58 protein-coding genes and 2 pseudogenes (1 of these 60 running past the window's edge) are annotated in these 57671 nt (G+C 48.1%); 19 read left to right on the top strand and 41 right to left on the bottom strand.

All coding sequences use genetic code 11. The features are described 5' to 3' along the window. The 11 genes from queF to KB186_RS25470 form a co-directional block, all read left to right on the top strand. Nucleotides 1-475 carry the 3' portion of a preQ(1) synthase gene (gene queF, locus KB186_RS25520; protein ID WP_007729714.1) on the top strand. Its footprint begins 23 nt before the window's first position, so only the last 475 of its 498 coding nucleotides appear in the window; its start codon lies off the left edge, out of view; the stop codon is at nt 473-475. Nucleotides 476-749: 274 nt separating this feature from the next. Next, a complete protein-coding gene (locus KB186_RS25515) occupies nt 750-1574 on the top strand; it encodes a hypothetical protein (protein WP_173610224.1) in 825 nt (274 codons plus the stop codon). Nucleotides 1575-1696: 122 nt separating this feature from the next. After that, nucleotides 1697-1900, top strand: a complete 204-nt coding sequence (locus tag KB186_RS25510; protein WP_173610223.1) for a hypothetical protein — start codon at nt 1697-1699, stop codon at nt 1898-1900. Nucleotides 1901-2031: 131 nt separating this feature from the next. Beyond that, complete coding sequence (locus tag KB186_RS25505; RefSeq protein ID WP_106785620.1) at nt 2032-2397, top strand: HsmA family protein; 366 nt, start codon at nt 2032-2034, stop codon at nt 2395-2397. A 224-nt stretch (nt 2398-2621) separates the two neighbouring features. Beyond that, entirely contained in the window at nt 2622-3299 is a 678-nt protein-coding gene (locus KB186_RS25500) for a hypothetical protein (RefSeq protein ID WP_173610222.1), read from the top strand. 139 nt (nt 3300-3438) lie between these two features. Continuing rightward, complete coding sequence (locus KB186_RS25495) at nt 3439-3795, top strand: group I truncated hemoglobin (RefSeq protein WP_173610221.1); 357 nt, start codon at nt 3439-3441, stop codon at nt 3793-3795. Between the two features lie 179 nt (nt 3796-3974). Beyond that, on the top strand, nt 3975-4154 hold the full coding sequence (locus KB186_RS25490; protein ID WP_173610220.1) for a hypothetical protein: 180 nt from the start codon (nt 3975-3977) through the stop codon (nt 4152-4154). A gap of 26 nt (nt 4155-4180) precedes the next feature. Further along, nucleotides 4181-4651, top strand: coding sequence for a GNAT family N-acetyltransferase (locus tag KB186_RS25485; RefSeq protein ID WP_173610256.1), 471 nt, complete (start codon nt 4181-4183; stop codon nt 4649-4651). Nucleotides 4652-4750: 99 nt separating this feature from the next. Further along, complete coding sequence (locus KB186_RS25480; protein WP_173610219.1) at nt 4751-5038, top strand: hypothetical protein; 288 nt, start codon at nt 4751-4753, stop codon at nt 5036-5038. A 102-nt stretch (nt 5039-5140) separates the two neighbouring features. Then, nucleotides 5141-5704 (top strand): signal peptidase I, encoded by a 564-nt coding sequence (lepB, locus tag KB186_RS25475; RefSeq protein WP_173610218.1) that lies wholly within the window; start codon nt 5141-5143, stop codon nt 5702-5704. A gap of 126 nt (nt 5705-5830) precedes the next feature. Further along, nucleotides 5831-6169 (top strand): YmaF family protein, encoded by a 339-nt coding sequence (locus KB186_RS25470; protein ID WP_106785624.1) that lies wholly within the window; start codon nt 5831-5833, stop codon nt 6167-6169. 44 nt (nt 6170-6213) lie between these two features. Here the strand turns inward: KB186_RS25470 and cydC are convergent, their stop codons facing one another. From cydC to KB186_RS25440, 6 genes are all read right to left on the bottom strand, one after another. Then, nucleotides 6214-7971, bottom strand: coding sequence for a thiol reductant ABC exporter subunit CydC (gene cydC / locus KB186_RS25465; RefSeq protein WP_173610217.1), 1758 nt, complete (start codon nt 7969-7971; stop codon nt 6214-6216). Continuing rightward, nucleotides 7968-9713 (bottom strand): thiol reductant ABC exporter subunit CydD, encoded by a 1746-nt coding sequence (cydD, locus tag KB186_RS25460; protein WP_232774637.1) that lies wholly within the window; start codon nt 9711-9713, stop codon nt 7968-7970. The genes cydC and cydD overlap by 4 nt, the downstream gene beginning before the upstream one ends. Beyond that, complete coding sequence (cydB, locus tag KB186_RS25455; protein WP_232774636.1) at nt 9713-10726, bottom strand: cytochrome d ubiquinol oxidase subunit II; 1014 nt, start codon at nt 10724-10726, stop codon at nt 9713-9715. The genes cydD and cydB overlap by 1 nt, the downstream gene beginning before the upstream one ends. Beyond that, on the bottom strand, nt 10716-12131 hold the full coding sequence (locus tag KB186_RS25450) for a cytochrome ubiquinol oxidase subunit I (RefSeq protein WP_232774635.1): 1416 nt from the start codon (nt 12129-12131) through the stop codon (nt 10716-10718). Before KB186_RS25450 ends, cydB begins: the two co-directional genes overlap by 11 nt. A gap of 391 nt (nt 12132-12522) precedes the next feature. Next, complete coding sequence (locus KB186_RS25445) at nt 12523-13278, bottom strand: hypothetical protein (protein WP_232774634.1); 756 nt, start codon at nt 13276-13278, stop codon at nt 12523-12525. Then, nucleotides 13268-13852 carry a sigma-70 family RNA polymerase sigma factor gene (locus tag KB186_RS25440; RefSeq protein ID WP_232774633.1) on the bottom strand — a complete coding sequence of 195 codons (585 nt, stop codon included), beginning with the start codon at nt 13850-13852 and terminating at the stop codon, nt 13268-13270. Before KB186_RS25440 ends, KB186_RS25445 begins: the two co-directional genes overlap by 11 nt. Before the next feature lie 128 nt (nt 13853-13980). Here KB186_RS25440 and KB186_RS25435 point away from each other — a divergent pair, with 128 nt between their 5' ends. After that, on the top strand, nt 13981-14376 hold the full coding sequence (locus KB186_RS25435; protein ID WP_232774632.1) for a hypothetical protein: 396 nt from the start codon (nt 13981-13983) through the stop codon (nt 14374-14376). Between the two features lie 69 nt (nt 14377-14445). Here the strand turns inward: KB186_RS25435 and KB186_RS25430 are convergent, their stop codons facing one another. The 3 genes from KB186_RS25430 to KB186_RS25420 form a co-directional block, all read right to left on the bottom strand. Continuing rightward, on the bottom strand, nt 14446-15312 hold the full coding sequence (locus KB186_RS25430; RefSeq protein ID WP_232774631.1) for a pentapeptide repeat-containing protein: 867 nt from the start codon (nt 15310-15312) through the stop codon (nt 14446-14448). Between the two features lie 75 nt (nt 15313-15387). Further along, nucleotides 15388-17124 carry a stage II sporulation protein P gene (spoIIP, locus tag KB186_RS25425; RefSeq protein ID WP_232774630.1) on the bottom strand — a complete coding sequence of 579 codons (1737 nt, stop codon included), beginning with the start codon at nt 17122-17124 and terminating at the stop codon, nt 15388-15390. Nucleotides 17125-17346: 222 nt separating this feature from the next. Beyond that, a complete protein-coding gene (locus KB186_RS25420) occupies nt 17347-18291 on the bottom strand; it encodes a GNAT family N-acetyltransferase (protein WP_232774629.1) in 945 nt (314 codons plus the stop codon). 490 nt (nt 18292-18781) lie between these two features. Between KB186_RS25420 and KB186_RS25415 the strand changes: the two genes are divergently transcribed. Further along, nucleotides 18782-19315 (top strand): acyl-CoA thioesterase, encoded by a 534-nt coding sequence (locus tag KB186_RS25415; protein WP_221867989.1) that lies wholly within the window; start codon nt 18782-18784, stop codon nt 19313-19315. Between the two features lie 87 nt (nt 19316-19402). On the opposite strand, the gene KB186_RS25410 is transcribed toward KB186_RS25415, so the two are convergent. Beyond that, the gene (locus KB186_RS25410; RefSeq protein ID WP_173610206.1) at nt 19403-19900 is read right to left on the bottom strand and encodes a GNAT family N-acetyltransferase; all 498 of its coding nucleotides are present in this window, start codon (nt 19898-19900) and stop codon (nt 19403-19405) included. A gap of 37 nt (nt 19901-19937) precedes the next feature. Here KB186_RS25410 and KB186_RS25405 point away from each other — a divergent pair, with 37 nt between their 5' ends. Then, nucleotides 19938-20120, top strand: a complete 183-nt coding sequence (locus tag KB186_RS25405; RefSeq protein ID WP_047074121.1) for a hypothetical protein — start codon at nt 19938-19940, stop codon at nt 20118-20120. A gap of 51 nt (nt 20121-20171) precedes the next feature. Here KB186_RS25405 and KB186_RS25400 read toward each other — a convergent pair whose 3' ends face one another. Further along, entirely contained in the window at nt 20172-23084 is a 2913-nt protein-coding gene (locus KB186_RS25400; RefSeq protein WP_232774628.1) for a WG repeat-containing protein, read from the bottom strand. Between the two features lie 204 nt (nt 23085-23288). Between KB186_RS25400 and KB186_RS25395 the strand changes: the two genes are divergently transcribed. Continuing rightward, nucleotides 23289-24350 (top strand): AI-2E family transporter, encoded by a 1062-nt coding sequence (locus KB186_RS25395; RefSeq protein WP_173610204.1) that lies wholly within the window; start codon nt 23289-23291, stop codon nt 24348-24350. Between the two features lie 49 nt (nt 24351-24399). Here KB186_RS25395 and KB186_RS25390 read toward each other — a convergent pair whose 3' ends face one another. Beyond that, nucleotides 24400-25284 (bottom strand): NAD(P)-dependent oxidoreductase, encoded by an 885-nt coding sequence (locus KB186_RS25390; RefSeq protein ID WP_173610203.1) that lies wholly within the window; start codon nt 25282-25284, stop codon nt 24400-24402. A gap of 189 nt (nt 25285-25473) precedes the next feature. Here KB186_RS25390 and KB186_RS28510 point away from each other — a divergent pair. Beyond that, nucleotides 25474-25692 (top strand): annotated as a pseudogene (locus KB186_RS28510) (cyclic nucleotide-binding domain-containing protein); the annotation flags it as partial. Nucleotides 25693-25818: 126 nt separating this feature from the next. Then, nucleotides 25819-26248 (top strand): annotated as a pseudogene (locus KB186_RS28505) (DMT family transporter). 25 nt (nt 26249-26273) lie between these two features. On the opposite strand, the gene KB186_RS25375 reads toward KB186_RS28505, so the two are convergent. From KB186_RS25375 to KB186_RS25320, 12 genes are all read right to left on the bottom strand, one after another. After that, complete coding sequence (locus KB186_RS25375) at nt 26274-27386, bottom strand: aminopeptidase (protein WP_173610202.1); 1113 nt, start codon at nt 27384-27386, stop codon at nt 26274-26276. Between the two features lie 579 nt (nt 27387-27965). Continuing rightward, nucleotides 27966-28439: an MgtC/SapB family protein gene (locus KB186_RS25370; protein WP_173610201.1), complete on the bottom strand. Its 474-nt coding sequence runs from the start codon at nt 28437-28439 to the stop codon at nt 27966-27968. 73 nt (nt 28440-28512) lie between these two features. After that, nucleotides 28513-30201 carry a DUF4127 family protein gene (locus tag KB186_RS25365; RefSeq protein WP_221867984.1) on the bottom strand — a complete coding sequence of 563 codons (1689 nt, stop codon included), beginning with the start codon at nt 30199-30201 and terminating at the stop codon, nt 28513-28515. Nucleotides 30202-30231: 30 nt separating this feature from the next. Beyond that, the gene (locus KB186_RS25360) at nt 30232-31575 is read right to left on the bottom strand and encodes an FAD-dependent oxidoreductase (RefSeq protein ID WP_232774625.1); all 1344 of its coding nucleotides are present in this window, start codon (nt 31573-31575) and stop codon (nt 30232-30234) included. A 44-nt stretch (nt 31576-31619) separates the two neighbouring features. Continuing rightward, nucleotides 31620-32477, bottom strand: a complete 858-nt coding sequence (locus KB186_RS25355; protein ID WP_173610198.1) for a carbohydrate ABC transporter permease — start codon at nt 32475-32477, stop codon at nt 31620-31622. Then, entirely contained in the window at nt 32467-33405 is a 939-nt protein-coding gene (locus KB186_RS25350) for a carbohydrate ABC transporter permease (RefSeq protein ID WP_232774623.1), read from the bottom strand. The genes KB186_RS25355 and KB186_RS25350 overlap by 11 nt, the downstream gene beginning before the upstream one ends. 11 nt (nt 33406-33416) lie before the next feature. Further along, the gene (locus KB186_RS25345; RefSeq protein ID WP_232774622.1) at nt 33417-34103 is read right to left on the bottom strand and encodes a hypothetical protein; all 687 of its coding nucleotides are present in this window, start codon (nt 34101-34103) and stop codon (nt 33417-33419) included. Nucleotides 34104-34161: 58 nt separating this feature from the next. Further along, nucleotides 34162-35454, bottom strand: coding sequence for an ABC transporter substrate-binding protein (locus KB186_RS25340; RefSeq protein ID WP_232774621.1), 1293 nt, complete (start codon nt 35452-35454; stop codon nt 34162-34164). A 91-nt stretch (nt 35455-35545) separates the two neighbouring features. Continuing rightward, complete coding sequence (locus KB186_RS25335) at nt 35546-36304, bottom strand: response regulator transcription factor (RefSeq protein ID WP_173610194.1); 759 nt, start codon at nt 36302-36304, stop codon at nt 35546-35548. After that, nucleotides 36276-38132 carry a cache domain-containing sensor histidine kinase gene (locus tag KB186_RS25330; protein WP_221867978.1) on the bottom strand — a complete coding sequence of 619 codons (1857 nt, stop codon included), beginning with the start codon at nt 38130-38132 and terminating at the stop codon, nt 36276-36278. Before KB186_RS25330 ends, KB186_RS25335 begins: the two co-directional genes overlap by 29 nt. Before the next feature lie 84 nt (nt 38133-38216). Then, on the bottom strand, nt 38217-38753 hold the full coding sequence (locus tag KB186_RS25325; protein WP_064203098.1) for a GNAT family N-acetyltransferase: 537 nt from the start codon (nt 38751-38753) through the stop codon (nt 38217-38219). A gap of 91 nt (nt 38754-38844) precedes the next feature. Beyond that, the gene (locus KB186_RS25320; RefSeq protein ID WP_173610192.1) at nt 38845-39237 is read right to left on the bottom strand and encodes a hypothetical protein; all 393 of its coding nucleotides are present in this window, start codon (nt 39235-39237) and stop codon (nt 38845-38847) included. A 186-nt stretch (nt 39238-39423) separates the two neighbouring features. Between KB186_RS25320 and KB186_RS25315 the strand changes: the two genes are divergently transcribed. Further along, entirely contained in the window at nt 39424-40392 is a 969-nt protein-coding gene (locus KB186_RS25315) for an MraY family glycosyltransferase (RefSeq protein ID WP_173610191.1), read from the top strand. A gap of 88 nt (nt 40393-40480) precedes the next feature. Here KB186_RS25315 and KB186_RS25310 read toward each other — a convergent pair whose 3' ends face one another. From KB186_RS25310 to KB186_RS25250, 13 genes are all read right to left on the bottom strand, one after another. After that, nucleotides 40481-41200: a 3'-5' exonuclease gene (locus KB186_RS25310; protein WP_173610190.1), complete on the bottom strand. Its 720-nt coding sequence runs from the start codon at nt 41198-41200 to the stop codon at nt 40481-40483. 135 nt (nt 41201-41335) lie between these two features. Further along, on the bottom strand, nt 41336-42760 hold the full coding sequence (locus tag KB186_RS25305) for a serine hydrolase domain-containing protein (RefSeq protein ID WP_232774620.1): 1425 nt from the start codon (nt 42758-42760) through the stop codon (nt 41336-41338). 5 nt (nt 42761-42765) lie between these two features. Continuing rightward, the gene (locus tag KB186_RS25300; protein WP_173610188.1) at nt 42766-43656 is read right to left on the bottom strand and encodes a serine hydrolase; all 891 of its coding nucleotides are present in this window, start codon (nt 43654-43656) and stop codon (nt 42766-42768) included. Nucleotides 43657-43725: 69 nt separating this feature from the next. Next, the gene (locus KB186_RS25295) at nt 43726-45369 is read right to left on the bottom strand and encodes a peptide ABC transporter substrate-binding protein (RefSeq protein WP_232774619.1); all 1644 of its coding nucleotides are present in this window, start codon (nt 45367-45369) and stop codon (nt 43726-43728) included. A gap of 410 nt (nt 45370-45779) precedes the next feature. Then, complete coding sequence (locus KB186_RS25290; RefSeq protein ID WP_173610186.1) at nt 45780-46061, bottom strand: DUF2325 domain-containing protein; 282 nt, start codon at nt 46059-46061, stop codon at nt 45780-45782. 36 nt (nt 46062-46097) lie between these two features. Next, entirely contained in the window at nt 46098-46292 is a 195-nt protein-coding gene (locus KB186_RS25285) for a YezD family protein (RefSeq protein WP_232774618.1), read from the bottom strand. A gap of 336 nt (nt 46293-46628) precedes the next feature. Next, the gene (locus KB186_RS25280) at nt 46629-47594 is read right to left on the bottom strand and encodes an ABC transporter ATP-binding protein (protein ID WP_312027533.1); all 966 of its coding nucleotides are present in this window, start codon (nt 47592-47594) and stop codon (nt 46629-46631) included. Beyond that, nucleotides 47584-48570 carry an ABC transporter ATP-binding protein gene (locus tag KB186_RS25275; protein ID WP_173610183.1) on the bottom strand — a complete coding sequence of 329 codons (987 nt, stop codon included), beginning with the start codon at nt 48568-48570 and terminating at the stop codon, nt 47584-47586. Before KB186_RS25275 ends, KB186_RS25280 begins: the two co-directional genes overlap by 11 nt. A 312-nt stretch (nt 48571-48882) precedes the next feature. After that, the gene (gene opp4C / locus KB186_RS25270; RefSeq protein ID WP_232774617.1) at nt 48883-49809 is read right to left on the bottom strand and encodes an oligopeptide ABC transporter permease; all 927 of its coding nucleotides are present in this window, start codon (nt 49807-49809) and stop codon (nt 48883-48885) included. A gap of 11 nt (nt 49810-49820) precedes the next feature. Further along, nucleotides 49821-50777 carry an ABC transporter permease gene (locus KB186_RS25265; RefSeq protein WP_232774616.1) on the bottom strand — a complete coding sequence of 319 codons (957 nt, stop codon included), beginning with the start codon at nt 50775-50777 and terminating at the stop codon, nt 49821-49823. Nucleotides 50778-50863: 86 nt separating this feature from the next. Then, nucleotides 50864-52612 (bottom strand): ABC transporter substrate-binding protein, encoded by a 1749-nt coding sequence (locus KB186_RS25260; protein WP_232774615.1) that lies wholly within the window; start codon nt 52610-52612, stop codon nt 50864-50866. Between the two features lie 165 nt (nt 52613-52777). After that, nucleotides 52778-53722 carry a phosphotransferase family protein gene (locus tag KB186_RS25255; RefSeq protein ID WP_232774614.1) on the bottom strand — a complete coding sequence of 315 codons (945 nt, stop codon included), beginning with the start codon at nt 53720-53722 and terminating at the stop codon, nt 52778-52780. A 13-nt stretch (nt 53723-53735) separates the two neighbouring features. After that, on the bottom strand, nt 53736-54392 hold the full coding sequence (locus tag KB186_RS25250; RefSeq protein ID WP_173610178.1) for a TetR/AcrR family transcriptional regulator: 657 nt from the start codon (nt 54390-54392) through the stop codon (nt 53736-53738). Nucleotides 54393-54509: 117 nt separating this feature from the next. Between KB186_RS25250 and KB186_RS25245 the strand changes: the two genes are divergently transcribed. Continuing rightward, nucleotides 54510-54881, top strand: a complete 372-nt coding sequence (locus tag KB186_RS25245; RefSeq protein WP_173610177.1) for a hypothetical protein — start codon at nt 54510-54512, stop codon at nt 54879-54881. A 507-nt stretch (nt 54882-55388) separates the two neighbouring features. Here KB186_RS25245 and KB186_RS25240 read toward each other — a convergent pair. From KB186_RS25240 to KB186_RS25225, 4 genes are all read right to left on the bottom strand, one after another. Beyond that, a complete protein-coding gene (locus tag KB186_RS25240; protein ID WP_173610176.1) occupies nt 55389-55775 on the bottom strand; it encodes a VOC family protein in 387 nt (128 codons plus the stop codon). 122 nt (nt 55776-55897) lie between these two features. Next, nucleotides 55898-56623: a metal-dependent hydrolase gene (locus KB186_RS25235; RefSeq protein ID WP_232774612.1), complete on the bottom strand. Its 726-nt coding sequence runs from the start codon at nt 56621-56623 to the stop codon at nt 55898-55900. Between the two features lie 14 nt (nt 56624-56637). Beyond that, nucleotides 56638-57015 carry a carboxymuconolactone decarboxylase family protein gene (locus KB186_RS25230; RefSeq protein WP_232774610.1) on the bottom strand — a complete coding sequence of 126 codons (378 nt, stop codon included), beginning with the start codon at nt 57013-57015 and terminating at the stop codon, nt 56638-56640. Next, complete coding sequence (locus tag KB186_RS25225; protein ID WP_232774608.1) at nt 56996-57427, bottom strand: MerR family transcriptional regulator; 432 nt, start codon at nt 57425-57427, stop codon at nt 56996-56998. Before KB186_RS25225 ends, KB186_RS25230 begins: the two co-directional genes overlap by 20 nt. Nucleotides 57428-57671 lie beyond the last annotated feature (244 nt).

The following is a 57671-nucleotide window of genomic DNA, read 5'->3' as shown; positions in this document are numbered from 1 at the left end:
TTTATCCTCCCTCACTCTTTTGGGGAATCAAGGCACAACATACAACTACTCCTATGACCCGAGCGTATTGGAGTCTTTTGACAACAAGCATCCGTACCGCGATTATTTCGTAAAGTTCAACTGCCCGGAATTCACCAGCCTGTGCCCGATTACCGGACAACCAGACTTTGCGACAATCTATATCAGCTACATTCCTGACATCAAAATGGTAGAGAGCAAATCGCTCAAGCTGTACCTTTTCAGCTTCCGCAATCACGGTGATTTTCACGAGGATTGCGTCAACGTCATCATGAACGACTTGATCAAGCTGATGGACCCGCGCTACATCGAGGTATGGGGCAAGTTCACTCCGCGCGGCGGCATCTCGATCGATCCGTATTGCAACTACGGGAAACCGGGGACGAAGTACGAGGAGATGGCGAGCCATCGGATGATGAATCATGATATGTATCCGGAGAAAGTCGACAATCGGTAGAGCGAATAGACTATGAAAAAGGAAAAGCCCTTATTTATTAAGGGTTTTTCTTATTTTTTCTTCGGATTCAAAGTAGTTACTTCCTCAACCAATTCGTAAAAAAGACTTGCTTTTAACCAAACAGGTGTTGTGTAAAAGAATGGTCCCTCCGCGGTATTTTCAAATCCGCAAATATAATGTCGGTCTGACTCGGTATCGTGTTCCTCCTTTATGGTAACGATACATTTTAGCTGATTGATAATAGGAGGAGATTCATACGACTGAGAAACATCGCATGTCCGTTAATGGCCTGCCTCCGAATGCGCATATTTCATTTCGTGAAAATGTGACGCAAACCGAACTACGTCAGGCCGCTGAGCGCTCTATTGCCACACTCATCGCAAGCTTCGAAAAGAAAATTGAACAAACCCTTGCCACTGATACATCGAAGTCGAAAGTACAGACAAGTGTCTATGCACAAGGTGATCGATCTAACCTACAGTCTATAGACCTGAACATTCCTGATACTGCCCACATTCGGACGCTGGCTATTGTCCCCCCTTTTGATTTCACATGGAGCTGGTTTCTCCCAGATGGAAGTCCTCCCACTTTCCAGAACCTCAATAACGAAACAGGTGAAGTCGGTTTAATCGCCAGATCAGGAGCTGTATCAGGAGAAGGTGGAATGGGTGCCCCAGGCTTCATAGCGGCACATGCGGGTTTTGGCATAATGCTCTCCACAGATCGCGAAGTGACCGCAACTGGATACGCCTCTCGACGTTTTGTGCCCAAGTGGCACCTGTCTAGCATTGAATCTGCGGATAGTGTTATGGTTGAGGCAGGCACAGAGCTGACCGTACTGAAGGACGGGCAACTGGTCAACAGTGCGAGTGGGAAGCTGTTCAGCGAAAGTGTACATGGAAACGGTGGCGGTCGTTACGAATCATCCGGTTACGTTGATGTGACCAATCCACCAAGCCTCAGCTTCGCAATGTCTCCCGGGCACCAGTACACCTTTAACGTTGGCATTTGGGTATTCTCGAATAAATCGGGTAGCCAACACGCTTTTGCGGAATCATGGTTAAGTGGAGCAGTGCTCTCGATGAGCGTCGTACGATGAGTACACCAGAACCCTTATTGTAAATAAGGGTTTTTTCCTTTTCCAATTGGAAATCAAAGTCTTGATCGTTGGTGTGATTCTACTCCTTCTGCTACGTTTTAGTGCGGAAGGAGGTGATTACCATGACCAAGCATCTGTATTTCTATGCAAGTTTCGAAGATGCAGCGCGACTCAATCGGGAGTTGATTCAGCTCGGCTACAGGAATTACTATCTGGAGCCACATGAACATCTGGTTGCTTTTGTTTTTGAACCAGTGACCGACGTGAGTCATGCGATCTTGAGACACTTGTTTCATGCAGATGGTCCATCTCACCTAGACAACTAGCTTTGCAGTACTGGTGCTCCTCATGTGAGGGGCATCGGTACCTCCATCTACACGGTCGTTCATCTTATGTTCATGTTCAACGATTACACTTACAAGCGTAGTCAAAAGAAATGAACAGGAGATGATCTTACTTGTTAGCAGCAGCCGTGATTTTTATAAATCTTGCTCTCATTGCCTATACGATTGGGGTATGGAGCGAAAAACGTTCAGGAGAGCTAAAGAGGAAACACCTTATCTTTTTTGGTCTTGGCTTGGCATTTGATACTATCGGAACTACGTTTATGAAATTACTTGCTGACAACTCCAGTTTAAATTTGCATGGCATTACTGGGCTGATCGCTCTGATCTTGATGTTTCTCCATACAGTGTGGGCCTGTGTCGTCCTATGGAAAAAGAATGGACATCAAATCAAGCAGTTCCATAAATTTAGCTTGATCGTATGGATTTTATGGCTTGTACCTTATTCCATTGGCGTCGCTTTAAGCTTTATGAAATAGGATCCCACCTTCCCTCAACCCTCTCAACTGATGAGAGGGTCATTTGCTTTTCTCGCGGCTGTTCAACCTATCGTCAACTTTGACTACCATTCGACAATATCTCCTAAAGTAATCAGAACAATAATCGTATAAAATGTAATAAATTAGTATTTTTAGAAATATACAACTTTCGACTGACTCGATGATCGTTTCCAAACAACTTTTATCATGAAAGGTTGATGCTCATGTTTAAAAAAACACTTATTATCCTGTCATTAAGTTCAGTCGTCGTAGTACCCTCTCTAGCCACACAAGTCCAAGCGGCAGCGCTCCCTACACAGGAAAAGGCAACCACCTACGCTTCCAATAAAAAAATCAGAAATGCCATGTCTGGTGAAGAAATCTGGGTATCACTTACCTCACCTATTCCAGCCGGATGGGTTATCGTTAGAACTTTAGGAACGCAGAACCTGATCAGGAATGTGAACGGTGCTTCTTATGGCACGGAGGTAGAGGTGCTGCTCGCTTCGCCTATCCCAATCGGATGGGTCATGGTTCGAGCCTTTAGAGGATCGAATGTAATCAAAAATATGAACGGTGCTTCTTATGGTACGGAGATAGAGGTGATGCTCGCCTCCCCTATTCCTGAAGGATGGGTCATGGTTCGAGCCTTTGGAGGATCGAATGTAATCAGGAATGTGAACGGTGCTTCGTACGGCACGGAGGTAGAAGTGATGCTCGCTTCGCCTATCCCAAAAGGATGGATCATGGTTCGAACCTATGGAGGATCGAATGTGATCAGAAATGTCAATGGGGCTCCTTACGGAACACAGATTGAGGTACTGCAAGCCTCGCCTGTTCCTGAAGGATGGATCATTGTCAGTTCAGGTGGAAATTCGAAAGTGATCAGGAAAGTTGGCTAAAACAAAGCCCACATAGCATGCATCTAGTCCGCAGGCTGACGTCGAAACGCAATCGGCATCAGCTTGCGGGCTTTTCTTTAATAGGTTTCCAACAATGGAGGAATATATAAGAGAAGAAAACGTCCTAAGGAGGCCAATAATGAGCACGTTTTACGAGAAATATGGTGGGGAAGATACGGTCGCGAAAGTAGTGGACTACTTTTATGATTTAGTTTTAGCTGATGACACCGTGAACCACTTTTTCAAAAACACCGATATGGAAAAACAACGTAAACACCAAACAAAGTTTATCAGCTATGCCCTTGGTGGTCCGAATCAATATTCTGGCCAGTCCATGGCAAAGGCTCACGAAGGAATGAATCTGCAACCCGTTCATTTTGATGCTATCGTTGGGCATCTGCGTGAGGCCTTGACTCACTTTGGTGTAAGCGAAGAAGATATTGCCGATGCTCTCGGCAAAGTAGGATCACTACGGGATGATATTTTGTATAAATAACCGCGTATCAAAGCGCCTGATGCAATGGTTCAGGGACCCCCTTCCGTTCCCGGATCAGTTTCTCTCAGTGGCCCTCGTTTTCGAGTGGCCATTTTTAGTTTGTTCATACACATTTTGTAAAACTCTTAGCAACTCTATATAATAGGAGCAATATTTCAACAATGGAGGCAGATTCGCAAATGGAAGATCAATATTTTGTTGGTTGGGGTACATTGGCCCTCATCAACGCTGGACTAGCTCAAGGAAAAAACCGTAGCGGTCTTAACTGGTTTTTTCTCTCTTTATTTATTGGCCCTATCGCAACGTTAATCATTGTAGTCTGGGAAAAACTGCCTGAGCAGAAAGACTTGTCTCAGTGAGGCATATTGATAAGGAGGCAATCATGTTGCAAATTCGAAATGTGCAAGAGCAAGACTACCTCAAAGTTATTACGGTCCTCAACGATTGGTGGGGTGGGCGACAAATGTCTGATATGTTACCCAAGCTGTTTTTTATCCATTTCCAGTCAACGAGCTTTATTGTTGAAGAGAATGGAGAAGTCATCGCTTTCCTCATCGGCTTCTTGTCCCAGACGTTGCCCGGCGAAGCTTACATTCACTTCGTTGGTGTGCATCCCGACAAGCGAAAAGATGGATGGGGGCGCGAATTATACCACCATTTCTTTCAAACCGTAAAACAAAAAGGATGCGATACGATTCGATGTATTACTTCTCCTGTTAATAAAGGCTCAATCTCCTTCCACACGAAGCTAGGTTTTGCCGTTGAAAAAGGGGATAAAATGGTGGATGGAATCCATGTGACTTCTAATTATGATGGAAAAGGAAACGACCGGGTTATTTTTGTAAAACAGATTTAAACTTACAGCCGTCTACTATTGGCTGATATTTGAGATTTTGAAACGTTTCGTCCCTTTACACGTAATTACAGTTAAAATATCCCAAAAGTAGGTAGTTACATGCTCAGAGCACTTGGTTTTGGCGTTGCTTTGCAGATTCTCTGTATGATCATAGCGATAACGACTGGGAACATCGATCAAGCTGGCAATTATGCTGAGTATCTTGCGTTTGGTCTCCTTACACTGGCTGGATTAATGGTCTATAACGCCCTTAGCAGTCCCTCAGCCTATTACAAAGAACATGAAGTGCAAGATTATAAAAGCAGATGGAAATGGACCTTTTATTTCCTGCTCGCCTCTGTTCCCAGTGGCATTTTTGCTGTCATCTTTTTCAGCTTTTTTGCTTAATTCCTTTTGTTTCACAAGCTTCTCTCTTCAATTACGTAACCAAAAAGCACCGTTTCACGTACTAACCAATAGCCACACCAAAGTAATCTTTCACGTGGAAGGATGCGGTCTGATTTGAAAAGCGCAAAAGAAATATGGGGCTGGACCAAAACATTGGGTATCTCCCTTTCACTCGCGATGCTAGTTAACATATTTGTCCTCCAACCTTTTAAAGTGAATGGACAATCGATGGAGCCTACACTGCAAAACGACGAACGCATCTACGTGTCGAAATTGTCCCACACATTCTCTTATCTCCCTGAGTACAACGACATTGTCGTTATCGACAGTCGTGTAAACCGAGATCGTACGTTAAAAGATGACGTTCTTGAAAATCCTCTGCTCATGCTCGCCATGGGGAAAAGCGAAGCCAAAACATTCTGGGTAAAAAGGGTCATCGGCAAACCTGGTGATACTTTGGAGTTTAAGAACGAGAGCCTATATCGGAATGGACAGCCGTTAAACGAGCCGTACATAAAAGAAAAAATGGTCGATGTACCTGATGCCAAAATCGTCATACCAGAAAACCATGTGTTTGTGATGGGAGATAATCGTAACAATAGCGATGATAGTAGAGTCATTGGCGTGATCCCACTCGATCATATCATGGGAAAAAAACTGTTCTAATCAGACGAGAGCCTTTTTCAATGAGGAAGGCTCTCGTTCTTTTTCAACGCATAGACGAATGTCCGTTTCGAAACGCCTGACAAACGCATTTACTAGTAATAAATGCATACAAAGGGGCGTTTCCTGATGAGCTCTCGGCACTCTCATTCATTACGCTTTATTCGATTTGCCGATCGGCCCGGGCATTTTCACGGGTATGACACACTGACAAGCATTTCGGATCGTCATCGTCACCGAATACGTGGCAGGACATCGCCTCCAGAAGGAATGAGAGATCGGCACGTCCATTACTACGAAGGTACCACCACGTTTGATGATGGACATGTGCATCACTACAGGGGATGGACGAGTCCGCCTATTCCGTTGCCAGACGGAAGTCATTACCACGAGTTTTCAGGGCAAACCACTTATGATGACGGGCACACTCATTATTACCGGGGTGTAACCAGTGAGGCCCTATCTTAAGCGAAAAAGGCTGTCCTTCTCCGGAACAGCCTCTCTTCCTCTTCTTATTTTTCCAACACGGACGCCAATGGACAGTCCAAGGTATACAGGTTGCGATACCTTGGACTGTCCTGATACAACTGCTCATGTGTCCCTCGCATCGAGATGACTCCCTGTTCCATAAAAATGACCTCGTCCATTTGCTCTACACCGCTCAAGTGGTGAGTCACCCAAATCAAGGTTTTCCCGTGCAAGACACGGAAGATCGTTGCCATCAGATCGCGTTCAGTCAACGGATCTAATCCCACCGTCGGCTCGTCAAGGAGAACAATCGGCTTGTTTTGCAGCAAAATCCGGGCTAGAGCTATGCGCTGCCTTTCTCCGCCAGAGAAGCGTAAACCGGTTTCCTGCATCCGGGTTTGATAACCATCCGGTAGTGATTCAATCAGCTGATCCAGACCGACTTGAGTGGTTACAGCATGCACTTCTTCATCGGACGCATCGGGTCGACCAAGCCTGATGTTATTGGCTACCGTTGTGTCAAATAAATACGGCTGCTGATTCAATACGGAAAACAAACCAGCAGAAGCCTCCTCTGACTGGACAGGCTGCCCATTTATGGTCACCTGACCTGCCTCCGGCTGTATGGCACCTCGAATCAAGTTCAGTATCGTCGATTTGCCAGCTCCGCTGCGACCGAGCAACGCCATTTTGCCCCCTTGAGCCACCTCAAAAGACACGTCCTGCACACTCCAACTGCTGGCTTGCGGATAACGAAAATGAACATGATCGAGCTTCAACCTGCCCCCAGCTTGATCAGGCACCTTTTCCTGCTGGACTTCCACTATGGATGGACGACCGCTCTCGATCTCCCGAAGCCGTCCCAGAGACTCCTTGTATTCTGGCATTCGCACAACTGCGTCAGAAATACGGGCAAACGCATCCATCAAAGGAAATGCGACCAGCCCAATCGCAGCAATCAACGTAACAGGAATCTGATTCGCAGCGGCAAGTCCGCCTGCCCAGATGACCAGTAAGACTATGGCTCCACCGATTGCACACTGCGACATCCACTGTATTCGCCATTCTCCGCGGCGAATGGCGTTTTCGATCTGGGAAGCTGTCATTTGCCGTCTTGTAAACGACTGGAGAAACTCCTGCGTACGACCACTGAGAATCCAGTCACTCATGCCAAAAACAGCATCAGTCAGCTCTCGGTATGCGGCCTGTCTCTCCTGCTTGAACCGACGACTCTTGGCAATGGATGACCACAAGACTACTGCCGGTGCAACAAACAGCAGAAAACCACAGTACAACGCCATCAAGAGCGCGAACATCCCGTCCATTCTCCCCAATGCCACAATACCTGCCCCGTAGAGGAGGACCGCCGAGACGGCTGGCAGCACAAAGCGCAGATAAACATTCTGTAGTTGCTCGATGTCATCCGCCAGTACACCAAGCAAATCTCCCGTACGAAAACGAGTGCGGAGAAGCTGCGCTTGCGGTTCGATGGCCTGGTACAATCGCACACGCATACGCGATAACACACGCAAAGCTGCATCGTGTCCGACCAGACGCTCCAGGTACTGAATGACTGCTTTGCTAAAGCCAAAAGCCCGGACAAGTACGATGGGAACATAGACCATTAAGACGTTTTCGGGCTTGAGTGCGGAGCGAGAAATTAGATACCCGGACGTATACAGCAGAGCACCCGCACATGCCACTGCCAAGGTTCCCAGCAAAGCCGCTGCGGCAAACTGCCAGAAAAACTGGCGAAAGTATGGAAAAAACCACCCCTGATTGCCTTCTCGCGCTTCCTTCATCCTTTCTCCCCCTTGGCACCAGCTGTCAACAACCGATAAAATACGCTTTTTTGTGCAACGAGCTGTTCAAAGGTGCCCGCTTCTACCAGTCGACCCTGATCGATTACCCAAATCCAATCCATGTCTCGCATCCAATGCAAACGATGCGTGGCAAAAAATACGCGCCTGTCCCCCAACACCGACAACATGGTCTGTTTGAGCTCCCATTCCGTTTCAATATCCAAGTGAGCGGTCGGCTCGTCGAGCAAAATCACTGGTCGATTGCCAAGCAGCGCACGTCCCAACGCAACCCGCTGTGCTTGTCCGCCGCTTAACGTGCGCCCCCCTTCGCCAATGATTTCGTCACAGCCATTTGGCAAGCTGTCCACCAGCTCTCCCAGACCGACATCACGAATCACCTGCTCCACCTGTTCCTGGGTCGCTTCCGGTTCATAGAAACGAATGTTATCCGCCAACGATTGATTGAATAAATACGGATGCTGCGGAATGTAAGCGATTTGCCGCTGCCACTCCCGCTTCGCATCCCCCGTAATGGGTTGCCCATCTACGTGTATCACGCCAGCTTCGGGATCAGAAAAACCGCCTAGCACTCCGAGAAGGGTTGATTTTCCTGCCCCGCTCGCCCCTACAATGCCCACTCTTCTCATGTTGCTGCCCAGTTCCGCAGATATCTCACCCAGTACCTGTCTGCCATCCTCACCGACGACCCGAATATCGGACAAGGTAATCGTTCCATTCCATACATCTTTCAGAGACGTCTGACTATCTGATGCTTGTGGTTCCGCCTTATGATCATCAGTGGCGGCATGATCGATAATGGAACGAATCGTCCCCAGCGCTTCCTTTCCATCCAATGAGGCGTGGTAATCCGATCCAAGCATCCGTACTGGCAAAAAGTACTCCGGTGCAAGAATCAGGATGACCAATGCCGTTTCAAAGCCAAAGCTCCCTTCAATCAGCCGCAATCCAAGACCAACCGCCACAAACGCGACAGACAGCATGCTAAAGAAGTCGAGTGCCAAAGAAGACAAGAAAGCCACGCGCAACGTGCGCATCGTAGCGGATCGATATTGATCGCTCACTCTTCCTACAGTCTCCCCATGGTCTTTGCTGCGTCCCAAAAACCGGAGCGTCGCAAGCCCGCGAAGTGAATCGGTGAAATGATGGGACAGCATTCGATACGAACGCCATTGCTTGTCTGCCTGTTTACGCGCCGCCAGACCGAGAACGATAAAAAATCCGATGAGAACAGGCATCGTCACCGTCAGGATCAGTCCAGAAATAACATCTTGCGTGTAGACAAATGCCAGAAGCGGAAACGTAACAAAAACCATATCCAGCGTACGCGGAACAGACAACTCCAGGTAGGTACGTACACGATCTACACCTTCCAAGACAAGCGTAACAAGCTTTCCGCTTCCTTCACTGGCTGCAAAACGTGGACCACGCTCGAACAATCGGGATAAAACTCGCCCTTGCAAAGACTCACTGGAGGCTTCAGCAAAACGACCAGCGATTTTCTTTTGCAGCCAAACGATGGTATGACGAGCGGCTATCATGACCAAAAACAGGGCAAGCGACTGATACGCCATATGAACCGCTTGACCTTCAAACAAGATCGAGATCGACTTCGCCAAAAACACTGCCTGACCGATAATCGCCGCACTTTGCAGGAGGGAAAGACCGGCTAGCAGCAGCATAACCGGTCGGATTCCTTGTAATCGGAACAATTCCTTGTCCATTAATACTCCAAATGATCCTTTTCAGTGACTCGTTTGTGGAAAACGAAGTAGCTCCAAACCTGATAGGCTAGCACGAACGGTAAAAGCACTGCTGCAACAATGGTCATTGCTTTTAACGTGTATGGACTCGAAGCTGCATTATAAAGGGTCAAATCAAACGCGCTATCAATCGTGCTGACCATCACCCGTGGGAACAAACCGATAAACATCGAGACGAATGTCAACAGGATCATCGCGCCTGTCATCCCGAAAGCCCAACCTTCCCTGCCTTGTCTCAGGTAGTGACGAGCCAGTACAAAGGCGATAACACCTAAGAGTGTGGCTGCTGTCAACAATACACCCTGACGTTCAAACAGATCGGTTACCTTGAATGTCCACCCTACAAGCACTGCCATGAGAACCGCTTGCACAGGCAACAGCTTTGCTGCCAGTACACGTGATTTTTCACGCAGCTCGCCCACAGTGCGCAACGAGATAAAGTTCAGACCGTGTAGCAAGCATAATCCCGTGACTGTCACACCTGCCCACAACGAGTATCCATTCACAATATCAGAGAAGCCCGCAGTCATTTCCATATTTTGATCAATCGGCACACCCTTCACCAGGCTGGCAAACACCATTCCAAACAACATCGGCGGTACAAAGCTTCCAATCAGAATCGCTGCGTCCCACGTCTTTTTCCAAGCCTCGCCTTTCCCTTTGCCTCTAAATTCAAATGCTACCCCTCGCCCAATCAACGCAAGCAGAATTAGCGTAAGCACGAGATAATAGCCGCTAAACATCGTGGAATACCACTCTGGGAACGCTGCGAACATCGCACCAGCGGCTGTAATCAGCCACACTTCATTGGCATCCCAGAACGGGCCAATCGTATTGATCAGAACCCGGGTTTGCAAATCATTTCGTGAGAGCAGGCGCGTCGCCATGCCGACACCAAAGTCGAAGCCTTCGAGAAAGAAAAATCCGGTAAACAGAACGGCAATGAGCAGGAACCACAGTTCATTAAGCCCCATAACGTTCACTCCTTACACGATCAAATGGATCTTGAAGCTGTACATTCTCTACTTCCTCATGACTATCCAATTCCGGCCCTTTTTTGGCCACACGAGCAAACAGATAAGCCAAGAGGCACAGCAGGATAAGATAAATCGTCGTGAAGGCGATGAGAGAGAACCATACCGCTCCTGTGCTAATGCTTGGGGAAACCGAATCTTCAACACGCAACAGCCCGAATACCGTCCATGGCTGACGACCTACCTCCGTCATGATCCACCCAGCCGAGTTTGCGATGAATGGCAACGAGATACCCGCAACCATCAACTGCATGAACCGCTTGTTTGGCTGTTCCAGCTTTTTGCGCAAAGCGAGATATGCCCCGTACAAAGCCAGCAAAATCATGGCACTACCGCCCGCTACCATGATGCGGAAGCTCCAGAAGGTCGTCCGAACTGGGGGAATATAGTTTCCTGGACCGTAAGTTTTCTCATACTCCGCCTGCAACTCCAACATGCCCGGGACAGAACCTGAAAGTGAGTTGTACGTCAGAACACTAAGCAAATATGGAATTTTTATTTCAAAGCCGTTTTCTTGTTTTTCTGGATCAATCGTTGCAAAAACCGTCCAAGGAGCCGGGTCCGCGCTTGTTTCCCACAGCCCTTCGCTCGCTGCCATTTTCATCGGTTGGGTAGCAACCAAATATTGTGCCTGACCATGACCGAATTGAGCAATCGCAAGCGAGGAAATCAATGCTACCACGATCGCAATTTTGAAAGATTGCGCAAAGAATGTAACGTCTTGTTTTTTCAATAGCTTCCAAGCACTGATACCTGCTACCAGAAAGGCTCCTGTCGCAAATGCCGCAAATACGGTATGCGGGAATTCATATAGTAATTGTCCATTGGTAAGAAGAGCGAAGAAATCGACCATCTCTGCTCGTCCGTTATTGATTGCGAAGCCGACTGGCTGCTGCATGAACGAGTTGGCTGCAAGAATCCAAAGAGCCGAAAGAATCGTTCCAATGGATACGAGCCAAATACATGCGAGATGCACACCTTTGGACAAGCGATCCCAACCGAATACCCATAGTCCAATAAAAGTCGATTCGAGGAAGAATGCCAAGAGAGCCTCAATCGCTAGCGGTGTTCCAAATACGTCGCCGACGAATCGTGAGAAATCTGACCAGTTCATCCCAAATTGGAACTCCTGCATAATCCCTGTCACAATCCCGACAGCAAAATTTATGAGCAAAAAGGTTCCCCAAAACTTGGCCATTTTTTTGTACAAGTCATTCTTTTTTACCACATACATCGTTTCCATAATGGCTACTAATAAGGACAGCCCGATGGAAATCGGCACAAAAACAAAATGAAAGATCGTTGTTATCGCAAATTGAAGTCGTCCCAAATCCACTATATCCATGTACAAGATCCCTTTCTATTCGCGTTTTGGCCTTTATGTACCGGAATTATACCAGTGGGGAAATCCGCATTTATTACGGCTTTGTGAAAAATATCACAAATATATGTGAAAAAATTCACAAATAATTCTCTCTCCTGTAACCCCCTTTTCGCATTCACCTTCGTGAGAGAGTTTTTTGTTTTACCCTGTATATTTCCGGTCATGTGTAATTGTAGCAGGACTTTTGACCCTAGAGGGTGTCCGATTCGTTACATGATTTTTAACACTCTGTGACGGCAGATACAAAAATGGGCCCCGTTACAAGGCCCATCTTGAGTGGAATACCCAGATGATCCCCGACCTCGAAAAATCGAAGTCGGTGTGCCTGGGTACGTGGTTAAGTGACAACTGCTTATTTTTTGACGGATTTCGTTGACAAGGATTCGATGATGTTGCCGATAGTCGCAGCATCGAAGCTCTTCTCTGCCATCTGATACAACTCGTACGTGAATCCTTCATGTTCCCAAATCACGATCCCGTTGGCGAAATACACCTTTTTCCCGCCAATGGTTTCGATCTTGACACCCTCTGTCGTGCTGATGCCGTTTTCGCCACCGGTTGAAATCAGCAAGGAAATAAACTCTTTCTCTTTTTTATACTGAACTTCTACCATATGCTCGCCTTGAACGACCGCGTTCACATAGGAATAATGCTCTGATAACCATGTCGGTGCGGGAAAGTCCATTTTGCTGGCTGCGCGTGCTTCTTCCAATGTCATCTGTGGGGGGGCCTTGGGTTCTACAGGTATCTCGATTACTTGGGAATTGGACTGAGTAGCAGGCTGTTCTTTATCGTATTGGGTAATTTCCATGTTCCCGACCTGAAAGCGTGCCAAGATCGTCTGGAGCATTTCTTGGGCAAACGATGTAGTCGAAAATGCGCCTAAAAGGCAAACAACAGCAACAGCACTAACTGAGACAGCTTTCCATTTATTCGTTTTCATAGAGATCCCGTCCTTTTTCCTATCATGTAATTGTATGTTTCCTGATTCCAATTTGAATTTCAGCCGATTGTATATGCTGGCTTTTGGAGTGGCGTCATCTAATTCCAGATCAGTAAGCAAGTCGGTGAGTTCACGAAAATCGTTTAGATCATGCTCACTCTTCATAGCGGAAGCCCCCTTTTTGCAATTCCATTTGCAGCTTTTTCAAGCATCTGTAGAGAACGACGCCAATATTTGAACCACTGACACCAAGAAGTTCTGCAATTTCCGCGTTTTTAAGACCAGCCGCATATTTCATGGCGATGATATTGCGTTCCTTGTCACTCAGCTTGGCCAGTGCTTGAAATAAGGCTTGATGATTATCGTCGCGGATCACAATGTCCTCCGGTGACGACTTCGGCAAGACCAGATTCAGAATCGAATCCAATGAAAAGCTGATCCTTTTCTTCTGTAAGCGAAAGTAATCTGTTACTGCATTTCTGGCGATCGCAAACAACCAAACCTCAAAGTTTGATTTATCCGGCGAGAAGCTGCTGTATTTTGAAATCACCATTTCAAACACATGACTGCATATTTCTTCCGCTGTGTAGTGATTATTGATACGATAGCAAATATATTTGTAGACGCGCTTATAGTACGCACCATAAATTTGAGTAAAAGTTTCGGTCGACATGCTTTCCGCTTGCTTTTCGTGTTCTTCTTTATGGCAGATGCCTGTGTTCACTTGGGCAATCTCCAATTACTTCCCCTCCCTTCTGGATGGAATAAACAAATTGCGCAATTTGTTTGGTTGTGAGCCTCACGCTAGTTAATACGGCAAAAGTAGAATTGTATTAACAACCATTTTTAAAGAACGGAGGAAATGACATGTGGACACCCTATGAAGAAATAAGGAAGCATCCCGCTGATTTTCGAGTAAAATATCGATTTTACTCGGAAAATGAAGGCGGCAGAAAGGTGACACCGTTTCAAGGCTATCGAAGTGATTTTTCTTACGAGGGAGATGACATAAGCCTAACAGGCATCTTTGCCATCCATCCTGAATTTGAAGATGATCACGGAGAAATCATTTTAGATAACACAAGCCCTGTTCCTACAGAAGGAACTGCACGCATGCGGATTCTTTTCCCCCAGATGCGTAAAGAGGTCCACACAAAAAGAATGGAGCTTGGGGTGATCGGATATTTTATGGAAGGTTCGAGAAGAGTAGGAGTAGTCGAAGTAATAGAAATAGTTGGGTTGCATTCCAATCCAGACTCGTAATCTTGGAGGGAACCATATAACTTGAGAAAAAGCAGGCTGTCAACGAATGACACCCTGCTTTTGATTCTTTTATTTAGCCCAGTGCGGCGGACGCGTAAACAACGGTGGCAGCTTGGTGCTGGCATCACCCTTCGCCGCGTTGAGCTGAACCTGCGTGAGAAACAACGTTTCCGTCAAGTTCGCTCCGCTCACATCTGTATCGCGAAAATCTGCACCAATGAGGTCGGCTCCCCGCAAATCCGCTCCTCTCAGATCAGCAGCAATCAAATAAGCCCCGCGTAATTGGGTGCCTCGTAAATCAGCGCCTTTGAGCTTGGCACCAATGAGATCAGCTCCTCGACCATAGGATTTTCCTTGCTTGCCCCCTTTGTACTTGGTAACCGCGTCCTTGCGTACCAATTCACTTGTCTGTAGCAATAGTTCATTTACTTTTGCTCGATGAAGTGCGATGTCCAGCTTCAGGATATCCTCAGGACTCTGATCCGTCAGGCGCTGCGTCTCCTCCATTGCTTCCTTCAATGCAGGATGGAGCGGCTCGGCAGCTTGCTTGGTCAACGCATCCGTTATATACCAGAGCAGCTCGTGAAGCTGCCACATGATCGGAAATACTTCGTACATTTGCTTCGCTGATCCGGGTTCTTTCCGCCAATCTTGACCGCCATAAGTGACTTGAGACACCTTTTGACCAGCTCCAAAGCAATCGTAGACCGTACAACCGCGAAAGCCGATGTCTCTCAGCTTTGTGTGAACACCGCACCGGAAGTCTGCCTGTAAGTTACTACAGGGCTTGCCTGCGTCTTTATTGATGGCAAAGTCAGAGGAAGCAGCAAAAGGCAATGCCACACAGCACAAGCCAAAGCAGCTTTCACAGTCACCTTGAAGATGACTGAGACTGTTATCGTAAGTCGATTGTATGTGTTCTTGATGCGTAGCCATATAAATGATCCTCCCGGAAAAAAACACGATTCTCTCGCGCGTGGCGATAAGAATCGTGCTACTTTTATTAACCGTTTAATTGAATGCGATTTGAGATTCGATCAGGTAATTCCCGAAAACTTCGGCAAAGGCTTCTGCTGTATTATAGCCTTCTTCCAAGGTGTTGTTCGTACCGCCGAATTCCAAAAGCAGGGCGCCCTCGGAAATGGACTGATTGTACACCCCGTTTCCTTGATTTGAACCTTTCAGGATAATCCCCCGCGACAATCCGGGATAAGAGGCTTCCAGACGGGCGTTCAGCTCTTCCGCCAGCTTTTTGTTCGCCAGATGGTTCGGGTTCGCTGTTCCGATTACAAACAGCATCCGGGAATAGGTTTTGCCATTGATCGTGATCGCTACCTTGCTGCGTGGCTCATCACTGTCCCGATGAATATCGAAAATGTACTGCAAGTGCGGACTGGTTGCAGCCGCTGCCGCTACCGCCTTGTACGACTCGGTATAAGACATCGAGTAGCTTTTATTTTGTTCCCTCAATCTCTGAGCGAAATCGTCCTGGCTCGCCATTGCCGAAATGCCTCTTGCTTGGAGTAGTTCGCCCAGCCGTTTCCCAACAAGCGTGATGTTAATCTCTGGATCATCTACCGAGCTCCCTTGTTGGTTCCGTGCAACATTTCGCCAAGACTCACGGTTATGGGTGTGATAGATATACACTTTCTCGTTTCCAATCATCCCACTGTTGTACTCGTACGTTGCTCCTGTCGGTGGCAGAGTACCAGCTGGTTGAATCTTCTCTACGATCCACCCCGCGATGTAGGCGGTCGAATTGTCTGCCAGTCTGATGAGGTACCAGTCTCCTACTGTTTGCACAACCGGGAATACTTGTCCGGGTTGAACATTTCCAATTATGGCATGTTCGGTTGAGGGACCGTTGCGGATATTGGAATCAGGATTTTTGACACGAACCTGTAGTTCTTGTACAGAGGGCGGCGGTGTTGTTGGCAAAGTCGCTGGTACCCCCGGTGTTGAACTCGGCAGTGATGGAGCTGTCCCCGTCTGTTCCATTGGTTTGAAAATATAGGCATAGGTACCGTTGAAGTTGATGGTATACCAACCATTTGCATATCCGTAATGGTTGATCGTCATCCCGCCATGAATTTGACCAATGACGGTACCAAGAATATCTGGCTGCGCATAAACTTCATAGCCTTCCGTCAATACGATTGTCCCTTGTTCGAATCCACTCCCTGTATTGGATGGGACTACAGGAGGGGGCGGTGCTGGAATTGTTGTCGGATCCGGGATTTGTGCTGGTACCTGTGGTGGTTTTGGTGGTGGTGGTGCCGCTGTCTCCGTCAAGTAATTGGCTTTCACCCAGCCGTTCTTTTGATCAGACAGCTTAATTTGTGCCCAATCCCCCTGCTTTCTCATTTGCAAAAACACACCGTTTTTGTCGATGATCTGCAAAATTTGTGCAGTGGCATTTGGTTCTGCCCGAACATTCAGCATATCCACATTGCTTTTGACATATTTGATCTGTGGAACTTCTATCATCTTCACATACTTATTATTGACCCATCCGGTATTGCCGTTCGGCAGCTTTACCTGGGTCCAATCTTTTTGCTGTTTGGTGATTGGCAACCGCGTCGCTTTTTTGAGGGTTGCGACGATCTGGGTAGTCGTACCTGGCTCGCTTCGAATATTTAACTGATCGACCGCCACTTCTACATGGGTGGCCGCTCGCGCAATGGACAGAGGCATCAGCAAAATCAGGAAGAAAACAGCTAGCAAGCTGACATTTACTCGTAAAAGCAAGTTCCTCGTTCCCCTCTGTTTTTCTCTTATTTTTGGAAAATCCAGCTAATAGAAAGAACTTCTCGATTCGTCCCCATATTCCTTCATGTTTTGACATCTTTTGCTGTCAAAACAGTAATAACGTCACGATTATTCTATCTCCTGAAAATATTGACGTTTTTGCTAGAAAAAAGTTACAGAAAAAAGGGATGAAGCGAAAAGCTTCACCCTTCTATTTCCTCCCTACCATTTCGCTGCCCAAGCTTCTATCTCCACTTTGAGCGAAGGGACTGCCAATGCCGGGACGTAAGACATGGTCATCGCTGGCGGTGTCCCCCCGTGGAACTTCTCCCATACCTGATTAAAATGTTTCCAATCCATTTGCTCGGTTGCCCATATATTGATTTTGATAATATGGTCCGCGCTAACTGATTCACTTTCAAAATTGCGCAGTATGTTCTGTAGCGTGTTTTCTACTTGTTCTTTCATATCTGTCGGCAACTCTCCATGAATGTCCATTCCTACCTGCCCAGAAAGCACGAGCAAATCGGCTCCTTTTGGAACGACCGTCAGATGTGTATAGGCTCCCATAGGCGGAGCAACTGATCCAGGATTTTTACGTTGAACCTGGGGCTTCACCTGGTCGGTTTGTTCTTCCTTGACGATCGCCAGTGTTTGATGATCTTCCCACCGACCATTGATTTTCACGTTTTTCTTGGCAATCCCTTCCTTGTGGAAACCAGCTTTTAGCAGCACCTTGATCGAACCTATATTATGCGGCATCACGCCTGCTTCCAAACGGTGAAGGCCTAATGTCTCGAAGGCATAAGCCACGACGAGTTTTACCGCTTCAGTCATGTAGCCTTTTCCATTAAGCTCTTTGTCCAGGAAGTAACCGATCCAGCAGCTTTGCAGATTCTCCCTTACGACCTCCGAAAGGATCACTTCCCCAATGATTTCATCCTGTCCTTTTTTCGCAATGACAAAAAAGTACCCTCTGTCCTCTTCTTTTAACGCCAACGCGCTCTTGATCCTGTCGATTTGTCCTTCCAGCGTGTAAAACGTCTCTTCTCTCGTCCCTGTGAAGTTTTGAAAGAAGTCTCTGTTTCTCATTTCAAGCGCCAAGAGGCTCTGTGCATCCGATTCTTGTACCAGTCTTACGTAAATGTTCTCTCCGTTTCCTTGCATACAATCCATCTCCCTTTTTCGAAATAAAAAAACACCACAGGAAATCCTGCGGTGCCCTAAAAAGAAAACCACAGGAATGCGACCTGTGGCGTTTTTCCACTGTATCCTGATGAATCCCACTACATCAAAGGATGGTCGCTATATCCGTTTTTGGACATACTTCTCCCGTGATGTAGCCAGATCAAAGAAAACAGCGGTGGAGTATCCAATTCCTTTTGGCAAAGACAGTAATGATCTTTTTTTCATGTGGATACCCTCCTTTCCGCTGTTTTCTGCGCATACCATTCGATATAGAGACGGTCGTAGCAACAACCGTTACATTTTTATCCATAAAACTACTCCACAAGTATAGCGGCAAATGACATTCGTGGCAACAGCATCAGTGTCACTTTTTTCAAGAGGAATAGATCCATTTTTTTGTGGAACAATGAAAGGAGAGAAGATTGTCATCATTCATAATCCGATTGCAAGAAAGAAGGGAGCTACCTGTATGACGATTCAACGTTTTGTTCGGGAGTCGCGCACGTTTAAAGCAAGCCATGTGCTGCCCCCGGATACGAACAATCACAATACGCTGTTCGGCGGCAGGCTGATGGCGCATATCGACGATGTTGCTGCTATCTCTGCCATGAAGCATGCCCGGGGGCCAGTTGTGACAGCCTCCACAGATTCCGTCGACTTTTTGCAGCCAATCCGGGTGGACAATGAGGTTGCACTCGAAGCCTTCGTCACATGGACGCATAATACGTCGATGGAGGTCTTCGTCAAAATTGTTGCGGAGGATTTGCTAACGGGCGTTCGATGCGTCTGTGCCACATCATTTCTCACGTTTGTAGCGATTGGCGAGGATGGGCGGCCTACCCCTGTACCCAAGGTCGTGCCGGAGACGGAAGAGGAAGTATTCCTGCATAATGGTGCTGACGAGCGAGCGGCGGCACGAAAAATCAGGCGGAAGGATAACAAGCATCTCGCGGATATGCTTGGAACGAGACGTCCGTGGGAGCCATTATTGAACACCCCGTAACGCCCAAAAGTCCCCTTGCCTTTTTACAGGCAGGGGACTTTTGGCTGTAACTGCCTAATTCCTTCGTCCCTCCCAGCCACTAGCTCTTTAGACAACGCTCAAGCGATAGTGGAGAAAGTCATCCGTTGTTTCCGGCTCCATCTCATAGGGTTTGAATCCATTTTTCAGCAACACTTTTTGCGAGGAGATGTTATCCGGTGTTGTTTTCGCACAGATCATTCTGACATTCAAGTGGGGAGCATGCCCCTCCAAAAAGAGCTTCAGTGCCTGTGAAGCTACTCCTTTTCCAGCGGTATCTTCCCCGACTCGATAGCCGAGATGTCCGATTCCTTCATCTTTTTCGATGTCTACCAGATTCATTCTGCCCAAGATGTCACCTTGGCTGTTTTTGATGAGGCCAAAAAACGAGATTCCTTGCGCCTGCTCGTCGAGCAAGGCTTGCAGACCTCGTAAAAAATGGTCATATTGGTAGTAAGCATCTCCCCGACTGGGAACCGATTTTTCAAAAAAGGCGCGATTGCGCACTTCAAATTGAAACAAGCTGGCTGCATCCTGTATGCTTAATTTTTCGACAGCAATCCTCATGGGTACGTATCCTTTCTTGAATCGAGGTGGAATGAATATGGCAGTTGCTTATTTGGAAGAAGGCACGTTTATCGCCTTTATTGCCTTTACAATATTTTTCTTTGTTGCTTACAAGCTCGACCAGATTTCGTTTGTCTCCTTCATTGTCTCCTTGGCCGTCACGGCTTGCGTTCACGCTGCCTTCTATTGGTTAATTGTAAAATATTGGCCGTTTTTTTAATAGCGCAAAAAAGGCGCAGGATGGAACTCCCGCTCCTTTACGTTGATCTGCTCACAGCTTCGCTTCATAGGCTGCAAGCAATTGAGCTGCTTGCTTGTTGTACTGGTTGACCAAGCCTTGAATGGCTTTTTGCCACTCGGCTTGTGGGAGCGGCACTGGCAGTTGATTCGCCGGCTTGCCGTTCACGATCAGTGCTGTTGTGAGCATTTGCTGTTGTGCGTCACTGAGTGATGTCGTCGTTAACACCTTTGGCTTGAGCACTTTTTTTCCTTTCAGGGAACGCATGAGCTCTGTCATCAAGATGTGCTGATACTCCGCGTACAAATTCATCGTCATGTAGTAGCTCATTCCCTCTCGAAACGGTACAATTCCCCGCTTCTGTGCCCATTCCAATACCTGTGGCGTCGTCATCGCTTGACTAGTTTTGCCCGTCGCCATGAAATAAGCCACTCGGAACATATCTTCGTCGCTCATGACTGAACGATTCTCATCGGCTTTGATGATACCTTTGGACACCAATTCTGAAAGTACCGCCTGCTTACCTGCATCCTTCGGTAGATTCAAATAAAGCGCCAGGTTGGCAAAAAAATGGCTCTCGCTGTTGCCGCCAGCTGGCCAGCTATACGGTTTGCCGAAATCGATCAGCTCAAGTGGGCGTTGTCGCATTGTATCTGAGTAGGCCGTAAACGATTGGAACGTGATCGGACTATAGGAGACCACAGGTTTTTTCGTCAGGAATCTTGTCGCAAACTGCTCTTGCCCACCTTGATCGAGATAACCGAACTGGTCTTTGGTTGTGAATACATAAGGCGTCTGAACGTCTGCCTCGCTCCACACTTGTGGGAATACTTTGCTTGTTGGCAAAATCGCCTCGTATTTGGCCGCTGTCAGTACCTTTCCTTCCAGCGACATAAGGCCGTACAATCCCGTCTTCTTGTCCTGGTAGGCAATGGCACCCGTCTTGAGATCATATACGTGCATATACTTCATGGACTGATAATCGCCCGTGCTTAAGCGGAGCAACTGTGGTGAATAGACATCCCATCCTGTAGTTGACTGAATCAATACCCGATCAAAATAAGATTCCGTGTGAAAACCTTTCACGCTAGTGAGCTTGCTTACGAGCTGGTTCCCTTCTTGCGCCCATACATCCTGCGTGCCGTCCAACCATGCTGTCATCACGATCTTTTGATTTTGTACTATCATTTGGTTTGCATCACGATACACAAAATCGCTCACGGCCTGGAGTTGCCCGTCATCGACCTTGATCATCGCCATTCCTACATTCCCCGCTCTCACACCCATCGTGTATACGGAATCAGCAACTTTGATCAAGGTAAGAGGCGGTCCGTCGTTGCCTGACTTCCACACCGCGACTTTGATCTCCGTAGTCAACAGCTTGCCATCAGGGGTATAAAGATCCGCCCAATCGTGATCCATTGCAACGATGAGATTGGTATCGGAATCCATATAGACATATTGGTAGAGCTTGCTGATTGGTTGGTTCGTCTTGCGGTCCACAATCATCTCGCCTTTTCCCGGCTCATACTTTTTCGTCAAATCATCGGACAACGTATTGGGATTGACAGCTTCTATTTGTTTCCCACTGATGCTGTATCGCAGCACCCTTCCATCCGGCTCTGTTACCAGCACCTCCCCCGTTACTCCCTCGTGGCGAATGATTCGATTCTCAACAGGAGACAGGACCAAGCCTTCATCTTCAGAATAAAGTCCGATTTTGTTTCCGTCCTTAATGCTAAGCATGCTGTAGCTGCCCAAGGTAAAATACGAGTCGAACCAAAAATCTGGCTCCTTGACATCTTTTCCCCAGCCTGGGAGGATCGCTTTTTTCCCATCGCTGCGGACGAGCAAGCGCGCCGCTGGCGGACCTTCTGCCCGCGGATACGCAAAGGGGATGACCGTCCCTCCCCCGACTTGGAGGACACCGTACAGATTTGTTTTCGGGTCCTGTCCCAGCACGTAGCTGCCATGCAAGTACTGGGCTCCTTTTTTCAATGGATGCGACGTACCTTTGGACTTGGAATGATACGTGATGACATCTCCAGAAACCGTGTAGTACACATCCGGATTGTTATGCTCGAACCCGACTTCTTTGTAAATGGGCTCTGCCAGCATCCGTCCGTCCTTCCACAGCCCTTGTCCCTTGGGGCCGATCACCTGAAAGTATCCATTGTTCCAAATATAGAGCGCATTGTATTTCGGCTCGAGTACGTACTTGCCATTGCGATCAATCAAGCCTTCTTTTCCACCGGATCGCACCTTGAGATATGCAGTGTCAGGACCGCCTTCGTTTGGAATCAATTCTGCTTTTGGCAGTGCAAACAGCTTTTTGCCGGAAGCAGGATCGTACATGATGAGCTCTTTGGGAGTAGTCGCGACGAAATAACGCTTTTTCTCCGCCTCTTTATTTTCCGTCTGATCAGGAGCAACGAGCTGTACCATCGTCAGCTTGCCTGCAACTGGCGGAATCAGCACCTTTCCATCTACATGGATCACCATCGATGATTTTCCTAAGAACATAATCGCTGTCCCTTGCTCATTGGATAAATAATACGGATGCGCCCCAGCAAACTTCATGGTCGACAGCTTGTTCGTCTTCAAATCGATATATTGGAACCAGCCGCCTTTTTGAACAATCGCAATATTTTTGGACTCCGGAATGTCAATATAATCCCAAATCGCGGGAGTTATTTCTTTCCCTGTCCGCGCGTCGAGAATTCCTTTTTTACCGCCCTTTGTTACGATCATGTTTTTGGAAGATCGCTCAAAATCATCATAAATGGCCTGTGTGACCAGCTTGTTACCGTCCGTAAAACCGATTTTGTAGTCTGTTGTATACGGCTGAATCTGGGAAAACGTAGCCGCATGGACAGAAGAAGTCCATGTACTTGCCCCGAGTATGACCGCGGTAACCAGACTCGCGGTTTTTGTTATTATGTTCATTGGTGATTAGCCTCCCTTGTCAAACATTCCCTTCCTTTTGACGCTTCGCAGTGCGAAATAGTTTCGCTACACTTTTTCAAGCAACTGGAACCTTTTCTTTCCCTCCACTCGCTTTTAAGCGTGCTATAATTGTTCACACCGACGCAGTATAATCATCGTATACGGATGGGAGTGCTAAAAAGAGCACTTGGAAAGGATGTTCCCATGAATTTCTTTGCTGCCGCCTTGCAAAAGCCGGATGTAAGACGATTTGGGATTTTAGCGTTGTTTTGTTTGTTGCTTTACTCCTTGGGAAGTATGCTGAACATGGTTTTGCTGACCTTTTTAGTTACCTATTTAATGAATCGGCTGCATCAATACCTCACGCGTCTCACACACAAAGTCGCGCCGATCCATCCCAAGCTGATTCTCATTTTTCTCTATATGTTGTTGACGTTCTTTCTCGTTGTGGGTGGGATGAAAGCCATTCCGGCTCTGATTCATCAAACCGGACAATTGTTCCATTCCATCGAGCAAGTGTACCACCAAAATCAGGACAATGAGTTTGCCCCCTATCTTATGTCTATTGTTGGGAAGCTTGATATGAAGGGCATTGTTCAAGGCAGCCTTGATTTTCTCGCAGTAGTCAGAAACGTTGGGTTCAATGTCTTTCTGGCGATTATCTTGAGCCTGTTTTTCCTGCTCGGCAAAGACAATGTGGTTACGTTTACTGCTCAATTCCGCACGAGCAAATTATCCTGGTTATACAACGAAATCGCCTACTTTAGCCAAAAATTTATCCTGACCTTTGGCAAAGTAATCGAAACACAGTTGTTGATCGCCTTATTTAATACGACCTTCACCGTCATCGGTCTATGGATCATGGGCTTTCCGAATCTATTGGGACTCGCAATCATGGTCTTCATACTGGGGCTCATCCCGGTTGCAGGTGTCGCCATTTCACTGATTCCGCTCAGTGCCATCGCCTTCAGTGTCGGTGGTCTCGCAACTGTCGTCTATTTGCTCATTTTCATCATGGTGATTCACGCGCTTGAAGCCTATGTGTTGAATCCTCGCTTGATGGCAACGAAGACTCACTTGCCGATTTTCTACACCTTTGTCGTTCTGATCTTTTCCGAGCATTTCTTTGGAGTATGGGGACTGATTGTCGGGATTCCGTCCTTTGTTTTCTTGCTGGACATCTTGGAAGTGAAGAAAATGGAACAACCCCCAACCAAAAATAAAGCCGTCCCAAAAGATGTACGAGATGTACCAGTCAACACGTGACGGATAGACATAGAGAAGGAGCCCCTCGTGAAAAGGGCTCCTTTTGCCTTTACTTGCCTTCAAACCACTTAATCAAAGCTTGCGTGCCGCTATCTGCCTCGCCGTTTGCTGCCAGTTCTTCATAAAGCGATTTGGAGAGTGCGAGTCCTGGTGTCATCAGCCCCATTTCCTCCGCTGCTTCCAATGCGATTCCCATGTCCTTGATAAAATGTTTGACGTAAAAGCCAGGGGCGAAGTTGCCCGCGATCATGCGTGGCGCCAGATTCGACAGCGACCAACTGCCTGCGGCCCCCGCTGCAATGCTCGTCAGCACTTTCTCCGGGTCCAGACCTGCTTTTTTCGCATACGCGATCGCTTCACATACACCAATCATGTTCGTCGCAATGCAAATCTGGTTGCACATTTTGGTATGCTGACCTGCACCTGGACCGCCCTGCAGCACGACGTTTGTCCCCATGATCCTAAACACAGGCTCCATCGCATCAAATACTTCCTGATCGCCACCAACCATGATGGTCAGTCGCGCTTCACGTGCGCCCACATCTCCACCGGAGACAGGAGCATCCAGGGAATGCAGCTCGTGCTTTTTGGCTTCCTCATAAATATGTTTCGCCAGCGACGGCTTCGAAGTCGTCATATCGATCAAATAAGTGCCTGGCTTCGCATTTGCCACAATTCCGTCCGCGCCGAGATACACTTCCTCAACATCGGATGGGTAGCCGACCATCGTGATGATGACGTTTGCCTCTTTTGCCAGCTCACTGATCTGTTCCTTCCAGATCGCACCGGCTGCCAGCAAGTCTGCTGCTTTTTCCTTTGTCCGCGTGTATACCAGCACTGTATATCCTGCTTGCAGAAAATGGTTTGCCATGCTTTTCCCCATGACACCCGTTCCTACAAATCCAATGATTCTTTCACCTACAGGCAAAGTCATGTGAACCACTCCTTCGTTTCTCTCTTTTCTATGATCTCGACAGTTGTACTTCTCGAATCTATCCGAATATTCCTGCTACGCGTCTTTTGTGTTTAATGGAAAAAAGGACATATGTCGTTTTTTTCGCACGCAAATACCTTTTACTAAAGAGGGTATAACCTGCAAGCAAACGAGCAGGAGGCTTGATACATGAAGGAACTTCACGACCGCACCCTTTTGCATACGCTGGTGCAAAACAGTCCCTTGCCCGATATTTTTGATGCCGCTACTTTCCATGAAATGCGCCTGTATCAGGCTGAGAAGGGTGATATCCTCTGTTCGAAGGGCGATCAGCTTCACCATATGTTCTTCATTTTGAAGGGAAAAATCAAAACTTTCACGACGCTTCCTAATGGAAAATCGTTGTTGCTGCGCTTTAACAATCCACTCGCGATTATCGGAGACGAGCTGTTGGGTACTAGCTACCGACATTTGAACCGGATCATCCGCAATCTTTGCGCAGCATCCGTGATCGAACACAAAAAAAGCGCACTGATTATCACAAATCGAGAAAAAATCAGTGAGCTTGCGAGCGGAAACATCTATGAGTGGTTCAACGCGCAAGCCAGTACAAAGCTCGGACTGTGGCAAACCAATGCGATTGTTCATGCGGTAGGCTTTCTTGTATCGTTCTCGATCTTTCTCTACGTTCGTGATGGCGATTGGAAAAGCATCGGGGAAGTGAACAAAGTATATTTGCTTGGAGGCGTTTTCGGGGCGCTGATCGTTTTTAGTGTGATGAAAGGTATTACGTCCATCGGGCCTTGCATATGCCGTATCGATTCTGCTCATCTCTCAATTGCTCGTCGCTCTGCTCATTGATTCACTCGGCCTGTTCGGTGTGCAGAAGGTCCCGATCACCTTGAACAAGATCATCGGAATCGGCATCATGATCGCAGGCGTAGTCGTTTTCAAACTCAAATAAAGGAGGAGAGCATTATCGCCCTCCTCTACAGAATCAATTGCTCCGGATTCAGCCCCAGCAGCGCCTCATGCACAAACCTTCCGTCTTTTCGAATGAGTACATCGTCAAACCAGATTTCGCCGCCACCGTATTCCGGACGCTGAATGCAAATCAGGTCCCAATGAATCGCGCTGCGGTTGCCGTTATCCGCCTGATCATAGGCACGACCCGGTGTGAGATGGAAGCTGCCAGCGATTTTTTCATCAAACAAAGTATCGCCCATCGGGTGCAAAATGTACGGGTTAAACGCAATGGCGAATTCACCGATGTAGCGTGCCCCCTCATCCGTGTCCAATATTTCTATGAGCTTGTCTGTATGGTTCGCGTACGCCTCGACAATCTTTCCTTCCCGAAAAGTAAACCGGACGTTTTCAAACGTTGTTCCTTTGAAGTTGCTGGGCGTATTGTAGCTGATCGTTCCGTGAATCGAATCGCGTACGGGAGAGGTATACACTTCGCCATCGGGAATATTGCGTTTGCCTACCGCTGTCCGCGTCCCAATTCCTTTGATCGAAAACGTCAGGTCTGTCCCTGGTCCGACAATGCGCACCTTGTCCGTTTTGTCCATGAGGTCGTACAACGGCTGGCACGCTTCGGCCATTTTCCGATAATCGAGTGAACATACGTTGAAATAAAAATCTTCAAATGCTTCTGTCGTCATATTGGCCTTTTGAGCAAGGGCCGAGGTTGGGTAGTTAATGCGCAGTCCTGTAATTTGATTGTCGACATAATGGAAAATAGAATCATACGCTTCTGCGTACAAGCGGTATTTTTCCTGCGGAACATCCTTCATCTCACTGTCATTTGTCTCGCCATGAATGCCGATATAGCCTTGTATGCCAAACCACAGGTCCTTTTCCCACTGAACGGTCTGGGCAAGCTGCTCATCCGTTACCCCTTTCAACCATTCCCGCTGGACCTTTGGCCGTACAAAGCGCAGGTGGGGATATGCTCCCTTCGCATACAGCCGCTTCACCAATTCCATTGCCAGCGCTTCTCCTTCATCCACGACCATGATCATAATATGCTGCTTAGCTTGCACATCCAGGCTGTACGAAATTAAGTTGTCTGCTATTTTTCCTAATCTTTCATCTCGCATCGCGCTCGCGTCCTTTCCAGATTTTTATTACTCTTCCAGCATACCGCGCGTTTGTCAGAGGAATATCATCTAAAAACAAGTGATCACCACACTGTTGTGGTCGGGAGAAGCCCTACCACATGTTTTCCAGTCGCCTATATCCTCTCTTCGTTCGGGCGGTCTCCTTCCAAACATGTGGCAGGGCTTTCGTACAGCAGTAAATTCCTTCGTGTTATTAAAACATTTTGCAAGTTAACGCAAGGAAGCTTGTGAAAGCCAATTCAGTTGAAATAGAACATCTTAGAACCTCTTTCAACGAATGAACGAATAGCTACGTAGGAAGAAGCGAATTTCCAGTCCAAGCGCCTCTGGAGCCCAACCTAGCGTAGGTATAAATGGCGGGGAATTTAAGCTTCACTTATGAAATACTTCCTCGAAACTTCTACGTTTGAAGCGCTCCCGCCATTTATTCCGAAGCGGACAGTCTTACCTCCCCTTGCAGGGCGGAGGCCGAAGCGCAGACTGGAAATTCGCTTCTTCCTCCCACTACGGCTCCTGCAAAAAGTAAAAAGCGATGCTAATGCACCGCTTCTCCATGATTCACTTTCCTAACCGCTTGTGCTGGACATCCTCCACACGCTGACTGATCCGGGCAAGTACAAAGGAAATGATGACCGAGAATATCACAATGCCGTAAAATCCGGCTCCGATCCCTATGCCAATCCCTCCAGCGAAAAAGATCATGGCTGCGGAAGTCAGTCCTTTTACTTTCAAGCCGTCCTTCAAGATGACGCCTGCTCCCAAAAAGCCAAGACCTGTGACAATCTGTGCAGCCAAGCGCATCGGGTCCATCATCGTTCCGTTGCCAGGCGCACTGTATAGCTTTGTGCTGTAAATAGAAACCAGTGTGATCAGCGTGCAGGCTACGGACACGTACATATACGTTTTCAGCCCGGCAGGCTTATTTCTGTGCGAGCGATCCCACCCGATGAACAAACCGAGAATCGCGCTCACCACTACCCGCACATACATTTCCAAGTCATACTGCACATACAACCAGTGTAGAGTCTCCATCCTCGTCACCTTCTTATAGCGATAGAGACATGATATGTGCAGAATCAAAAAATAGACCGTCTTTTTCTAAAGCTTACTCCCTTTCTATCTTCACTTCCGGCCCGACAAAGACTTCAAACAACCGCTCCCAGGGAAGCCTGATCTTCCTATCCGTTAATTCGACGATTTCGCCTTCAAACGTATTCTTGCCTCTCTTTCCGATCATCAGCGATTGATTGGCAAAATAGTTTTCGTACCATTCTTCCGCATGTGGTGTCAGTGCATCCCTCACAAAATCATTGACTTCGTCGTAGTCATCTTCGAGGTTCCATTCATTTCCGTTTAACTGTTTTACGAGGTTTCGTGCTTCTGCCATGACTTCATTTCGGTAATGATGGTCATTTACAAACGAAGACAAGAGCAGATTGATATGGGTCTCTGCCGCATCTACTGTTAAGGGCACACCGAACTGATTTCCTTTTTCCAAAAAGGCTGATCGTTGCAACGCCTGTCCCAACGCGCTTCCCATATTATTTCCTGCCGTTCCCCATGCCGTGTATGCGAACAGCTCAGGCAGCTTTACCTCTTCTTGTAGTCGCTCGATCAGCTCAGGGTCAGCTTTGTTTGTAATCGTCACGTCTGTAATGGCGACCTGCTTTCCTTCCTCCAGAAGATCATTGATTTCTTCTACGAACTCATCCAGAGCTTCGCGTCTCTCTGCGTTGCTCTGTCCTTTTTTCTTCGGCGAGTTGATCATGAGTACGATATCTGCGTCGTCTTCATCCCGAACGGGCTTGCCGCCTGCTGCGATGATATGCTTCTCGACATTTACATCAAAGGTCGTGTCTTCAAACGGCGCTGTCCATTCATCGCCGTCTATACCCGAATACTCGACGGCTACTTTTGGATGGATGCGCAGTTCGTTCAAGGCAAATCTGCTCAACAAAACGGTCCCTACTTCGTCCGCTCCGGGGAAAATCGCTACACGTTCTTCAACATCCAGCTCCTTTGCTTTTTTGACCAAGGTCTCCCGCTCTGCTCGGTGAAGACCATGAGGAGCAGCATCATCCTGAGCCAGCACTAAATAATCAATGGTCCCATCCTCTACCCAGTCGATCAACAGGGAGTTAATCTTGTGATTCCGCTCGCGGGCATTCAAGTAATCTTCCAGCACAGACTCGGGAATCTCCCTTTCCAACTGATCGAGTCGATCCTCTTTTTCCGACATGCCGAGGTTGTGCACCTCATCGTATAAAATCGCCCATTCTCTGATTTGCTCATAGTATTTCAATGTTTCAGGATCAGTCGCCGTCACCGCCAGGCGTTGAATCGTATCGAAGACGTAGATCGGCTTTTTGGAATGTTTGTCTCTCAGTCTCTTAATGGCTTCGATATTCGACAGGGCATCTTCATAGGACTGTTGATCGGTACGGGACGCAACCAGCCCGCCATATGCCAGCATGCTGACAGAGATAACCGAGCCGTCCACTTTGCTTGCCTGTTTGATCAGCCAATCGCCAATTTCTTCCCCATCGCCCGGGGTCATAAAGTGACCGAGTATGTCTTCATCCGGTATAATCGCCTCCACCCCGCCTGCCCGTGCTGTCATTTGCGGAAAATACGTATTGACCGGGCGATCATCGAGGGGGACAAGGGCGACTTTGGCAATTGACTTGGGTGACGCTTTTTTCGCAGCATCAGCACTCGTCTGCGTAAATGGAACCATGCCTGTTACTAGTGCTGCCATAGCCAATGTCGAAATGACAACGCGCAACTTTTTCATAGATCCAATCTCCTTTCAAAATGAAAAGGTTTAATCGAGGACGGCATTCGCTAGACGCAATTGTTCCTGTAATTTACCCACGTGAATCAAACGCGGAATGGTCTTGTCGTGAAATGCGATAGCGGCTGCTGTACCTGCTGCTTGCCCTGTCGCCATACAGCTCGGGGTAAGCCTGGTCGTCGCCAGCGCTTCATGGGTCGTAGAGATACAACGCCCCGCCGCAAGCAAGTTGTCAATGGACGCAGGGATCAGACAGCGATACGGAATGTCATAAGCGCCCTCCCCTTCAATATCTGCTGCCACTACGCCTTTGCCAGAAGGATCGTGAATATCAACCGGATAGCCGCTACGTGCGATGACATCCGGAAAACGCCTGCCCGCGACCACATCTTTGATCGTCAAACTGTACTCTCCGACGATTCTGCGTGTCTCACGGATGCCAATTTGCGTTCCGACTGCGGAGACGGATGCTTTCGCGAAACCAGGAACTTTATTTTTTAAAAATTCAGACATCAATAAAACTTGACGTCTCCCTTCTTCCTCCGCTTCCGTCAAATCCTCGACATCTGTTCCATCCAGCCCCTGCACCCGCGTGCAATTGATCAGAACTTCATCGCTCTCAGGCCCTGTGAAAAACAGAACTTGATCCCGATTAATCGGAACACCTGACATCTTCCAATGCGTATAAAAGCCTTGGACACCCGTCAGTGGAATGGACGGCAGCTGTGCAAACGGTGTCTTATGATAAAACTCATCTGGATGGTCAAGCATGTACTGCTTCACCTGCTCCAGATCGACGCCGCGCATGCGGAACTTCATGGTCATCGGCTGTGTCAGCCCGTCTGCATCTCGCCCTTTGCTCGTCGGCGCTCCCGATAAATAAGCGAGATCTGCATCTCCTGTCGCATCGACGAACACCTTGGCCTTGATCTCGTATTTGCCCGATTTGCTGGTGAGCGTAACCGAAGTAATCTCAGTCCCTTCTACCTTCACCTGATCGACAAAGCTGTGGACAAACAGCTTGACGCCCGCTTCCTTGAGCATTTCCACAGCGACCAGCTTGTAAATTTCCGGATGATACGGCGTGACTGTGCTCACGAATCCTACCGTATCCTGCAAATGTCCAGGCGATCCCCCCTTTTCTTGCAAGCGGTCGACGATTTCCTGTGCAATTCCTTTGATGACTTGCTCGCCTTTTTCCGTATGAAACGTCATCCACGGATAAACAAGCGCAATCGTCGACATCCCTCCGAGAAAGCCGTACCGCTCGATCAGGATTGTCTTGGCTCCCAATCGTCCGCTGGCAAGAGCGGCACTAATTCCTGCCGGGCCCCCGCCTACCACGACTACATCTGCTTCCACTACTCGATTCATCTGCACTCACTCCTTGTAGAACTTCCTTCCCATCCATGCTTCCTCTAGTCTTTGAGGCCCGTCATCGATACGCCCTCGATAAACTGCTTTTGGGCGAAAAAGAACACAATCAAAAGCGGCAAGGTTGCCATGACGGATGCACTCATCAAATGATGCCATGCTGTCCCTACTTCATCGGTAAACAAGGACAAAGCGAGCGGCAGCGTCATCAGCTCTCTGTCGTTGATGAAAATGAGCGGATCATAAAACTCGTTCCAGCTCGTCAAAAACGTAAAAATCGTCAGCGTTGCGATGGCTGGCTTCGCCAGTGGCAGCATGATGCTCCAATAAATCCGCCAACGCGAGCAGCCATCAATCATTGCCGCCTCCTCCAGTTCCTTTGGAATCCCGAGGAAAAACTGGCGCATGACGAACACACCAAAAATTCCGCCTGCCCCGAAAATGGGAAGGACAATTAGCGGTACATGCGTATTGATAAATCCAAGCATGCGCATGAACAAAAACATTGGAATCGACGTCACTTCATGCGGGATCATCATTGTCGACAGCAGCACCAGAAAGACGATATTACGTCCCCGAAACGGGATTCTGGCAAACGCATAGCCTGCAATCGATGAAAATAAAACCGTTCCAACCGTGACCAGAATCGCAATGTACAGGCTGTTCCAATAGAACAGATGAAACGGCGTATTCGCCAAAACCTCTGTGTAGTTCTCCAAGCGAATCGACGAAGGGATAAACTCTGGCGGAAAGACGAATATTTTGGCCGGCTCTTTTAATGATGTAGAAAGCATCCACAAAAAAGGCACCAGCATCAGTAGGGAGATTGCTCCTAACGCGACATAGTGACTGCCAATCCCCAATAACTTGCCCGCTTGTAATCTGTGGCGATTACTCTTCATGGAACACCCACCTTTTTCTAAACTGCCACTGCAAGAGCGTAAATACTAAAATGATAAAGAAAAGCACAAAGGCAAGTGCAGACGCATAGCCGAATTCAAAGTTTTTGAAGGCACGCTCCCATATGTAATAGACAAGCACCTTTGTACTGTTATCAGGCCCCCCTTGGGTCATGACGTAAATCTGCCCAAACACCTTGAGCGAGCCGATGATCGTCAACAACGTGGTTAAAAAAACCGTCGGACTAATCATCGGGATCGTAATCTGAAACAATTGGCGCGTCCGACTGGCTCCATCAATGCGGGCCGCCTCGTATAAGTGAACAGGCACCTGCTGCAAAGCAGCGATGAACAGAACCATGTTCAAGCCCACATTTTTCAGGACACTCGTCACGATCACCACCGGCATCGCCAGCTTTGGATTGTACAGCCATGAAGGGCCTGTAATCCCAAACATCTGCAAGATCTGATTGATAAACCCCGTGTCTGTCGCAAACAAATACTTCCACACAATTGCCCAGACGATCAGCGATGTCATGACTGGCACAAAAATCGCTGTGCGGAATATCCCGATCCCCGGCAGCTTGCGCACGAGCAGTAAGGCCAACCCCAACGCCAACACGATGTTTAAGGGGACCAGTCCAGCCGAGAACGCAAATGTATTGCCCACGACCGTCCAAAATTCGGCATCTTGAAAAATCACTCTGTAATTTTCCAGCCCAATAAATTCGGCTTCCCCCAGTAATGGCCAATCCGTAAAGCTCATGTACAGCGCGAGTAAAAGCGGGCCTAACAACAGCACCACAAACCCGATAACCATTGGGCCGACAAACAGCCATCCTGCCAGATTCGCTTCTCGGTTGAAGGATTTTTTTCTTGTTCCACGTGTTCTCTTGTCAGGAGAGAGCGGGACATTCAACTTGCTCTCCATACGATCCCTCCTTAGTTGTCTATCGCATTCCGCAATGCATGGATGGAACGGCGTATTTCATCCTCGGTTCTCCCGATCGCCATCGCTCCAGCTAACAGGACGCGAACCCCCGTTTCACGTAGAGCTTCCACATCCTCCGCCACAATTTTTCGCTGTGTCGGGACGATGATGGGGATGCCTGCCTTCTCTACGATATACCGATAGGCGAGTAGATCGGCAAACGTAAGCCCCGTACCATACTCGTTCCCCGGAATAATCGACGCCTCTAATGCGGTCATGGAAAAATGCTTCACGGCTTCCAATCGGTTCAAATCGAACTGATCATCAATGGCAAACGTACTCGCCACTCCTTCTATTTTCAAAAGGGACGCTGGCAAATGATGACCATAGATGGAGATGAAGTCGATTCCCAGTGAATCGAACTGCCTGATTTCCTCGGGATTGAGCTCCTCCATTGACCCGCCAGGAACAATGCCAATCGGCCCTGCGAACTGGCTGCGTATCTTTTGGAGAAAGTCCGTATATTCAGCCAGAGGCCCGAACCGGTTGCCACTGGCACGATGGTACACATTGATATGCATCTTCAAGCCATCTGCGCCTTCCTCTATCGCAGCTCTGGCCAAGGTCTCATCGTTATGCGGGAGACTGACCATGAGCAGAAACGGCTTCTCTTCCAGTGCCTGTCGAAAACGATTCATCGTAACCTCCCTGTCAATTCACAACGGCCTGTATCCCAGACCGTTGTGACGAGCTTGCTTACTTTTTCATGATCGGATTAACTTTCTCTTCCAGCGACTTCACGATATCCGCAGGCTGTGCCGTTTGACCAAATAATTGATCAAAACCAGCCAGGATTGTCGTGTCGATTTTTTGCCAGTCCACATGGCCTGGTTGCAGATGTGCCTTAGGCATTTCATCGATAACGGCCTGCTTGATGTGTGCAGGGTCAGGGTTGCCTGGAACAATCAAGAACGGATCGGAATTCAATACAGACAAGCGCGGCGGGACAAAGTAAGTCGAGGTCTCCTGGACACCCTGCTCACTCGCGAGGAACTTGAGGAACAGCTTGGTCTCCTCCAAATGCTTGGTTCCTTTGAAAATCGAATACCCTGCCTGACCGAGCATCGGTGCCGAGCCTTGTGAACCCGCTGGCATCGGAGCAATGTCCCACTTGAAATCCTTGATCGTCCGCGCCTTCGAAACGTAGCTGTACACATCAAAGAACATGCCAATTTTGCCTGATTCAAAGCTGACCTGTTCACCTGCCTTCGGATGTGACCCATCTGTAAACATCATCCGTTGGAGCATGCTGAGTGTCTCCACTCCGTATTGGTCATTCCACGTAAACTGATTCATCTCTTTGTTGAACGGGCCGCTGCCATTTGACCATGAATAGGAAGACAGAATGATCCACGTTTTCCAATCGCGGAAGAAGTTGGCCCCGTAGATTTTGCTCGCCCCGGTTCCGCTCGAGATCGCCTGCGCTGACTTTTCGAATTCCTCCCACGTCCATTTTCCTTCCTTCGCTAGGTCGTTCGGCGATTTCAAGCCAGCCTTGTCAAACAAGTCTTTGTTGTAGAACATCACGGTAGGTGGGGTAGAAAACGGCAGTCCGTACAATTTGTCGTCTTTTTGGAACAACTCAAGCGTCGACGGGATAAAGTCATCCAGCTTAAATGCAGCGTCGTTCTTTACATCCGAGACATCTTCCAATATCCCATTCTCCATAAACTGCGGCACCATTCGCTCAGACACCCAACCGATGTCAGGCAGCTCCTGACCAGCAGCCAGCACCGTCACCTTTTGCTGGTAATCGGGGAATGGCACAGATTCCAGCTTCACCTTGATGGTCGGGTTTTGTTGCGTAAATTTTTCAGAGAGCTTCGTATACAGGTCCAAGTGGGCTTGGTTGCCCCATGTCAAAAACGTAAGCTCGACTGCTTCTTTCTTGCCCGTTGCGGAGTCACCGGGAGTCGTCGCGGTGTTGCTGCACCCAAATGTAAACGCTGTCAAAGCAGTAGACAATGCCAACAGGATTGCCTTTTTCATGGCGTACCTCCTTATCTGTTTTCCCTGTCACCAGTATAAAATTGAGTGAATAGTAAGATAAATCATGCAGGATTTAGATTTGGTATGAGATTTAAAGATCTTTACTGCCGACGAGATCTCGGTAGCTCCCAGGTGTCATCCCGACTTCCTTTTTAAATACCAGCATGAAATGCTTCGCGCTCTGATACCCCACTAAGCGCGCGATATCATATACCTTCAGGCTCGTCTCGTGTAACAGCTGCTTGGCACGGTTCATCCTCACCTGCGTGATGTAGTCAGAGACATTTTCCCCCGTCTCGGTCTTGAACAATTGACTCAAATAAATCGGATTCAAATGAACACATTCCGCTAGTGTTTGGAGTCTCAGATCGCCGTCCAAATGATCGTGAATGAATGCTTTTACCTTGCGAATGATTTGTCTTTCTTCTCTATGGCTGCCGTCGACGGTGTTTTGTTCTTCCCGGACTTTCTTTTTACGATCCAGCACCTCCCTGATTTTTGCGAGCGTGCTCACCAGTTCTACTCGATCAATAGGCTTCAAAAGGTAGTCGGAGACTTTGTACTTCAATGCTTTCTGTGCGTAGTGAAAATCACCATAGCCACTAATAATCACAATGGGCAGCTCCTCGTACATCTCCCGAATTTTCCCGATCAGCGCCAAGCCATCCACTTCCCGCATGCGGATATCTGTCACAACCAAATCAGGCATTTCCGTGCGCAGATATTGCAAGGCGTCCTTTCCATTTTCCGCTTCTGCCATGACGGCAAAACCAGATGTTCCTTTTTCAATTAACGTTCTCAAGCCTTCCCGAATCATTCGTTCATCTTCCACCAGCAATACTTTGTACATGGCGTGATTCTCCCTTCTGAAAATCGAGTGGAATCTTCATCGTAATTTCCGTGCCCTGATCCGGTCTGCTCACAATCGTTAGCCCATACTCATCCCCGAACAATAAGGTCAGCCGCTGGGAAATGTTTCGCAAGGCTGTCCCATTGTGTGCGTTTCCTGTCATCTCATGCTGCTGCATAGGCGTACGCAGACTTGCGAGCAGACGACTCAAAGTTTGCTCGGACATTCCCTTGCCATTGTCTCTCACACTAATCTGCATCACACCCTCCTGACAAAGCGACGTGAGCCATATCGTCCCTCCCTGTTCCTGATGCTCAATCCCGTGTGCAATCGCATTTTCAAGCAATGGCTGTAGCAGCAGCTTCGGGATACGCTGATCCGACAGGCTCTCTTCTACGTCCATAAACACCTGAAGGCGCTCTCCCAGACGAATCTTTTGAATACGGACGTAGGATTCTAACGACATCAGTTCTTGCGTCAGCGTAACCTGCCCATCCTCTCGCGCGACCGTATAGCGCATGAGTTTTCCGAGCGAAGCAACCATATCGGACACATCGTAATTACCCGAGCGGATCGCCATCATATTGATCGATTCGAGTGTGTTGTAAATAAAATGCGGATTGATCTGACTCTGCAAGGCCGCCAGCTCCGCCTCCCGCTCACGCAAGCTGCTAAGATACACCTCATTGACAAGGCGGTTGATTTCCTCGACCATCTGATTAAATTGCTCGCTCAGCTTCCCGAGCTCGTCTTGGGAAGCGACAGGAACTCGTTCATGGAAGTTTCCCCGCTTTACTTGCATCATTTTCTCTTTCAACTGAACGAGCGGCTTGCTGAGTGAATAGGAAAAATAAATCGCAAGTCCGCCAGCGACGAGCAAAAACATCGCCGCAATCAACATCGTAAAACTGCGCAAGCTATTGGATTCTGCGAGCAGGATATCGAGCGGAATCAGACTAATCACCACAAGCCCCGTCTCTTTTGATTGATGATCCACGAAGAGATATGGCTGTCCCTGAATCACCTTCTGATTCGCATCCCCACGATTGATCGCAGGGGTTTCTTGCAGCAAAGTACGATAACCCGGCGAGCCTTCGCTCTCCCTCTTTTCATAAAACAGCTCGTTTCCCTCGTTGACGATGATCAAGCTCCCATCCTTGGTAAAAGGCATATCAGACAAGATCTGGTCAAACATGTCCATTTTCATATCGATTTTCATGATTCCAAGCGGTACTTTCGTATACGGCTCACGCAATAACCGAGCCACTGACATATAGCGCTCCCCAGAGGCATCCAAATAATAGCTGGGTCGATGCTGTGGAATAATGACGGCTGCTCCCTGTTCCTTGATCACGCGCGAATACCATCCCTCTTCCGCCAAATCTCCCTTGCTCTTCATGACAGAGGGGTCCAGATTGGAAAAAATCATGCCATTTCCCGCGATGATTTGAATACCTTTTACTTCCGGTCGGCTATAGGAAAGACTGGAGATAAACAGCGTCATCTTCTCCCTTTTTTCCATGGAGAGAAAAGAAGTAGCCGACGTATTTGTCTGAATTTCTTTTAAAATGGACAGGACTTCCGGATCGTAGAGCGGCATGAGTGATAAACGCTTCATCTCCCGTATATTGCGCTCCAGGTTGCGGTTGATCTGCCCCACAATCTGCCCCGTGTATTCAGCCGTTCTCAATTCCGTTGAAGCCGTAAACTTGCTGTACGTGATGACCCCTTGCAAGCTCAACGGGATTGCGATCAAGCAGAGAAAAAGCGTGAGAATCTTCGCACGCAGTGTTCCGTTTAAAAAAAGCGTCGAGACTTTCCTTTTCATGATGGCCCCTTTCCACTTGTTTGAATAATCAGTATTTTCCCCATCAAAAAATCCGTCAGGTCCAAAATCCTGACGGTCTGTTCCTCAGTCTATTTCGATGCCCATGTAGAGACAATCGTAGAATGTATCCCCAATCAAAAATTCTCTCGTCAACGTACCCATTTCCTTGAAGCCCAGCTTTTTGTACAAATGAATAGCAGAATCGTTGTCTGAACGGACTTTCAGATTGATTTTTCGTATGACTTTTGATTGCTTGGCCCATTCCAGCAAGGATTCGAGTAGAAGTCTCCCAACCCCTGATCCCCAAAATTCTTTCAAGACGCTAATCCCAAATTCACCTACATGCTGCGTCCGCGATCGGATACCCCCTCGAAATGTCATGTTCCCTACAATTCTCCCGTCAACCTCTGCAATCAAACAAAGTTGATTGTGAGCTTCCAGACATCTTTTGATGTTTTCTTTTTGCTCATCAGGGGTGACTGTCCATTCTTGCGGTCCAAATGACAAATTATCCGTCTCTCCTGATACGCAATGTATGAACGCAACCAAGGCTTCAGCATCTGCCAGCTCCGCTGATCGAATGATGACATTTTGCCCAGACTTCAATTTGGATCCCTTCATAAGAACCTCCTCGCATTGGAAACTTTTCATACTATTTAAACAGAAAAACGGACGCCTGTTAACCGTCCGCTTGTAACTGCACTCTAGGTTTTTAAGGTCGATATCCGTACATACTGAAAACAAACAGCAAGCATAGATAGATAATCGCCGCGGGTACAATGGTTAGAGAAATGAAAAACCGTTTCTTCACACTGTTGGCATCTCGAAACAGCCAAAAGTAGATGAACAACAGGAGGAGGAGAAATGGGACAAAATAAAAACCGAGCATGAGTCCCACCCAATCCGAGTTGGTTTTCCAGAACTGCTCCGGCACGGGCAGCCGATGATATTCACTATATATCTGTTCTTTACGAGAGATAAATAGGTAAGATAGCACGAGGTAGTAACCGAATATAACGAATTTCAGCCAAGGCTTAATCTGTTTCGCTGCGAGTGTTATGGAAAAGATGATCCCTAATATAAACCATAATGCCATGTATTCCATTTGGATCCCTCCTACGAAGGATTATAGGGATCGGATCTGTTGGAGATAAGTACCAACTTTTTTTGGTACCTCACCCTCACGTGATTGCAAGAGTCGACAAAATTTGGAATACTTCCTATAATAGACTTGTCAAACAACACGGTATGCGAGTATCTTTGCATATAGAAAGCTCACTACCTGTAGGAGATGGTCACGATAACGTACGCTCTTTCGTTTTTACTGTCGTTTTGTATCGTTATGGTGCTGATTCCGCCTCTGGCTAAATTGGCATTTCGCCTTGATTTTGTGGACAAGCCACGTAAAGACGTGGAAAGAAAAATTCACCGGGAGCCTATCCCATTGACAGCCAGCTACGCTATTTTTGTCGGCTTTGCTGCATCGTTTTTGCTCTTCTCGAAAGAATCGACCGGGCAAACGATCGCTGTACTGTCAGGTTCACTACTGCTGTTGATTATCGGTACCATTGATGACTGGTACAAGACGCAAGGCAAGGATTTTTCCGCCCTGCCCAAGCTGATCGTCCAAGTATCTGCCGCCGTCATTGTCTATCTGTCGGGTATTACTTTTTCCGGCTTTTACAATCCGTTGAGTGGCGAATACATCTTGCTCCCGCAATGGTTGCAGTTCATCCTGACCATCTTGTGGATTTTCGGAGTAACGACGGTCATCAACTTTTCGGATGGCATGGACGGTTTGGCTGGAGGACTTTCTGCGATCTCCGCAGGCACACTCTTCGTAGTCGCTTTGGTAAAAGGACAAAGCACATCTGCGATTATGGCGATCAGTCTGATCGGTGTTGCCTTGGCTTATCTGCGGTACAACAAACCGCCGGCCAAAATTTTCATGGGAGATGCAGGCGCGACCTTCCTTGGCTTTATCTTGGCCGTTATCGCGTTGGATGGTGCCTTTAAACAGGCAACGATTCTCTCCTTGTTCATTCCGATTTTAGCACTCGGTGTGCCGATTTTTGATAATCTGTTTGTGGTGACCAAACGCTTCCTGCAAGGAAAACCGATCTACCAAGCAGATGCCAGTCAGGTTCATTATCGCCTGCTGCGTTCTGGACTCAATCCAAAGCAGGTCGTCACCTTCCTGTGCTTGATCAGTGTTTGCTTTAGTCTGACGTCTATTATCCTGCTCCTGCTCGGAGTATAGTTATTATCGATCACAATGAAAAATGCCGCTTGGGTCTAGTCCCTGCGGCATTTTTTTTATGAGCGGATTACGCAAAGTCTCTCTCCCGCTAGCTCTGTTGGACGGTTGCTGCTTCTGCGGCATTTTCCAGCTTCTTGCGATGTTGCAGGCAAGCCTCGCACCTTCTGCTTTTTCGCCCAAAAGCCGTGTAGTATTTGCTTTTTTTGCAAGACCGGCACGTAATGTACAACGAGCTCGACAAGTTGTAGTTCTCCACTGGCGTGTTTTCTTTGAGGTGCACCGTCTTGTTGTATTTCATGAGCAAATGAGCTGTGTGGATGGCATCGACCAAGGCCGAGTGCAGCCTACCCTCCTGGATGATTCCTGCCGTGTCGATCGCTTCTTTTAGACTCATCTGTTTGCGATCAGCCAAAAGCATGCTAATTGGCGGTTGGATGTCATTGTAATTGCGCATCCAGTTGAAGTCCAAACCGAACCGCGCACAATGCTCGATCATCAGCCGCTTGTCATCTTGCCCCCATGTGCACAGGTAGTATTCAGAATCGTTGCCGATCCACTTCATAAATTCTGCGAACGCCCGGCGAAACGGGATAAAGGTTGGCATGTTCTCTTTATCGAGACCGATGAACTTCCGTGTTCTCTCCGAGATTCTGCGTTCAATGGCTGGAAAGGTATAGCGCTGAAATGTGTCGACCTCCACGCCATTTTTTCCGGGCACGACTTTTGCCGCTCCGATCTCAATAATTTCCGGAATCTTGTCTCTCTGATATGTCAGTGTCGTTTCAAGGTCAAAAACAATGATCTGCAAGCGTAATCACATCCTGTATGTATTGTCTCTATTATGGCTCGAATCGGGCATAGAAAGCAAAACAAAGACCAAAGCGGCTGTGATTGAAACGAAAAAGGATAAGAACCCATCGGATTCCTATCCTTGTTTATTTGTTTAGTCTGGTGATTTTGTCGATTCCCTCGTCAATTGACGCAATCCGTAGCTCATCCTCGCTATTTGCCCGTCTTCATCCCCGAAAAATTCAATCCAGGGGATGGAGTCTCTTTTTTGGAAAATGAAGCTGTCTTTTTGTACCGGGATCAGCGGAAACGAGAGACCATCCACCTCCAGGAATAGCTTCCCTTCGCTTTTGGCAATCGATGCGCTTACCCATTCCTGCGAAGAGTAGCGACCCTCGTACAATGATAACTGCTCATCTGTGACCTCGTATGGATCATAGGCATAGACCGGAGCACCAGCCGACCTTGCAAAATAACTGTTCAAAAAGCCGAGGACCAACTCTCGGACGCTCACGCCATCGAGATTGACCAGAATCACGCCCGTAATCCCTTGAGCCGGAACCGAAAAAATGTGCGAGCTGATTCCCTTCAACGATCCGCCATGCTCTACCAGCAAGCCATCTGGAAAGGCAGGCGAGACCATCAAACCATAGCCGTAGGAGCGATGCCCGTCCACACGAGCAAAGGGGGTGAGCATTTGCCGGACGCTATCGGCAGACAAAATAGTTGTCGGGTTTCCCGTTGCCCCCAAACGAAAGACTTCCAAATAAGCGAGTAGATCATTCACAGTCGATTTGAGGAAACCGGCCGCCCGCATCGGTGGAGCATCGTGCCAGATGGGTGCTGCAATGATTTGATTTTCGTCATCAATTTTTTTGTTGGTATACAAGATCGTGACGTCAGCCTGGTCAGCCAACTCATCCACAGAAAAAACGGTTCTATTCATACCCAGTGGCTGCAAAATATGCGTCGCCATGTATTGCTCATACGTCTGGTTGCTGACCCGTTCAATGATCGCCCCCAAAAGCCCGTATGCATCGTTGTTGTAGCTAAAGGCACCCCCTGGCTCTGAGAGTGGCTTCCCTTCGAATCCAGCAATGGCTTCCATGACTTCTTCGTACGTATCCAGGTAAGGCACTGTCTTTAGTTCTTCCTCTGCCTTGGTTCCAATGACAGCAGGATCATTCTCCATACTCCGCCTCATTGCACCATCTAAGTAAGGCATGGGCGCTATTCCGGGCGTATGTGTCATGAAATGATGGATCGTCATGCGTGCTGTCAGTTCGTGATCGCCCGCCCGAAACTCAGGCAAATATTTCACGACGGGATCATGAACAGACAGCTTGCCTGCCTCCTGCAACTGCATGATCGCAACGCAGGTAAACGATTTGGTGATGGATGCGATGCCAAAAACGGTGTCAAGGGAAAGGGGCTGTTGCTGTTCTCTGTCACGAAACCCGAACGTCCCCTCGTACAAAAGCTCACCTTCACGTGCAACAGCTATAGCTGCACCCGGAGCATTCGCCTCGTCCAGCAGCTGCTGTGCATACGCCTGGAACTGTTCCTTCCATGCCGTCATTTTCATCAACTCCCTATCGCTTGCTCATAAATCGCTTTTGCAACACGGGCGATGGTATGCTCTGCGGCTTCTTTGTCAGTCACACCGCGTGATAGTGCCGTGATCGCAATCATTCCTTTTCCTTCGGGCAAATAAATGATGCCAGCATCATTGACGACAGCATTGACGGTCCCGGTCTTATGTGCGACCTTTGTTCCTTCTGGCAGCATGTACGGCAGACGGCTGTTGTAATGCTGACGTCGCATGATGTCCAGCATTAGCTCGCAGGAGGCTTCCGTGAGAATTTGTTTTCGCGCAATCAGAACGAGCAGGCGGTTCAGCTCGGCAGGTGTCGCTACGTTATTATCAAGCGTAGGCATCGAGACATCGTGGATCAATTCGTAATTGCCTGACTCTTCCCGTCGCATGAACTCATCGAACCCTGCCTCCGATGGTGCAGGCTCATTCATACCCACACAATGGTTGAGGAGCTCCCAGCAATTATGCCGCAAATGAATCTGCGAAAGCCCCAGCTCATGCATGTGCTCATTCACCTTGTCGATGCCGCCGATCAGCTCGAGAATTTGGTCTGTCGCATAGTTATCGCTGACAATCGTCATCAGTGTCGCCAAGTCTTTGACCGTTAAAGCCGCTCCGGCATCCAGCTCTTGCAAAATGCCCGACCCTGGGACGCGATCCTCCCATTTCAGTGTCACACGCTGATCGAGGCGGATTCGTCCTGCTTCCACCTCGCGCATCAAGGTGACCATGATCGGGATTTTGAATGCACTCGCCAGTTGAAACAACTCTTCCTCCAGATGTCCTGCTGTCTCTCCCGTTTCCAAATGCACAGCTGCGATTCCAAAAATACCGGGCGCTTCCTTCAATACGTTTTCTACCGCTTGTTGCCATGTCATCAAAATTCCTCCCCCATCTCGCGAAACGGCCCACACATGTATTTTCGTGTCGGCCATTTCTTTTTAGCGCTATTGTTCTTTGTATCCCCACTTGAAGTCGATGTAGCCCAATGGATCGACCGTGATGCCTTTTACTTTTTCATTTTGTACCCATGAATTGACGCTGGAATACACACCAGTGACCGGCATTTCTTCCATCAAGATGCTCTCCGCTTCGACCAGATACTGATTGCGTTTGGCCTCGTCCGGCTCGGCGTACGCCTTTTTCACCAGCTCTACGTATTTCTCGCTAAACCAGAAGGTAGAGTTATTGGAGCTGTACTTCTCCATCATGAGCTCCAGGAAGTTGACAGAGTCGTTGTAATCTCCCGTCCAGCCTGTTCGGGAAATCATGTACTTCCCTTGCTCCTGATCGTCAAACATGACCTTCAATTCTTTGTTGATCAGCTTGACGTCCACACCGAGAGCTTGCTTCCATTGAGCCTGCAATGCTTCGGCAATCTTCTTGTTGAGGTCGGAGGTATTGTAAAGATAGGTGATTTCGGGCAACTTGGCGATACCAAGCTCCCTCATTCCTTCTGCCAATAACTGTTTCGCCGTCTCCACATCGTTATCCTTGAAATATCCTTCCGGCTTTAGAGAAGCGGAAAGCGGGACGAAGCCCATCAAGGGAGTCTGTCCGGCTTGACCGATGTTTTCTGCGATGTCACTGCGGTTGATCGCGTAGGCAAACGCTTTGCGGATTTTGCTATTCGTAAATGGCGGCTTCTGTGTCTGGAACAAGAGATAGTAGTTGGTGGCACGTTTCATGGTTTGCAGCTTGCCTTCATCACGTAACGGTCCAATGGCATCTGCAGGCAGACCGCTAATCGGGCCGCCAGCCCAATCCAGCTCGCCGCTATTGAATAGCTCCAGCTCGGTATTCGTATCTTCTATCATGGAAAACTCGATTTCGTTAAACTTCACAACGTCTTTGTCCCAATAGTGCTCGTTTTTGGCCAGCTCAATCTTGTTTTTATGCTCCCAATTTACGAGCTTGAACGGCCCATTGGTCACGATGGACTCGGGCTTTTTCGCCCAATCGGGATTGGCTTCTACTACCTTTTGGTTGACCGGATAGTAGAAGGTCGCAAGTGTCAGGAAGTATGGAGTCGGGTTTTCCAAATTGACTTGCAGGGTCTTGTCATTGACGACCTTAATGCCGACATCCTCCGCTTTCGCCTTCCCTTCATAAAAGGCACGGGCATTTTTGATCGGATAATACTTGTAGGCGGACCCGCTGGCTGTCTTCGGATTGAGTACACGCATCCAGCCGTAGGCGAAGTCTTGAGCCGTAACCGGGTCGCCATTGCTCCACTTGCTGTCGCGCAATGTAAAGGTGTACACCTTTTTGTCCTCCGATACTCGAATGTCGGAGGCAACGGAATTGACTGGCTTGCCATCCTTGTCCAAACGAACGAGCCCGTCGTACAGCGAACGGATGAAAGCACCGGAAATCACATCGTTGGACATGCCTGAATCAAGTGTTTCGGGCTCTGCGGCATTCATGTGCAACGTCTGCTCGGCCGCAGTCTGCATAGTTGCCTGCTGCGCTGGCGCGGTTTGCTGCTGGTTGTCTGGTGCGGTTTGAGTCGGCGTATTGCCGCTGCTACAGCCTGCAAATAGTCCACTAAGCAAAACGAAGAGACTTGTCATGACAACTGGTCTTTTCATGCTGTACCCCCTGTTTGAGTCGGATATCTGATTATTGAATAAATATTCTGCAAATTTTATGCCATTCGTATTTTCCGTTGTTCTTTGGTTGATTTTATTCCCTGCTGAATACATTTACCCGGGTCGGTCCGACAAGTTTCTACCAGTAGTCTCTGTCACGCAAAAAAGAAGTATTCATCCTTGAATACTCAGGCTGTCGAGAAACCCCCATCCTGAATTTTTCGGATTGGGCAGAAAAAATTTGGCCTTCTAGAATCGCTCCTAACGCGTTTTACGAGGGTGGGGAGACATATTTATACCCCCTAAAATCAAGCGAAAAGCCCCCTTTTTTTCGGAAGGGGACTTTCTCTACACTCTGAGTATTCATCCTTGAATACTTCTATTCATTCGCGCATATGGGGCTGTCCTCTCTAGCTTATTGCTGGTTCATACATAGCTACCGCATCACATGACCGTCGGCAAAAAACGATCGGGACGTGCTTTTGCTTCGCCAGCTTCTTTATATTTTTACACAAGCTGTGACTCACGAAGTTAATAAAGACAAGAACAAGTTCCGTATCAGAAGGAATCGTCGCCTTCACATCGGATTTTTTGCGACCAGATACGTGATACACATTGTGGAACCCTTTGTTCTGCAACAAGCTCTCGATTTCTGCTACCCGATCTCCTCCTACCACAAGAACGCCTGCCATAGTCCTTCCTCCTCTCTTTTTTCCACGCCTTTTCTTCTATTTTCCGGTGCGCGCTTGCGAAATCTTTGCCTCAGGTTTTTCCGCCGGGAGTCTGTATTTTTCCGTTCGCTCAATCTGAACGACCTGTGAATCGTGAACCACAATATGTATGGAGCCGTATTCCAAACCGTCCAGTGCGCGTGCGATTTTCTCTAATAAGAGATCGTCCAGGGAAATCTCATTCTTTGCCATGGGGATCACACTCCTGTTTCGTCAAATTCAATGTATATTATTCCTACCTATTTAGTATGTTTTTTAATCTGATAATACCTCTTGAGCCCGATTGCTGTCAATGTCAAACAGTTTGGGCATCAAGAGGCTTCTCTCACCTCATTTTCCTTCGATTGACGAAAAGCTCCCTGCGCAACTAGACAGCTTGGTTGTCTTTGTCCTCGCGGGAGCTTTCGGTCGACCGATCAGCTAATCACATAAAAACCGATGCATTTACTCTGATATGAAAATATTACCATACAATTCTGTCATCGGTCAATGCCCCGCGTAATTCTTCATTCCCTCCATTGTTTCCCGTTACACCAAGTGACAGGCGACAAATCTGTCGGTACTGACTTCGCGGAAAGCAGGCACTTCCTGTCGGCAAATGTCTTTCACATACGGGCAGCGCGTGTGGAATTTGCACCCTGCCGGAGGATTCGCTGGACTTGGCATGTCTCCCTGCAGGACGATGCGTTCGCGCTTTTTCTTTGGGATCGGAAGCGGCACAGAGGAGAGCAATGCTTTGGTGTACGGATGGAGCGGTTCCAAAAACAATTCATCCCGAGGTGCCAGCTCCAGCAATGACCCCAGATACATGACCCCAATCCTCGTGCACAGATGCTCCACGACGCTCAAATCATGGGAAATAAATAAGTACGTCAGCTTCCTTTGCTCCTGCAACTCTGCGAACAAATTGATAATTTGCGCTTGGATTGACACATCCAGAGCAGATACTGGCTCATCCGCGACGATAAAATCAGGGTTCATCATAATGGCCCGTGCGATACCAATCCGTTGACGTTGACCACCCGAGAATTCATGCGGATACCGATCGACATGATACGATGCCAATCCACATAAAGCCATGACCTCTAAGACTCTTTCTCTGACCTCCGCTTGTGGGAGCAGCCCGTGATCAAGCAGCGCTTCACCCAGTGCTTCTCCGATTCGGACGCGCGGATTCAACGAGCTGTACGGGTCTTGAAAAATATATTGCATCCGGGGGCGCAAAGCTCGGAGCTCTTGGCGATTCAAGGCGTGCACATCGATACCCTGGAAACGGACTTCTCCCTCTGTTTTTTCCAAAAGGCGCAAGATCGTGCGACCTGTCGTGCTTTTCCCGCTGCCGGATTCACCGACCAACCCGAATGTCTCCCCTTTTTGGATGGAAAAGCTGACGTCATCCACCGCTTTCACATGGCCGATCGTCCTGCCTAAAAGCCCTCCGGTAATCGGGTAATATTTTTTCAATCGGCGCACTTCCAGCAAATTACTGTCCACGGGCGATCTCCTCCTCATACAGCCAGCACGCGACCTTTCTGCCGTCTCCCCCATCACGCAAAGGTGGCTGCTTCACCCGGCAAATGTTCAAGCATTGATCGCATCGGTCAAGAAAATAGCACGATTCACCGAGCGTCGTCGGATTTGGTACTTGACCAGGGATGGAATACAGCTTGGCTCTGCGTTGATTCAGCACAGGCTTGGAGCGAAGCAAGCCTTGTGTATACGGGTGCTTCGGCTCCTCGAACAGCTCGACGACAGGAGACACCTCTACCACTTTCCCTGCATACATCACGACCACATGATCGGCCATTTCCGCTACGACACCCAGATCGTGCGTGATAAAAAGAATCGCAGTTTGGGCTTCATCCTTGATTTTGCGCAGCAGATCGAGGATTTGCGCCTGAATGGTCACATCCAAAGCAGTCGTCGGCTCATCGGCGATCAGCAGGCGGGGATTGCAGGATATTGCAATGGCAATCATAATGCGCTGCAGCATGCCACCGCTCAATTCATGGGGGTACGATTTGGCGATTTCTTTTGCCCGGGGGATTCCGACCAGCTCGATCAGCTCGATGGCTCGCGCTTGGGCTGCTTTTTTGCTTAATCCCTGATGCTCCATGATCGGCTCCATGATCTGCTCACCGATGGTCAGTACGGGATTGAGTGACGACATCGGCTCCTGAAAAATCATGGCCAGCTCATTGCCGCGGAGCTTGCGCATTTCTTCTTTGCTGACTTTTCGCAGGTCACGGCCTGCAAACCATATCTCACCCGAAACGATACTGCCTACCGCTTCTGGGATTAGTCCCATCAATGACATGGCTGCCGCGCTTTTGCCGCAGCCTGACTCGCCTACGATGCATACGGTCTCTCCTTCATAGATGCGCAGATCGAGGGCATCGACTGCTTTGACCACGCCTTGTTCGGACTTGAAGTTGGTGCTTAGATTTTGGATTTCGACTAGAGCATTCATGCTTGGCTCACCTGCCTTTTCGTGTATTTGAAGGAGCTGTAGTGGAGAGGGAGAAGTGATTTCCAGTCTACGCTTCGGCCTACGCCCCGCAATGGGGATTCACTGTCCGCTTCGAAAAAAATGGCGGGAGCGCTTCAAACGTTGAAGTTTCGGGGAAGTAGTCCATAAGTGAAGCTGAAATTCCCCGCCATTTTTTCCTACGCTGGGGCGGGCTCCAGAGGCGCTTGGACTGGAAATCACTTCCCCCTGCGCTGCTTTAGCTATCCTCTTGAAAGTAAGTTCAAGAAGGTAAAAACAATTCAAAAGAACCCCTCAACGCTTCTGCTTCGGGTCCAAAGCATCCCGCAGTCCATCCCCTAGCAAATTAATCGAGATGACAGTAGCAAAAATAGCAATTCCAGGAGGAACCCACAGCCACGGTCTTTTCTGAAAATCGATCAAGGTATTTGCCGCATCCATCATGTTGCCCCATGTCGGCGTTGGCGGGACGACTCCCAGGCCGAAGTACGATAATACGGATTCGCTCAGGATCGCACCACCGACATTCAAGGTGGCAACGACAATCAAGAGCGGTGTGAGATTGGGCAGCAAATGGAAGAATAGCTTGCGTCTGTCGCGCAGACCGAGGACTTCTGCTGCTTGCATGAATTCACTTTCACGCAGGGTGAGCATCTGGCTGCGGACCATTCGCGCCAAGCCGGGCCAGCCGATCAGGCTCAGCATAACCATAACGATGTAAATGCGGTAGTCGGTCGGGATTTTCCACTCGGAGAGGACTGCGCCCATAATAAACAAGAGCGGCAGACCAGGAATGGTCATAAGCACGTCTGCTACACGCATGATTACTTGATCGACCCACCCGCGGTAAAAGCCAGCCAGCGCACCAAGAAGGGCGCCAATGGAAACGGAGAGCACCATAGAGGCGATGCCGACTGTCAATGAGATTCGGCCAGCCTGCATCAACCGCGTCAAAATGTCTCTGCCCAAACTGTCCGTCCCAAGCCAATGGGCGAAGCTCGGCGGCTTGTTGATCATGGCCGTATTGATCTTGCCGGAGGCGTACGGAGAAAAAAACGGACCGATGAAACACACCACTGCCATGACGAGTAAAAACACAAGTCCAACCATGGCCAGACGCTTCTTTTTCAATCGCAAAAACGCCTCGTGCCACAAGGACGAACGCAACGCTACCTGCTCCGGTCTCGTCACCTCCGCTACTTCACTTACCGTTGATGCCATCGTTTTCCCTCCTATTTCAACCGAACCCGCGGGTCAGCCACTCTGTACAGCAAATCAGCAGATAAGTTTCCGATGACGGTGAGAATCGCCAGGAATATCGTAAAGCCCATCAAAAGCGGGTAGTCCCGTACAGAAAACGCCTGCATGTACAACTGTCCGACACCGGGCCAGTTAAATATTTTTTCCGTGATGATCGCCCCACCGAACAATGCTGGCAGCTCAAAGCCTAACAGTGTAATGGCAGGCAGGAGCGCATTGCGCAGCGCGTGCTTGTGCAGGACGACTTTTTCCTTCAGCCCTTTTGCCCGAGCCGTACGCACGAAGTCTTGTTGAATGACCTCCAGCATATTCGTGCGGAAATAGCGAGTCAGCGTCCCCACGCTCAGCAAAGTCAAAACAGCCACAGGCAAAAACATATGCTGAACCACGTCCCACGCATAGGCGAGCCCTGTTTCCTTGCTGCCGATCATCATCATGCCCCCTGCGGGAAACAGCTTGGCGTCGACGGCAAACAACTTGATAAACAGTAGTCCAACGAAAAAGACAGGCAGCGACATCGCAGCAAAAACACCGATCGTCACGAGCGCATCGAACCAGGAATGCTGCCTTGCAGCTGACAGAACTCCGATTGAGATCGCGATTACCCACGTAAAAAAAGTGGAGGTAATCGCCAGCAAAAACGAATTCCAGATGTAATCGTTCAACAGCGACATCACCGGCTGCTGGTATTGCAGAGAGTAACCAAAATCGCCTTGTAGGGCGTTTTTCATCCAAATGAAATACCGTTCGACGACAGGCTTATCCAGCCCGTACATCGCTTTCAGCTCCAGCTTTCGTTCGGCTGTCAGCTTGGGACTCGTATCGACGAAATCACCTGGCGTTAGGGCATACAGGAAAAAAATCAAAATGGATGCGCCGAAGAGAGTCGAAGCCATGTAAAAGACCCTTTTCAGGAAGTAGGACGTCATCGTTGGCCTCCTTTCATGCTTGGGGAAAAAAGAAAGCCCAGCCCCAGGGCCGGGCACAACATTCGTAAATCAGTTACTCGAACCTGTTACTCAATTTTGATACCAGGCAGGCTGGTCGAAATACCGGTGAACGGATTCGGTTCCAAGCCCTTGATCTTGCCGTTGTGCGCAGACAAAATTTTGCGGTAGCCGAGGAAGATGTATGGTGGGTCATCGCTCAACTCTTTGTACAGGTCTTTGTAGATTGCTTTGCGCTTCTCGATGTCCAGCGTAGATAGACCTGCTTCCAGCAATTCGTCTACTTTGGCATTGGAGTAGCCGTTCGTTCCGGTAAATCCGCTCTTGCCCTTTTTCGTGGAGAAGGCGTCTACACCGTCATCTGGATCGATCAGCATCGTGGTCGAGAACGAAGCGAGGTCATGATCGCCTTTTTCCGTCCGTGCCAAAACGGCGTTGTAGTCCATCATTTCTGCTTCAAACTGGATGCCCAGCTCTTTGTAGTTTTCTTTGGCAATCGGGATCAGAACTTCTCCCAGCTTTCCTTTTGTCGTGTAGTAATGCACGATCAGCTTTTGTCCGTCTTTTTCGCGGATACCGTCCGCGCCCGGCTTCCAGCCCGCTTCATCCAGGAGCTGTTTCGCCTTTTCCGGATTGTAGGCGTACGGATTGACATCCTCCGTATAGGCCCACGAAACAGGGCTAATCGGTACGTTGGCGACTTGCGCGTAGCCTTGATAGGTCAGGTCCAGAATCTTTTGGCGATCCAGTCCGTAGATGAAGGCTTGGCGGACGCGCTTGTCTTTAAAAAAGGGCTTGGAATGATTGAACTTGATGTACGAATAGGCACTGGAGGTGTACAGATTGATATTCACGTATCCCAGCTCTTGCAACTGCTCAATATTATCCGAGTTGACGGTAAAAGAGTTGTAATCCATTTCCCCTGTCTGGATAAACTGCAGAGCGTCGCCCTCTGTCGTCTTGTAGATAAAATGCTCGACTTGCGGCTTGCCCGCGTAATAGTGCTCGTTTGCGAGATAGCGGACTTCTTGACCAGGAATGTACGCCTCAAATTTGTAAGGTCCAGCTCCCAATGGCTTGCCGTGCAAGGTGCGGAGATACTCCAGATCGCCTGGTTTGTACTCCTTGCCGTAGTACGCCTTGGAGAGCACCTGCCCGCCTAACAGGACGAGAGACTTGGCGTTCACTTTCTCCGTCGTGATCTGGATCGTCTGTGGATCAATCACCTTGATCCCTTCGATCGTGTTCGCTTTGCCTTCCTTGTATTCACGACCACCCTTGATACTTGCTACGAAAATATCCGTTTCGCCGTCGTACGTTTTGTCGTGCAGAATCGTCAGTGTAAAGGCTACATCCTCTGCCGTCAGCGGTGAACCATCGCTGAATTTCAGATTCGGTCTCAGGTGGAATGTATACGTGAGCTGGTCAGGAGATACGTCCCATTTTTCCGCGAGCTTGGGTACTGGCTTTCCTGTCGCATCGACATCGACCAGTGATTCGAAAATCGCTGAGGTGACGTTGCCATCGTAGCCGTTGTGGTAAAAAAACGGGTTAAACACGCCGCCTGGCTCCGTCAGGCCAGCAATGAAGGTATCGGTCCTCTTGGCGGCTGCTTCCGGCAGCTTGGATAAATCCGTAGCCAAATTGATGCCGTCTTTTATGTCTTGCACCTTGCTGGCAGCAGGTGCTGATGCTTCTGTCGACGGAGTCGCCGTTTGTGTCGAGGTAGCCGGCGCACTGCCCTCGGAACTGCAACCTGTGACCAGTAGCGTCCCTAGCAGCAAAGTTGAAATGATTTGCGAAAGCCTTTTTTTCATGGTGATCCTCCTTCATATCCACTCACTCAGTGAAACCAGCTCCTCCGGTGGTCCGGTCGGATCAAAAAATATACCTTATAATTCTTACCTGTTTACTATGAATTAGATTATAGGTATCTACACCTGATCAAGTCAACATTTTTTTCCAAACAAAAAAAGCCCCGATTATTCGAGGCTCAAGTTAGTTGCATGTCGGTTATACGGAATGCCTAGTTTTTCACACGCCTGCATCACGAATAGAGCATGTCGCTCACGCATGGTTTTCTCTATCCTTTTTTCCAATCCCCAATCAGATAGATTCGAAGCTGGCCGCAGTGCGGCACACAAATCCCAATACGGAAGCTGGGTGTAATCGAGTGTCTTGCTGGCAGATTGATAGTGAAGGGTAAAATCATTCATAGCCTCCACGCCAAATGCCCACAAAATCTCCAGTCTGGCATTGCCGAGATCAGACAAGGGGTCGCCGATCGCAGCGTCTTCCCAATCGATGACAGCAGCCAGTTTTTCTTCCTTCCACATCGTATTTCCCGGCCAGAAATCGCCATGCAAAAGTGATGCTGCATTCGCTTGGGGCAGCGGCCAAACGGACTCCAGCACTTCGCGAATGAGTCCTTCATCCAATGATTTGTCCAGAATCGCAGGTCTTTTGTGGAGCTTTTCTGTTAGCGCTTCTTCTTGTTTCGGCAAATAAGTGCCTGCCAGCCTAGAAGCTTCTATCGAATGGATGCGAGCCAGTACCTCAGCTACTTGCTGTAAATAGCTGAACAAGTCGACTGGATTGGTGACTGTCTGGCCTTCTATGAATTCGATGACCAGGCACGGTGTGGGAAAAATCTCGCTAGATGCTTCGAGATGATAAGGCGTTGGAGTCGGCAAGCCAGCGGACTTTAGAATTTGCAAAAGTTTGAATTCATCCGATGCGATCTGCGGGTTGCGCTTGCGGTCAGCCTGACCGTGCTCGCGGACGACTACTTTTTTCTTTTTGCCGTCAGGGGCCTCCATTTCAAGCGCGGTGACCTGTGCAGAAATCCCCCCTTTTAGCTCCCATGCACGAAGGAGCTTGGCTGAAGGGTGCATGTTATGTACCAGGCGTGTCCATTTCTCATCCATTGCTTTACCCCCTTTATGCTCCACTGTCTGATTGTTTGTACAGCCCTACTTTCATCATTTCCATATACGATTCTAATTCCGCAAAAAAGGATTGGATATGTGCAAAGCCTTTGTCGCTGGCTTCGTAGTTTTCGCGGACATACTTTTGCGTCAATGCCTCTACAGCCGACAGCAAAAAATGTAGCGCCTTCTGTGGATCGAACTGCACTTTGATCATTGATGTATCGACATGATCCAAAAACAAGGGAAGATATCGCGCATTGAACTGGGCCTCTCTGTCCTCGATCTCAGCCCGGCATTCCTCGGGATAATCGAAAAAGGTCGCAACTGCCATTTGATAAATAGCTGGTTCCTCGGCAAAGAGCGCCATTTTCGCTTGATGGACGTGAAGAAATCGCGCAAAAAAGTCCTGCGGCGCTGCTTCCATTCGTGCTTGTATAGAGGCAAAAAAACGTTCAATACAAGCATCGACAATCGCTAGGAACAGTCCCTTTTTACTCCCGAAAAAGTGGAACAGCATCCCCTTTGATACGCCTGCGTTCTGCACGATTTGATTGGTGGAGCCTCGTTCATAGCCTTTCACGGAAAATTCAACAAGGGCCGCATCCAACAGCTTTCGCTTGTTCGGCTCCAAATTTTCGTCCTGCCAAATTCCTTGTATGTCCGTCACCTTCTCTCCGTTCTTCTTTTTCCTATCATAACGCTTATTGACCAGGTGGTCAAAGCGGAGTTATACTTTCCTCGAAGACTTCATCATCCCTATTCCACCACAAGGAAGTGATGCCTGATGACACGGATTTTGCCCGTATTCGCCCGTATTATCCTCGGAGTGATTTTGCTTGGAGCAGGTGTGAATGGGTACATGGTCTTGTTTGGATTCGAGCCTATCTTTCCAACCAGTCCTGCTGCCATGAAGCTTTTGCAAGGGTACCTGCTCGTTTTGGTCAAAACCGTCGAAATCATCTGTGGATTGCTGTTCCTGACCAACCGCTTCGTCCCACTGGCTCTAACCGCCACCGCTCCTCTTGCTGTCAACATCTTGACGTTCCACCTGTTTGTCGATTCCGATATGCTCGCTATGGGACTGATGGTCGCGATATTGGAAGTGTATTTGTTGTGGAGCTATCGTCGTAGTTTTCGTCAGTTGATGACGATGTAGACAAAAAGACACTATATTCCATCTGTTGTGGTCGGGAGAAGCCCTGCCACATGTTTTCCAGTCGCCTATATCCTCTCTACGTTCGGGCGGTCTCCTTCCAAACATGTGACAGGACTTTCGAACAGCAGTGGATTCCTTCGTGTGCTTAAAACGTTTTTCAAGTTAACGCACGGAAGCTTCTAAAAGAAAATTCGGTTGAAAATAAAACATCTTAGAACCACTTTCAACGATTTAACGAATAGCTACGCCGGAAGAAGCAAATTTCCAGTCCAAGCGCCTCTGGAGCCCGCCCCAGCGTAGGAAAAAATGGCGGGTAATTTCAGCTTTTATTACATACAAAAACGCCTGCGTGTTTTCAGGTTTGAAGCGCGTTCCGAAGCGGACAGTGATACCCCTTGCAGAGCGTAGGCCGAAGCGTAGACTGGAAATTCGCTTCTTCCTCCCACTACAGCTACTTCATAAAAACGAAAAAAGCCGGTACCAAGAGGTGTACCGGCTTTACAGATATCATCTTTTCGGTAAATGAATCTGCCATGATATTCCGTAACGATCTTGAACCCATCCGAACTTTTCACTGAACGGATATTGTCCAAGCGGCATGAGTACTTGTCCATCCGAGGAAAGCTGTCCAAAAACCCTGTCAACCTCTTCCTCTGTATCGCAGTCCACAAACAACGAAATCGCCGGAGTAAAGGCATGATAGTCACCGTTCGTATTGTCGATACACATGAAGGTTTGGTCTTTTAAGGTGAAGGTGGCGTGCAGGACTTGTCCATTCTCGTGATGCATGATCTGCTTGATTTCGGAGCGATCAAAAATAGAAGTGTAAAACTTCATCGCTTCTTCCGCCTGTCCGTGGAACATGAAAAACGTAGTGATAGCTTGCACTGACAATCACTCCTTTTCGTGATGCTATACATCTCCATTCTTCCCGTTCCTCAAATATGCATAACTCTGCATCACACTAGAAAGTCATTGCCGTTATAACATCCTTAACTGAATACTATCTCCCTTTCTCATTTATCGTGATTGATAACAATAGTATCACCAGGACTTATATCATAAACCGTTAAATCTTTAACATCAGAAAGCAAAGCAGAGAGTTCGCTTGGCCGACCGGTTAAAAAATCAAATACGCCAAAATGTGTCGGGATGACATTTTTTATATTTAGCAGGCGGACTGCCTTAGCAGCCTCTCGGGGGGACATCGTATAGGCATCACCGATAGGCAATAGCGCCAAGTCTGGAACGTATAATTCAGCAATTAGAGCCATGTCACCAAATACGTTTGTATCCCCAGCGTGATAGACAGTGTATCCATTTTCGAATTTGATCACGTACCCCATAGGCTCCCCACCATAGAGAATCTGATCACCATCAACGAAAGCCGAGGAATGGTCTGCATGTACAGCAGTAACCGCAATATCTTCAAATTGTCGAGTTCCACCTTTATTTATCGCAACAATATTTTGAACACCTTTTTTCTGGAGAATAAAAGCCAGTTCCCAACCTGCCAACACGCTGGCACCTGTTTTTTGCGCAAGCCAAACGGCATCTTCAGCATGATCTCGATGTGCATGTGTTAAAAAAATGTAATCTACTTTTTCTATGTTTTTAATCGTTTCGGGACAGGAGGGATTGTTTTTAATCCATGGATCAATAAGTATTTTTTTATTTCCAGATGTTTTTATATAAAATCCGCCAAAACCAAGCCATGTAAAAGAAATATTTCGGTTTAGCATGTTATACTCCCCCTTTAAAAACTTCTATCTGTAAAAACTTCCTTAGCTGCATTCAGTCCATTTAATGCGGCGGGGAAACCAGCATAAACGGCCATTTGCATCATTATTTCCATGATCTCTTCTTTTGTGCATCCAACATTTAAGGCACCGTTAATATGTACTTTCAGTTGAGGAATTGCGTACCCAAGAGCGGTTAAGGCTGCAACGGTAGCAATCTCACGAGATTTCAATTCCAATCCTGGTCGGCTATAGATGTCTCCAAATGGGAATTCAACTAAAAAACGTTCAAAATCAGGGGCGATTCCTTTCAAAAACTCGCGAGTACGAACACCAGATTCTCCGACAACCTGATTCATTACTTGTGAACCGACTTCATACCTTATTTCTGCCATCTTTAAAATCCTCCGCTTCTTTGTTATCTGTCCCCTCAATGTAACTCTCATAAAATGAAATTTTTTGAGTTACAGCATTTATAAATAATTCAATATTCCGTTGTTGCTCGAGCAACTTATTCCGATGATCCATAAGAATCGAAAGTCGATTCCTAACTGGTTCTTTGGGCATCTCCCCGGATTCCAAACGTTCAAGTATGCAGCCATCTTTTGTGAACTCCGAAATATCTTCAAGTGACATCCCTGTATTTTTGAGAGTTGCCATGAAAATAAGAAAGTTTACATCAGAATCACTGAATTCGCGTATTCCATTTTTGGATCTCTTTATTTTAGGAAATAATCCATTTCTTTCATAAAATCGAATGGTATGTGCAGAAAGTCCGGTTCTTTCCGCAACTTCTTTAATATTCATTTCGAGGAGCTCCTTCTGTTGTCGACTTGGTCCAATCTTACACCTTTGAGTTGACTCTAAGTCAAGTTGCCTGTTTGCTTAATCCATTCCGTCTAAAACGTTATTTTTGGAGTCTAATTAGTGCTTTGGAATTTTTGTAAGAGAATTAGAAAAAGACAGGCAAATGCCTGTCTTCAGACTGAAGAGAACCCCCCTTTTTGGGGGATTTCTTTTTGGTATTGTTCCAGCACGAAGTGCTGAAAAA

It is taken from the genome of Brevibacillus sp. AF8 (genome assembly GCF_021270385.1).
Taxonomy (GTDB): Bacteria; Bacillota; Bacilli; order Brevibacillales; family Brevibacillaceae; genus Brevibacillus.
The sequence above is the reverse complement of the archived record's forward strand: the minus strand, read 5'-3'. Positions and strand labels throughout refer to the sequence as shown.

Coding starts and splice junctions, on each gene's coding strand:
- lepB (WP_173610218.1), top strand. CDS start 5,141: ATGCGGTCTGATTTGAAAAGCGCAAAAGAAATATGGGGCTGGACCAAA.
- KB186_RS25295 (WP_232774619.1), bottom strand. CDS start 45,369: ATGAAAAGACCAGTTGTCATGACAAGTCTCTTCGTTTTGCTTAGTGGA.
- KB186_RS25365 (WP_221867984.1), bottom strand. CDS start 30,201: ATGAAAAAGTTGCGCGTTGTCATTTCGACATTGGCTATGGCAGCACTA.
- KB186_RS25510 (WP_173610223.1), top strand. CDS start 1,697: ATGACCAAGCATCTGTATTTCTATGCAAGTTTCGAAGATGCAGCGCGA.
- KB186_RS25495 (WP_173610221.1), top strand. CDS start 3,439: ATGAGCACGTTTTACGAGAAATATGGTGGGGAAGATACGGTCGCGAAA.
- KB186_RS25430 (WP_232774631.1), bottom strand. CDS start 15,312: ATGGCTACGCATCAAGAACACATACAATCGACTTACGATAACAGTCTC.
- KB186_RS25450 (WP_232774635.1), bottom strand. CDS start 12,131: ATGGATATAGTGGATTTGGGACGACTTCAATTTGCGATAACAACGATC.
- KB186_RS25410 (WP_173610206.1), bottom strand. CDS start 19,900: ATGAGGATTGCTGTCGAAAAATTAAGCATACAGGATGCAGCCAGCTTG.
- KB186_RS25480 (WP_173610219.1), top strand. CDS start 4,751: ATGCTCAGAGCACTTGGTTTTGGCGTTGCTTTGCAGATTCTCTGTATG.
- KB186_RS25320 (WP_173610192.1), bottom strand. CDS start 39,237: ATGGAATACATGGCATTATGGTTTATATTAGGGATCATCTTTTCCATA.
- KB186_RS25420 (WP_232774629.1), bottom strand. CDS start 18,291: ATGCAAGGAAACGGAGAGAACATTTACGTAAGACTGGTACAAGAATCG.
- KB186_RS25395 (WP_173610204.1), top strand. CDS start 23,289: ATGAATTTCTTTGCTGCCGCCTTGCAAAAGCCGGATGTAAGACGATTT.
- KB186_RS25300 (WP_173610188.1), bottom strand. CDS start 43,656: ATGACATGGCAACAAGCGGTAGAAAACGTATTGAAGGAAGCGCCCGGT.
- KB186_RS25345 (WP_232774622.1), bottom strand. CDS start 34,103: ATGAATCGTTTTCGACAGGCACTGGAAGAGAAGCCGTTTCTGCTCATG.
- KB186_RS25350 (WP_232774623.1), bottom strand. CDS start 33,405: ATGGAGAGCAAGTTGAATGTCCCGCTCTCTCCTGACAAGAGAACACGT.
- KB186_RS25515 (WP_173610224.1), top strand. CDS start 750: ATGTCCGTTAATGGCCTGCCTCCGAATGCGCATATTTCATTTCGTGAA.
- KB186_RS25255 (WP_232774614.1), bottom strand. CDS start 53,722: ATGGATGAGAAATGGACACGCCTGGTACATAACATGCACCCTTCAGCC.
- KB186_RS25335 (WP_173610194.1), bottom strand. CDS start 36,304: ATGTACAAAGTATTGCTGGTGGAAGATGAACGAATGATTCGGGAAGGC.
- KB186_RS25405 (WP_047074121.1), top strand. CDS start 19,938: ATGGCAGTTGCTTATTTGGAAGAAGGCACGTTTATCGCCTTTATTGCC.
- KB186_RS25235 (WP_232774612.1), bottom strand. CDS start 56,623: ATGCTAAACCGAAATATTTCTTTTACATGGCTTGGTTTTGGCGGATTT.
- KB186_RS25230 (WP_232774610.1), bottom strand. CDS start 57,015: ATGGCAGAAATAAGGTATGAAGTCGGTTCACAAGTAATGAATCAGGTT.
- KB186_RS25500 (WP_173610222.1), top strand. CDS start 2,622: ATGTTTAAAAAAACACTTATTATCCTGTCATTAAGTTCAGTCGTCGTA.
- KB186_RS25435 (WP_232774632.1), top strand. CDS start 13,981: ATGTGGACACCCTATGAAGAAATAAGGAAGCATCCCGCTGATTTTCGA.
- KB186_RS25225 (WP_232774608.1), bottom strand. CDS start 57,427: ATGAATATTAAAGAAGTTGCGGAAAGAACCGGACTTTCTGCACATACC.
- KB186_RS25390 (WP_173610203.1), bottom strand. CDS start 25,284: ATGACTTTGCCTGTAGGTGAAAGAATCATTGGATTTGTAGGAACGGGT.
- KB186_RS25305 (WP_232774620.1), bottom strand. CDS start 42,760: ATGACGGCATGGAAGGAACAGTTCCAGGCGTATGCACAGCAGCTGCTG.
- opp4C (WP_232774617.1), bottom strand. CDS start 49,809: ATGGCATCAACGGTAAGTGAAGTAGCGGAGGTGACGAGACCGGAGCAG.
- KB186_RS25325 (WP_064203098.1), bottom strand. CDS start 38,753: ATGAAGGGATCCAAATTGAAGTCTGGGCAAAATGTCATCATTCGATCA.
- KB186_RS25445 (WP_232774634.1), bottom strand. CDS start 13,278: ATGAAGAGTGAGCATGATCTAAACGATTTTCGTGAACTCACCGACTTG.
- KB186_RS25375 (WP_173610202.1), bottom strand. CDS start 27,386: ATGCGAGATGAAAGATTAGGAAAAATAGCAGACAACTTAATTTCGTAC.
- KB186_RS25285 (WP_232774618.1), bottom strand. CDS start 46,292: ATGGCAAAGAATGAGATTTCCCTGGACGATCTCTTATTAGAGAAAATC.
- KB186_RS25415 (WP_221867989.1), top strand. CDS start 18,782: ATGACGATTCAACGTTTTGTTCGGGAGTCGCGCACGTTTAAAGCAAGC.
- KB186_RS25355 (WP_173610198.1), bottom strand. CDS start 32,477: ATGAAGAGTAATCGCCACAGATTACAAGCGGGCAAGTTATTGGGGATT.
- KB186_RS25490 (WP_173610220.1), top strand. CDS start 3,975: ATGGAAGATCAATATTTTGTTGGTTGGGGTACATTGGCCCTCATCAAC.
- KB186_RS25370 (WP_173610201.1), bottom strand. CDS start 28,439: ATGGAGACTCTACACTGGTTGTATGTGCAGTATGACTTGGAAATGTAT.
- KB186_RS25315 (WP_173610191.1), top strand. CDS start 39,424: ATGGTCACGATAACGTACGCTCTTTCGTTTTTACTGTCGTTTTGTATC.
- KB186_RS25360 (WP_232774625.1), bottom strand. CDS start 31,575: ATGAATCGAGTAGTGGAAGCAGATGTAGTCGTGGTAGGCGGGGGCCCG.
- KB186_RS25400 (WP_232774628.1), bottom strand. CDS start 23,084: ATGAACATAATAACAAAAACCGCGAGTCTGGTTACCGCGGTCATACTC.
- cydB (WP_232774636.1), bottom strand. CDS start 10,726: ATGGGGCTTAATGAACTGTGGTTCCTGCTCATTGCCGTTCTGTTTACC.
- cydC (WP_173610217.1), bottom strand. CDS start 7,971: ATGAAGGAAGCGCGAGAAGGCAATCAGGGGTGGTTTTTTCCATACTTT.
- KB186_RS25290 (WP_173610186.1), bottom strand. CDS start 46,061: ATGGCAGGCGTTCTTGTGGTAGGAGGAGATCGGGTAGCAGAAATCGAG.
- cydD (WP_232774637.1), bottom strand. CDS start 9,713: ATGGACAAGGAATTGTTCCGATTACAAGGAATCCGACCGGTTATGCTG.
- KB186_RS25265 (WP_232774616.1), bottom strand. CDS start 50,777: ATGACGTCCTACTTCCTGAAAAGGGTCTTTTACATGGCTTCGACTCTC.
- KB186_RS25260 (WP_232774615.1), bottom strand. CDS start 52,612: ATGAAAAAAAGGCTTTCGCAAATCATTTCAACTTTGCTGCTAGGGACG.
- KB186_RS25275 (WP_173610183.1), bottom strand. CDS start 48,570: ATGAATGCTCTAGTCGAAATCCAAAATCTAAGCACCAACTTCAAGTCC.
- KB186_RS25330 (WP_221867978.1), bottom strand. CDS start 38,132: ATGAAAAGGAAAGTCTCGACGCTTTTTTTAAACGGAACACTGCGTGCG.
- KB186_RS25470 (WP_106785624.1), top strand. CDS start 5,831: ATGAGCTCTCGGCACTCTCATTCATTACGCTTTATTCGATTTGCCGAT.
- KB186_RS25340 (WP_232774621.1), bottom strand. CDS start 35,454: ATGAAAAAGGCAATCCTGTTGGCATTGTCTACTGCTTTGACAGCGTTT.
- KB186_RS25245 (WP_173610177.1), top strand. CDS start 54,510: ATGACACGGATTTTGCCCGTATTCGCCCGTATTATCCTCGGAGTGATT.